Raw genomic sequence first — 57,671 nt, forward strand, 5'->3', positions numbered from 1 at the left:
CTTCATGGCCGGCAGTTTCGAGTTCGACCACCATGCCGTCGCCGCAAATTTGGATGTTGTCGGATTCGACAGCTATCCGTTGGGGAACCTGATGGGTTCGACCTTGTCCGATGACGAAAAGCGTCGATATCTGCGAACAGGTGCTCCAGATTATCAGGGCTTTCATTGCGATCTGTATCGCAGTCAGGGACGTGGCCGGATGTGGATTCTGGAGCAGCAACCGGGGCCGGTGGACTGGGCGGCTAAGAATCCCGCTCCGGCTGAGGGTATAGTGCGGCTTTGGACTTGGGCAGCTTATGCTCATGGGGCGCAAGCGGTTATGTTCTTTCGCTGGCGGCAAGCAAAATTTGCACAGGAACAATACCATACCGCCTTGCTGCGTTCAGATAACAGCCCGGATCAAGCCGCAACAGAACTGGCCCAGATCGTGAAAGATCGCAACGCGCTGCCCCCCGTTGAACGGTGCAAGGCCAAGGTGGCGATACTGCTGGACTATAGTTCGATCTGGGCGGCGGACATCCTGCCACATGATGAGGACTTTCCGAACGCGCATATTTTCCGAGAATGGTATGCGGGCTTGCGCCAGCTTGGCGCAGACGTCGATTTCCTCGGGCCGGAAGATGATTTGGATGGCTACGCGCTTATCCTTCTTCCTCAGAGCATGATTGTCAGTGCAAACCTTGCCGCCAGAATTTCTGATTCGGGTGCGAAACTGGTGATCGGGGCGCGGTCCGGCAGCAAAACGCCTTGGATGCATACCCCAGAAAACCTCGCACCCGGTGCTTTGGCCGCGCTGACCGGAGTTCGTGTGACCCGTGTCGAGTCTCTTCCACATTTGGCGCAAGAGACTGTGCAACTGGCCGACGGTCAACGGTTTGCTTTCTGCGGATGGCGCGAGATTGTCGAGACCAAGGAACAAGTTCTTGCCCGCTTTGACAGCGCCTATTGCGACGGAAGCCCTGCTGTCGTTCGATCAGACCGGGCGATCTATTTGGCCATGATCCCTCGCGACAGATTGCTTTTGTCCATTTTGCGACAGGCAATGGAATGGGCTGGCATAAGCACTTTGGAATGCGATCCTGACATTCGTTTGACCCGGCGTGGAAACTTGCATTTTGCGTTCAATTTTGGGGACGTTCCGAAACACTTGCCCGTCGGAGAGCACCGCACGTTTTTGTTGGGTGCTGATCCAGTTGGCGCCAGGGATTTGGCTGTTTGGCAAGAAGATGTGACACCAAAAAGAACAATCTGAACGTGTTCTTGTAAGGAACTGGACTTAAGATTTCTGAAAACTGTCACTTTTGGACTGCCGTACTGACACGGAAAGTCCTATAAACAAAAAATAAAAACAAAACAGTCCATCAATGGGAGAATTCTAATGGCTGATAAATCGACTCTTTCCAGACGCTCGGTGCTAAAAAGCGCGGGCGCAGCTGCTTTGGCGGCACCGCTGTACAGCAAGAGCGCGCTGGCGTCTTCGGGTGAGATTAACATTCTGATGTGGTCGGACTATCTTCCACCTAGCTTTATCGAAGAGTTTCAGACCCTGACCGGCATCAAAGTCAACTACACCGGCATCGGCTCGAACGAAGAAATCATCAACAAGATGAAGGCCACCAAGGGCCAGGGCTTTGACATTGTCTCGCCCACCAACAACCGCTCTTTGCAGTGGGAACCTTTGGAGCTGCTGCAACCCTTTGATATGAACAAGGTTCCGATTGATCTGGTGAACCCGGCAATGGCCAAGATCGGTACTGACGCTTGGAACTTCGGCGGATCAGGCGCGCATTGGCTGCCGCATATCTGGGGCACAGAAGGTATCGCGTATCGCACCGATTTGTGGCTGCCGGAAGGTGACGCGCCGTCTTATGGCGATGTCTGGTCGGAAGAAAACGCGGGCAAGACAATGGGTCGCGCGCATTCGATGATGCTGGGCGCGGGTCTGTTCATGGAGCGTTCTGGCGAAATGGAGCCGGGCTCGGTCTGGGCTGCGTATGGTGACGAAGACACAATGCGCAAAGTCTGGGGTCAGATCACCGACTGGTGCATCGCGCGCAAGGATCGCATCAAATTGATCTGGAATGACGCCGATACGCAGAAGAACGGTCTGCTGAACGAAGGTGTGATCGTTGGCCAAACTTGGGATGGCCCGCCACTGGCGCTGAAGTCCGCCGGTGAGCCCGTGCACTACCAGGCGCCTGTCGAAGGTGCGATGGCCTGGGTTGACGGTATGTCGATTCCAACAGGTGCTGCGAATATCGATCAGATCTACGCGTTCATTGACTTTGCCTATCAGGCGAAACCTGCTGGTGTTGCTATCGACAGCCATGGATACAACTCGCCGGTTCTGGGTGCCGATCAATATTCGGGCGACACTTACAAGAAGAACTTTGCCGAAGCCTATCCGGGGGACTCGCTGGCCAACCTCAACCCGTGGCCGGCCGAAGCGCCTTGGTATGCTGAAACACGGACCGAGTTCGTCAACAAGTTCAAAAGCGCTTAACCGCTTAGAAAACGGCCCTCCGCAAACCGCGGGGGGCCACAATCTGCGCGCCGTCCCGGCGTGACGGAAAGCAATGTGGTGCGAAGACAATGCGCACCTCAGGGAGATACCTAAAATGAGTGCAGGGGTCGGCGTCGATCTTGAAAACCTGTGGATCCGCTTTGGTGATTTCGTCGCTGTGCGGGACGCGAATGTGAACATCAACGGGGGCGATTTCTTCTCGTTTCTCGGGCCATCGGGCTGTGGCAAAACGACGATCCTGCGCGCCGTTTCAGGTTTTCTGGAGCCCAGTGAAGGCAAAGTGCTGATCGGCGGCAATGACATGCGTGGCATCGGCCCTAACAAGCGACCCACGGCGTTGATCTTTCAGAACCTGGCGTTGTTTCCGCTGATGAAAGTGTGGGAAAACATTACTTTTTCGATGGAAATTAAAGGCGCCAGTGCAGCCGAACGTCGTAAGCGAGCCGATGAGCTTCTGGACATGATCGCGCTGCCGGGACAGGGCGACAAACTGCCCAGCGAACTGTCCGGCGGACAACGCCAACGTGTGGCCATTGCTCGTGCGCTCTGCGCTGAGCCTGATGTTTTGCTGCTAGATGAGCCGCTGTCGGCACTGGACCTGAAACTGCGTCAGCACATGCGGACCGAGCTGCGTGAGATTCAGCAGCGCGTGGGTATCACCTTTATCTACATCACCCACGATCAGGGTGAGGCGCTCACCATGTCGGACAACATCGCGGTCATGCGTGCAGGCGTGATTGATCAGATTGCGGATGGCAAAACTATCTACAACGACCCGAACACCGCGTTTGCCGCCTCTTTTGTTGGCGAAAACAACGTATTCCGCGGTAAAATTAAACAAGTCATGGGAAATGAAGCGCTCATTGCGACCAACCGATCGGGCGAACTGGTGGCGCGCATTTCAACAGCCAATCAGGGTAAGATGAAAGAGGGCGACGACGCGATGATGTTCGTGCGCCCCGAAGCCTTTACCATCGCTCCGGATGGCAGCACAGGGGACCATTTCGTGACCGCCCGGGTTAAGCACGAGGAGTTCGAAGGAAACGTCTTCAATATCTTCACCGAAGGCGATGGTGGCAAAGAGATCAAAGTGTCTCTGCCAAACCTCGGACAGTCCTTTGAAGACCACACCGGCCAGACTATCACGCTGGAATACGAGACCCGCAATGCGGTTCTGGTGCCAGCGGGTGAACTGGCCGCAGAGTAGGGGTGTAGCAGATGCCCCAGTTTCTAAAAGAATTCTTCAACCGCAATGGCACGGGCATGGGGTTGGCGATCTTGGGTCTGGTCCTGTTTTGGACCATCGGCCTGATTATCCTGCCGCAGCTGTCGATGTTGGACTTTTCGTTCCGTCCGAACCTTCCGCCGCCCGAGATCGGCGGCCCCAAGGACGTCTATACGCTTGAGAACTACAAGTATCTGATTTACGGCCCAGAAGGTGGCAGTCAGGACTACAACACAGTCGATCTGAGGGTGTTTTTCCGCACCCTTGTCGCAGCAGTTTGTGTGACGATCTTCAACCTGATTATCTGCTATCCAATCGCCTATTACCTTGGGCAATCCGAAGGCAGCCATATCCGCATCTTTGCGATCATGCTGATCATCCCCTACTGGATCAACGAAATCCTGCGGGCTTTTGCCCTGCGGATCATCTTTGGTGAAACCGGGGTGCTGAACACGTTGTTCATGGGCTTGGGAATCTGGGATATGCCGTTTGATTTTATCCGAAACGACATCGCGCTCTATGCCGGTCTGGGTTACGCCTATATCCTTCTGATGGTCTTCCCGATGTATAACGTCATAGAAAGTCTCGATAAAAACCAGATCGAGGCCGCCCGTGACCTAGGTGCGCCGTGGTGGCGGATTCACTGGCGTGTGGTCATTCCTTATGCGAAGCCGGGGATCAGTTCAGGCTGTACCATGGTTTTCATGCTCAGTGCCGGTGCGCTGGCCGCACCTCAGATTCTGGGCGGACCGTCGTCGCTTTGGTTCACGCAGCTGATTTATCAGCAGTTCAACGACAACAATGACTGGCCTCAGGGTGCCGCCTACGCCATCGTTCTGTTGGTGACATGTATCCTGTTCGTGCTGGCAGTCATGCGCCTGTTCAAGGTGAACATGGGGGATATCGGGAAATGAACAATTCCTTCCTCCGTATAAGTGTCTGGGCATATCTGGCGATCTTCTTCCTGTATCTGCTGGGACCGCTTGTGATCATGTCGATCACCGCGTTCAACTCATCCGGTTTCCCAAGGATGAGCCCATGGGAATGTCTGACCTTCCAGTGGTTTGGTGAGTTGTTTCAGGATCAACGTATCCTGAACGGCATCAAGAACTCGGTGATTGTCGGTCTGGGGACAGTGATCCTGTCGGTAGCAATGGGACTGGCGGGCGCGTTGATGCTGACGCAGATCTGGCCCAAGCTGCGCGCGACTTACTATACCATCATCATTGCGCCAATCTTGATCCCCGGTGTGGTTCTGGGTATCTCGACTCTGGTGTTCTGGGACCGGATCAACCGGATGCTGGGGCTGGGTGCAGATAGCTTTCTGTCGAACGGTATCTTCCTGACGGTGATCGGCCAGTCCACCTTTATCGCAAGCTATTGCATGTTGGTGCTGGTGGCGCGATTGCAGCGCTACGATATTGCCCTGACCGAAGCAGCATTGGACCTTGGGGCCAGCCACGCACAGGCGTTCCGCAAGATATTGCTGCCGTTCATGCGCCCGGCGATTGCCTCGGCGGCGGTGCTGGCATTCCTCGCTTCGTTCGAGAACTACAACACCACCACCTTCACGTTTGGTGAGTACCCGACGCTGACGATCGAGTTGGCCCAGAAGGTCCGCTATGGCATCACACCCGCGATTTCTGCACTGGCATTTATCATCGTGGCCTTGACCGTGTTCTTTGCCTTGCTGAATGAAGCCAAGCTAAAGCGTCAGGAACTGGTGGCAGCGGCGCGCAAGAACGCAACGGTTGAGGAACTGGCAGGCAAGATCAAATTGCCCAGCTTCTTTGCCGGAAACGCAGCTGCGGTTCTGGTGGTTGTTTTTGTGATTGCAACGATCACGGTTGTCGGCACCGCAACGGCCTACGACCCTGGTCAGTGCATTGCTGACGTACGCGAGCAGAAACAGCTGGAGGCCGAACAGCGCATTCAGCAACTGCGCGAGCAACGCGAAGAGCGCCGCAGGCAGCGCGAAGCCGAAGAAGCCGAACAGGGCGGGGCACAGTCCACGCCGAAGCCGTCGAACAACAGTGGCTTTGGAAACGTGTTTGCCCCCAACTCACTGGGCGGAGACGAAAGCGAAAGCGACGATGGTTCGTCCGAGGCCGACCCGGCCCCATCGAACAACAGCGGGTTCGGCAACGTCTTCGACCCCAACAGCCTGCAAAGCGACGACTAGCGTCGCAGGTTGATAGCCAAGGCATCCGCCCGGATCAGGATCAACCCTGTCCGGGCGGATTGCGTTTCAGGATGGCGACATCGCATCCTTGAACAGTTTGCCCATTCCAGATCACCGGGCTTGCGTTGTAGTTGATCAGGAACACATGATCAGCTGTCTCGCGCATCCTCAGGCCTTGAGGCATGGCCTGCACGCTCAACCCTGTGTGCCTTGCCGCCATCGCAATAACCCGATCCCAAAGCGTTTCATCAGGAAATCCTGCCAGATACCAAACCCTGTTTTCCCCTTTGAGCGCGGCTGCCCCATCTTCGAAATTCAGCAAGTCCGTGGCGGAACCTGACAGTCGATCAACCCAGTGCAACGCCGCGCCACCGCCGTTAACAGGTCGCTCTACCGTCGGAGGAAGCGTTTCGACCAGATCGACGTCACAGTCCAATGCACTCAATCCGGGGCGGCCATTCTCGGGAATTTGGAAATCGCCCGTTATGGCACCACTTCGGGGGCCAAGGATGGCGAGTTTACATGCCGATTGCAGACGGCTCTCCAAATCCTGACCAAGCGTCGCCAGACCCGGCGCAAGAATCAGATCGTATTTTCCTGAGAGGTCATGAGTAGATACGAAATCCACCGACATCCCCACGCGGCGCAGCGCGCGATAGGCCGCAAAGACCAATCGAAAGTAATCAAATCCGGCCCCCTGCGGCTGAGTGACCCATGCCCAGTCCGATGCATAGTCGAACACGATAGCCACCTTGGCTTGCTCTTGCCGCACTTCACCCAATTCTGACAGAGCATCTGCGGTTTGGCGGGCTTCGGTCAAAGCAGGCGCGGGTTGGTCATTCGGCGCCAACAAGCCTGCGTGCATCTGCTCTTGCGCGAAGGGAGCTTGTCGCCAACGAAAATAGCTCACCACTTCAGCGCCATGAGCAACGGCCTCAAGAGACCACAGCCGTACCATTCCGGGAAGGGGCGCCGGGTTATAAGGCGCCCAGTTTACGGGGCCGGGTTGCTGTTCCATCACCCACCAACGTCCGCGTCCGACGGCCCTGTAAAGGTCATGATGAAACGCCTGCATATCCGGGTCGCCTTGCTGCAGAAAAGCGATCTTGTGCCTGTCGTCATCTTCCAGCCGATCCGACAAAAACCCAATTGGGTAGCTGTCCCAGGTTGCAATATCCAGATCTGCACCGACCTCGAAGTGATCGAAATCCAGAACGCGGCCCATGTAATTGTGCAGCAGCGGGACGTCGGTCAGCTGCCGCAAGACGTCAACCTGAGCCTTGTTGAACGCCACAACCTGATCCGAGCTGAACCGCCGGAACGCCAAAACGTGGGCCGGGTTTGGCTCGGTCACGGTTTGATTGGGCAGGTCGACATGATCGAAGCTGGCGTATTCCATCGACCAGAACACATTGCCCCATGCAGTGTTGAGCGCCTCTATGGATTCGTATTGTTTCGCAAGCCATTGTCGGAACGCGTGCAGAGCAGGGGCGCTGTAGCTGACCGTCGTGTCATGGCACCCGTATTCGTTGTCGATCTGCCATGCCGCCACGTGTGGGTTGTGGCCATATCGCTCGCCCATGATACGGGCAATGCGTGAGCATTCGTCGATATAGCCTTGATGGCTAAAGCAATAATGCCGTCGCGACCCAAACTTACGGGGATGCCCCTGTTCATCCACGGCAAGCATATCCGGGTGTTTATCCACCATCCAGCGGGGCGGCGTTGCCGTTGGCGTGCCCAGCACCACCTTCAATCCGGCGGAACCAAGCGTTTCGATCGCGCGATCCAGCCATCCGAGTTGCAAGTGACCCGGCTGAGGCTCCATACGGCTCCATGCAAACTCACCGATCCGAACCCAGGTCAGGCCGGTGGCAATCATGCGTGCAGCGTCCTCCGCCCACATCGCCTCGGGCCAGTGTTCGGGATAATAGCAAACGCCAAGTTCCGGCTTCATAAAATGACCCTGTGTTCTGCCTGACCCCGCCCGACATTCAGCGCGGCAAAGGTCATTCCGTTGTTTGGTTGCGCTTCGATTTCGTCGGCACTTAACCCCTGACGCGCTGTTGTGCAGAACAGCGTACTCAGATCACTGCCGCCAAAGGCCGGGCAGGATGTATGCGCCGCGTCGTAAGAAACGGCACGCAGGAATTGTCCCTCAGATGTATAACAGGCAACCCGGCTGGCACCCCATTGGGCAATCCAGATGTTGCCAGCGGCATCAACCACAGCACCGTCAGGGTTCAACCCTTCGGCCCGAAGGTCCAGAAAGACCGTATGATCCCCTTCAGGCCAACCGGTTTCCGCGTCCAGCTTCCAACGCCGAACCTGCCCCGTCACGGTATCGCAAAAATATGCAACCGACCGATCCGGAGCAAAACAGATCGCGTTTGAGATTGTCACATCCGCAACCAAACACCTCAACGCGCCTTTCCAGAACCGATAGATCGATCCTGCCCCGGGTTCGGCTTCCTTCCCCATCGTTCCGATCCAGAATCCACCCCAAGGATCAGCACGGCCATCGTTCGAGCGGGTCACGGGGTTGCCTGCCTCCAATGGCGTGATCAGGCTGCGATCCGCAGTATTGAGGTCAAAACGCCAAAGCCCCGTTTCCGACGCCAGAAGCAGCGTATCGCGGTCTACCCACCCGGCGGCCGAGACATGTTCATCAAATGCCCAGCTATGCGGTTCTTGCCCGTCACGGGTCATCAGGCGTTTGCCGATGATGTCAAACCAATACAACTGTTGCCGTTCGGGGTGCCACAAAGGGCCTTCGCCCAGTTCACAGGGGCGATCGTCGAAAACAGTGCTCATCCCGCCGCCTTGTCATAGGCGGCAACGATCTGGTGGGCGCGATCAGCGATTTCGGTCACGTCCATCCCAGGTTTATACAGCGCCGATCCGATCCCGAACCCATCCGCACCGGCCTTGATCCACTGATCGAAATTCTCAGGTCCCGCACCACCCACGGCAAAGACCAGCGCACCGTCAGGCAAAACCGGGCGCAAAGCGGCCAGTCCGGCGGGTCCTGCCATCACTCCGGGAAACAGCTTTAGCCCTGTCGCCCCGGCCTTTAAGGCCGCAAAGGCTTCGGTCGGGGTGTAGATACCCGGCCAGCTTTGCATCCCCAAAGCGACCGAACGGCCAATGACGCCGGCATCATAGTTTGGCGATACGATCAGTTTGCCCCCAGCAGTTGAAACAGCTTCAACTTGATCGACGGACAACACAGTGCCCGCTCCGATCAGTGCCTGATCCCCGAATGACCCGGCCAGAATGGCGATGCTGTCTAACGGGTCGGGCGAATTGAGCGGTACTTCGATCCGGTCAATCCCTGCGTCAAGTATCGCGTGCCCAACGGCTTCGGCCTCGGTCGGATTAAGCCCACGAAGAATGGCGATGATGGGACGGCTCATGAATTCACCTTGTCTTTTGCCAGAGCAAGCCCTGCCAGCGTTGCCGCAGTGACGTTTTCAGTTTCGACAAACGCGCCCTGCAATTTAAGAGCAGTTACATAGATCTGCGACACACCGTCGGCACCAATCACGGCCAGCTGTTGTCCCAACCAATAGGGTCGGGTGGCGGCCAGTTCGGCACCGATCAGCAACCCCGAAAGCTGCGCGCGCGCGGTGCCTTTGTCCTGTCCTTGCAACAAGTCTGCAGCGCGTAGACCGAATAGGCGTGCTGCCAGTTGTTCGGGCTTGGACAGTGTATCTGCAACGGCGTCCACAAATGCGTTCTCATCCCAACCTTCGCAAACCGAATGCCGGAGCACCGATTGCCCCGACAACAGGTCGAACATCTCGCCCGTCATAAACGTCCGAAAGCTGACAACTTCGCCCACGCTGACCTGAACCCATTTTGTATGCGTTCCGGGCAAACAGATCACCCCATCCCAATTCTGCCGCCCGGCAAGAAACCCTGCGATCTGCGTTTCTTCGCCCCGCATAACGTCCGGTGGTGTTACCTGTTTCAACCCTGGCACGACAAAAGCGCGGATGCGCGGATCGGTGTCTGGAACTTGCACCGGCGCACCGGGCAGAGGTTGGGTTGGAACAGCGCCATAAGGTGCTTCGACCCAGCCTTGCCGTGCTCCGACCATACCGCAGGCAATCACATCGATGCGGGTATCTGTAAGCCACGTTTCAATGAGATCCAGCAAAGCCGCTTGAAATCCACCTTTGCCAACATGAGCCATACCAGCACCGGACTGCGCCTGATCCAGAACCTCAGTCCCCTGCATGGCCCAAGCCCGCAGATGAGAGGTGCCCCAATCAACAGCGATCCAATCTGCTTTCATCCCATCACCCCGTTACAACAACGCCACCGTCAACGACCATGCATTGCCCGGTCATCGCGCGGCTGGCCTTAGACGCCAGAAACAAGGTGGGTGCAATCATATCGTCAGGTGTCAGATGCTCTTTCAGGCACTGCCGATCCAGATGTGCAGCCAAATCCTCGGGCGTGGCCCACATGTCCAGCTGTTTCTGTGTCAGAACCCAGCCAGGGGCCAGAGCGTTGACCCGGATGTTCTGCGGCCCAAGTTCGCGCGCCAACGAGCGTGTCATACCGGTAATTCCGGCATTTGATGTCGTGTAGATTGGATAACCTGCGTTGCCCATCATGTAGCTGATCGAGCTGAAATTGATAATCGCTCCGCCTTCTTTCATCTGCCGGGCCGCTTCCTGACAGGCGAAGTAATAGGCTTTCAGGTTGACCTCGATCATCCAGTCCCAGAACTCTGGCGTTGTTTCGCCCAAGGCGTGCCGCTGATCGTTGGCCGCGTTGTTGACCAACACGTTCAAGGGCCCATGCGCCTCAGCTGCTTTTTGCATAGTAGCGTGCAGCAGTTGGGTGTCCGTCATGTCACCCTGCATGAAAAGGGGGGCGCGGCCATGTTTGTCGCGCATCTCTTCGACAAACGCATTGGCATCCGAGCGACCGATGAAGGCCACATTGGCGCCTTGAGCCATGAAACCGTCGGTCAGCGCAGCGCCTACGCCGGAGCCACCGCCTGTGATGTAAACGGACGCCCCGTTCAGGTCGTGAAATGTTGCTGGTTGTGGCATCAGTGGCTCTCTCTGGTCACAAGGCGTGTGTCTTTGCCCACAAGGAAATCAAGGTCGGCCCCCTGATCGGCTTGCAGAACGTGGTCGATATAAAGTTTCGCATAACCGCGGGTATAGTGAGGTTCGTCCGGTTGCCACGCGGTGCGGCGCGCGTCCAGTTCCACTTCATCAACCAGTAATTCCATCTCACCTTTGCTGGCCGAGATACGAATGCGGTCACCGGTTTTCACCAGTGCCAGTGTTCCACCGGCTTGCGCTTCGGGGCTGACATGCAGAATGACGGTGCCATAAGCGGTACCGGACATGCGCGCGTCTGAGATGCGGATCATGTCACGCACACCTTCTTTCACCAGCTTGGCCGGGATCGGCATGTTGCCAACTTCGGGCATGCCGGGATACCCTTTGGGGCCGCAGCCCTTCAGAACCAGAATGGTTTCGGGTGTGACGGGCAAGTCATCCCGGTCGATATTGGCTTTCAGGTCCTCAATATTTTCAAAAACATAAGCCTCGGCTTCCGTTTCCAGAAGTTCATCAGTCGCCGCCGAAGGCTTCACGATGGCCCCGTTGGGCGCCAAGTTGCCTCGCAAAACGCGCAGACCGGCGGCAGGTTTCACCGGATCGTTGAAAGGGCGGATGACGTCCGTGTTGAAGCACTCGGCCCCTTCATAATGGGCTGAAATGTCCTTGTTCAACACGGTTTTTGCCGGGCGAAGGAAAGGTTTAAGCTCGTTCAGCACGACGGGAACCCCGCCTGCGTAGCAGAAGTCCTCCATCAGGTATTTGCCCGAAGGCATACAGTTCACCAACAGGGGAATTTCCGATCCGATCTCAAAATCCTTGAGCGTCAGATCAACGCCAACACGGCCTGCCAGAGCCAACAGATGAACGACGGCGTTGGTAGACCCACCCACGGCGGCATTGGCCAGAATGGCGTTTTCAAAAGCTTCTTTGGTCAGAATGTCCGAGGGTTTCAGGTCTTCGTCCACCATCTCGACGATCCTTTTGCCGGTCAGATGCGCCAGCGCCATACGGCGGGCATCCACGGCAGGCAGGGCAGCATTGGTAGGCAGGGACATACCCATCGCCTCAACCAGCGATGCCATAGTGGAGGCTGTTCCCATTGTCATGCAAACGCCTGCACTGCGAGACATGCCGGATTCGGCGTTCATGAAATCCTGTAGGGTCATTTCTCCAGCACGGACGGCTTCCGAGAATTTCCAAACATCCGTGCCCGAGCCGATATCCTGCCCGCGGTACTTGCCGTTCAGCATCGGGCCAGAGCTGACCACGATTGACGGCAGATCGACCGAAGCCGCGCCCATCAACTGCCCCGGTGTTGTCTTGTCACACCCACCCAGAAGGACAACGCCGTCGATGCCGTAAGCACGAATGCTTTCTTCGACGTCCATCGCCAACAGATTGCGGAACAACATGGCGGTCGGCTTCATCTGCGTCTCGCCCAGTGACATAACGGGGAATTCGACCGGAAAGCCACCGGCCTCCCACACGCCACGTTTGACCCCTTCGGCGAGATCGCGCAGGCCCGAGTTGCAGGGGGTCAATTCCGACCACGTGTTGCAGATTCCAATGATAGGTCGCCCGTCGAAAGCGTGATCGGGAAAGCCCTGGTTTTTCATCCAGGAACGATGAATGAACCCGTCCTTGTCGAGCTTTCCGTACCAATGCTGTGAGCGGCGTTTTGTCATTTTTGCGGTACTTTTCTTGGCTGCGGTTGGAATTGAGTATTTTCAAAAAGATGAAGATCAGGCGGCCCGCGCGGGGCGGCACCAATCGGGCAGCCAGTCGGCATGGGCTGTTAACAGGTCACTCACCAGGTTGCGGATTTGGCGCAGGTCGAGTTCGGCCGCGGTATGCGGATCCATCATGGCGGCGTGATAGATGTATTCGGGGTTCTGATCGATCAGAGCCCGAACGGTCAGTTCCTGCACGTTGATCTGAGTGCGCATTAAGGCAATCAGTTGCGGCGGGATATCGGTGATGACCGAAGGCTGCACACCGTTGCTGTCGACTAGGCAGGGCGTTTCAACCGCTGCGCCCAGTGGAAGTTGGGGAATTTGGCCGGTGTTGGGCAAGTTGCCATAGGCTGTATAGGGCGTATCCGTGACGATGGCGTTCATCAGGTCAGCGGCAAATTCGTGGCTGCGGATGACTTCAATGTCACGACAGTCGGTCAATGTCTTGGCTTGTTCTTTCCAGTTGGCCACCTGTTCAACGCAGCGGGTCGGGTACTCGTCCAGCGGGATTGAGAATTGCTCGATCAGGTCCTGACGTCCGTCCTTGATGAACCACGGGACGTACTCCGCCAGATGTTCCGAGCTTTCAGTGCAAAAATAGCCAAGGTGATCCATGACCTCGTAACGCACTTTGTTGGGGCAGCGTGGCATCAGCAGCGGAGCCTTGGGAATTTGGCCACTTGCATAGCCTTGCCGCAACGCGGGGTAGAGGTCGCGCCCCTGATGTTCGAGTTTCAGGAAAAACGCGACGTGATTTACACCGGCAACCTTGTAGCGGAACTCGTCTTTGGGCAGGTCAAGATCATGGGCCACTTCTTCGACCGTATTCTGAACCGAATGGCACAGGCCAACCTGTTTCAGCGCCGGGAATTGTTCGGCCAGCGCCCAGGTGTTGATTGCCATAGGGTTCACGTATTGTAGCAGCGTCGCGTTGGGGCACAGCTGCATCATGTCGCGTGCGACGTCCCACAACACCGGAACCGTGCGCAACCCGCGCATGATGCCGCCGACGCCCAGTGTGTCGGCGATGGTCTGGCGGAGACCATATTGTTTGGGTATCTCAAAATCGGTGACCGTGCAGGGCTCATACCCACCGATCTGAAAGGCAGTGATGACAAAATCTGCGCCGTGCAATGCGGCGCGTCGGTCTGTATGCGTGGAAACAGTCGCACCCGTGCCGACCGAGCGGATCATGGCGCGCGCCACAGCTTCGCTTTCGGCCAGCCGCTCGGGATCAATATCCATAAGCGCAAAGTGGCTGTTTGCCAGCGCAGGGGTCAGCAGGGCGTCACCAACGATATTCTGCATGAAAATCGTGGAACCTGCACCGATAAAGGTGATCTTTGTCATCTTACAAACTCTTGGTTTGACGTTATTTTACTGCGCCGAGGGTCAGGCCCGCGATGAAGTGTTTCTGCATGAGGAAGAACATGGCAACAGGCGGCAGGGCTGCGACGATCGAGCCTGCACTCATCAATTGGTAAGCAGCTCTGAACTGGGCGTTAAAACTGGTGATCCCCGCCGTAACAGGTTGGCTTTCTGCGCCTTGGGTTAGAACAACGGCCCAGAAATAGTCGTTCCAGATAAAGGTAAAGATCAGCACGCTGAGCGCAGCGATTGCAGGCTTCATCAAGGGCAAAACGACATACCAGAAGATACGGATTTCGCTGATACCCTCGACCCGCGCAGCTTCGATCAACTCGAAGGGCAGGGCGCGAATGAAGTTCCGCATGAACAGGGTGCAGAACCCGGTTTGGAAAGCAATGTGGAACAGGACAAGGCCGGTTTTGGTATTGTAGAGACCGAGTTCAAGCGTGAGATCACGGACAGGCACCATCAGAATCTGGAAGGGTACGAAGTTGCCCGCAACGAACATGAAAAAGATCCAGAGGTTTGATTTGAACTTGTAGATCCCAAGCGCAAAGCCAGTCATGCAGCTTAGCGCGACAGCTCCGATCACCGTCGGGACGGTGATCATGAACGAGTTCAACAGATAGCGTGGCATGTCCGAGTTGAAGAACACCTGCCCATAGTTGAACGCACCTTCAAAGCTTGATGGCAATCCCCAGTAGTTGGCGTTTGTGAAGTCTGCGGCTGGTTTGACCGAAAACAGGGCAACCGCCAGCAATGGACCAAGCCATAGCAACAGGGCCAGCGGCAGCATGGCCTGATAGGTGATCTGCGCCGCGCGAGGTTGTTTTTCGATGGGTTTGGGAAACATTTCAGTGCCCCTTTTCTTCGCGGTACATCGACCACAGGAAGTAGGCGATGAAGCAGAGCATGATCAGGAACAGGATCACCGCGATGGCCGCGCCATATCCCATGCGGAAGCCGTATTCAGACAGGGCAACCTCGAACATGTAGTAGGCCAGCACCCGAGATGATCCGAAGGGTCCGCCTTGGGTCATGATCGAGATCAGGTCGAAGCTGCGCAACGCGCCGATGATTGTAACTACGAAAGCGATGAAGGTGGCGGGGCGCAATTGTGGCAGGATGATATGCCACAGCATTCTCCACCCTTTTGCGCCATCCAATCGCCCGGCCTCGATCTGTTCCGGATCCACAGCGTTCAAGCCCGTCAGATACAGGATCATGCAATATGCGGTTTGCGGCCAAAGACCGGCGAAGATGATGCCATAGGTGACGAACCGTTCGTCGCCTAGCACATTCAGCGGGCCAAGGCCGAAGAAACCAAGGAATTCGTTCAAGAGCCCGAAGGTCGGGTCATAAAACCATGTAAATACAAGGCCGACGACCACCTGAGAGATCACGAACGGGAAGAAAAACAGGGACTTGTACAGGCGGATGCCCCAAACCGTCTGGTTCAGGAATAATGCAATGAACAGGCCCGCCGGAATCGCCAGAAGATAAAGGACCAGCCAGATCAGGTTATTTTTCAGCGAGATGAAAAAAGCGTCCCGATCCACCCATTCCCAATACAGGTCTTCGTAATTCCGGAACCCGACATATTCGGCTGCGCCCAAACCGTCCCATTCGTAAAGGGACAGGTTGAAGGATTGGAATACCGGGATGATCACATAGACCATGAAGAACAGCAGGCCCGGTGCCAGAAACAACCACGGCGCAATTCGCTGCTGGTTGCGGTGAAACCAGCTTTCTTGTTCTGGGATGTCGGCGGCAACGGTCATGACGGTGTTCCGGGTGATAAGGGGTGGCGGACTGAAGCCCGTCCTATATTTCAGGGGATAGGTAGGCCGGGCAATTAGCCCGGCCCGATCCGCTTAGTTGTCGTAGATGCGCTGACGAGCGCGTTCCAGTTTCGCCAGAATACGATCAGCATTGTCCGGCTTGACCATGAATTCCTGGAAGCCTTCCATCGACACTTTGGCCATTTCAGCCGGAGCATCGCGATCCCAGAACTGAGCGACACCGCCCGGGCTGTTGGATGACAACATTTGGAAGCCCTGCTGCAGGAACTTGTCGTCATCCACCGAAGACTGCGCGTTCACAGGCAGCTGACCAAGGTTTGCACCATTGTTGATCTCGGTCTGCTCGTCTGCCGAAACCACAAAGCGCAGGAACTCACGCGCGGCTTCTTTGTTGGACGCATTGGCCGGGATGTGGAACGTGTCTGTCGGCGCGTCTTCGGCCAATTCGACGTCAGGATTGATCGAAACGAACTGGTAGAAGTCCAGTTGATCATCCGTCAGCCCCGCATCCCGCAACGGCGCAACGGCGAAATTGCCCATCAGGTAAGCAGCGGCTTCGCCGTTGACCATGAAGGGCAGGGCCTCTTGCCAGCTATAGGTCTGGTGGTTGTCGATGAACGCACCCATGTCGATCAGCTGTTTCCAGTTGGCGAAGGTCTGTTTGACTCGATCATCTTCCCAGCTGATTTCGCCATTGGCGAGTTGGTTGTGGAAGTCAAACCCGTTGGTGCGCATGTTCAGGTAGTCGAACCAGCCACCGGCGGTCCACAGGAACTTGGTGCCGATGGTATAGCAGGCGCGACCTGAATCGACGATCTTCTGGCAGTTGGCCAGTTCTTCTTCCCAGGTCGTCGGCTCGCTCAGACCCAGCTCATCAAAGATGTCTTTGCGATAGTAAACGCCCCACTGATAGTAGGTGTATGGCACACCCCACTGCTTGCCATCGATAGTCATCGCGCCTTTGGTCGAAGCCAGGTTCTCGGCAATTTCAGGCTCGGCCCACAGGTCTGAAACGTCTTCAAACAGGCCAGCCTCAACATACGGCTTCATGCGATTGGCTGCGTACCAAGTGGCCACGTCCGGAGTGTCGGCCGTAAGGAAATTGCGGATCTGCGTTTTATAAGCTTCGCGGTCGATCACGGTGGTTTCGATTTCCAAACCTGGATGCTGTTCCGCAAACCGCTCGATCATCGCTTCCATCGTCGCACGCGGCGCCGGGTTTGACGTGTCCAAGAAAATGCGCAGCTCTCCGGTCAGTTCCGCAGCTGCTGGCGCCGCCATTGCGACGCCAAGCGCCAGCGCAGCCGTTGTGCGCTTGAAAGTGGAATACATGGTCTCCTCCCTGTTGCTCCCATGTGAGGTTCCAAATATTGAAACCAAGTTTTATATATTGAAAACTACACATCGACTCGGTTAGTCTTGTCAAGACCCATCGAGAGGAAGCGATGGAAAACGGAGGAGAACGCAAGCTCGTGTCAGGTGATGGAACCATAGGCAAAGCATGTGACGTGTTGGATCACGTCGCGGCATTTCAACGCCCTGTGCGGTTTTCTGAACTGCTGGACAGCAGTGCCTTTCCCAAGGCAACGCTCTACCGATTCCTTCAATCTCTGACGAATCAGGGAATGTTGTCTTACGACCCGGACAGACAAACCTATGCGCCTGGAATGAGGTTGGTTCGGCTGGCCCATGCTGCATGGACACAAAGTTCTCTGGCACCGATTGCTCGTCCGTTTCTTGATGGGCTGAGCCGGGAAACCGGGGAAACCGTGCACCTGGCACAGCTCGATTCGGGGCAGGTTCTGTATGTCGACAAACGCAATGCGGCGCAGCCCATAGAAATGTATTCGCAAGCTGGCAAAGTCGGCCCTGCTTACTGCACCGGGGTCGGCAAGGCGATGATGGCGTTTTTAGAGGAAGACGCGCTGAACAGGGTGATTTCTCAGCAAAGCTATCACCGTTTCACCGAAAAAACCCTGACTTCCGAACAGGCGCTGCGTGAAGATCTTGATCGGATAAGAGCCCGGGGATTTGCGGTAGACGACGAAGAACACGAACCCGGCATCATTTGTATCGCCTGCCCGGTGTTGACGTCGAACAATCGAATGCTGGGCGCGATTTCCGTGACAGGCTCGACGGAACGGATGAATTTCAAACAACTCGAAGCCTGGGTGCCGCGTGTACGCCGCGTGGCTGAACAGATCGGGGCCGAAGCGCAGGCATGGCGCTTTCCCGAAACAGGTCCAAACCATAGCAATGACAGGATGCAAGTGACATGACAGGAGTAACTCTGAACCAGGCGATCAAGCGGTATGGTCAGACGCAGGTCATTCACGGGATCGACCTGCAGATCGACGATGGTGAGTTCTGCGTTTTTGTTGGCCCCTCGGGATGCGGCAAGTCCACTTTGTTGCGCATGATTGCAGGGCTTGAAGAGACCTCGGAAGGTCAGATTCACATCGGTGCGCGGGACGTCACGCATATGGACCCTGCAAAACGTGGGGTCGCGATGGTGTTTCAAACCTATGCGCTTTACCCGCACATGACGGTCGCCGAAAACATGGGGTTCGGCCTGCGTATGAACGGTGTCGCAAAACCCGAGATTGATAAGAAGGTTCAGGAAGCTTCGAACATTCTGAAGCTGGATCAATACCTCAAGCGTAAACCCAAGGCTCTGTCAGGGGGTCAACGGCAGAGGGTTGCAATCGGTCGGGCCATTGTTCGCGGACCAGAGGTTTTTCTGTTTGATGAACCCTTGTCGAACCTGGACGCCGAGTTGCGGGTCGAGATGCGGGTCGAGATCGCGCGTCTACATCAGGAAATCGGCGCTACCATGATTTACGTGACACACGACCAGGTAGAAGCGATGACTATGGCCGACAAAATCGTAGTCCTGCGCGATGGTCGTATCGAGCAGGTGGGTGCCCCAATGGACCTCTACCGAGATCCCGACAACCGCTTTGTTGCCGGCTTTATTGGCTCACCCGCGATGAACTTCCTGGAATGTGAGTATGCCGATGGGCACGTTACCCATCCTGCCTTGGCTCAGCCATTGCCGATCACTGCAACGGTTCCTGCCGGACAGAGCAAAGTAACTTTGGGGATGCGCCCGGAACATATCCAGATCGACCGGTCGGCGGAGATCTGCACAGTGGATCTAACCGAGGCGTTAGGGGGCGTTTCCTATTCCTATCTGCTGACACCAAATGGCGACAAATTGATTGTCGAGGAGCGGGACGATCAACGCAGCAAAACGGGTGACCGGATCGGCATTTCAATCCTGCCCGAACGCGCCATGGTGTTCGACCCCGAGACAGGGCAGAGGTTTCGGTAGCAAGCAATACAGGGGCGCCGAACTCTGCCAGGACACATATAAGTCGTTAACAAACTCGCGTTTTGTGATCTTTAACTGGTCCGCTTACGGCGAATGCGCGAAAGGTATGAACTATTGCATCAGGCAGCATCCAAATCCGACCCGTGGCAAAACGCGCGCATGTAGGCAATTGATTCCAAGCCAAACCTGATTTAAGGGAAGCCCTGTCAAAACAGAGTCACCCAGGGGCGGTATCGTGATCGCGCCCCTCCCGCGCCGCGCTATTGCGGCCCTTAACTCTTAGATCGCACGCCCCGAAAGGCTTAAAAAAGGTAAAAGAATATGGCAGAAAAATCGAACTTCGACATATTGTATACCATTGTAGACGAAGCGCCCGAGCTGGCCAGCGCCTCGTTCCTGCCCATCATCCGCAAGTTCGCATCTGCAGCGGGCGTCAGCGTTGGAACCAAGGACATTTCACTGGCTGGGCGCATTCTGGCAACCTTCCCCGAGAAGTTGACAGATGCGCAGCGCATCACCGACGATCTGGCCGCTTTGGGGGATCTGGTAAAAACACCGGACGCCAATGTCATCAAGCTGCCGAATATCTCGGCCTCGGTCCCACAGTTGGTTGCCGCCATCGAAGAGCTTCAGTCGCAGGGATACGACATCCCCGCTTACCCGGAAGAACCTTCCACGGACGAAGAAAAAGCAATTCGCGCTCGGTATGACGCGATCAAGGGTTCCGCTGTGAATCCAGTTCTTCGTGAGGGCAACAGCGACCGCCGCGCAGCTCGTGCCGTAAAGAACTATGCCCAAAAGAATCCCCATTCTATGGGTGAGTGGGTCTCGGACAGCAAAACCAAAGTGTCGTCCATGACCGGCAACGACTTTTATGCCAATGAAAAATCCGCAACCATTTCCGCTGCTCAGGCCGGTGACGCCAAGATCGAGTTTGTCGGCAAAGACGGCAGCGTCACCGTTCTGAAAGACGTCTGGCCGCTGGAAGAAGGCACTGTGGCCGACGCTACCTTCATGTCGGTCAAGGCTTTGTCGTCTTTCCTGGCCGACGCTATCGAGGACACCAAGAAAGACGGCACCATGTTCTCGCTGCACATGAAGGCGACGATGATGAAGGTCAGCGACCCGATCATCTTCGGCTATGCCGTCAAAGCGTGGCTGGCCCCGGTGTTTGAGCAATTCGGTGCCGAATTGGACGCACTGGGTGTGAACCCGAACTCGGGCCTGGGTGACTTGTTGGATCGTGTGAAGGACAACGCCGATATCATGGCCGCCATCAATGCGATCAAAGGTGATCGTCCGTCGATGTACATGGTCGACTCGGATCGTGGTACCACCAACCTGCACGTGCCCTCAGACGTAATCATCGACGCCTCTATGCCTGCCGTGATCCGTGCAGGCGGCAAGGGTTGGGATGAGACAGGCGCCAAGGGTGACACCAATTGTGTGATCCCTGACCGCTGCTACGCGCCGGTCTATGACGAAACCATCAAGTTCTTCAAAGCCAACGGTGCGTTAAACCCAGCGACCGCAGGTGCAGTCGCTAACGTCGGCCTGATGGCACAGAAGGCCGAAGAATATGGCTCGCACCCGACCACGTTCCAAGCCCCTGCCGATGGTACGATCCGCATCGTTCTTGCGAATGGTGAAACGTTGCATAGCCACGAGGTCGAGGCCGGTGATATCTGGCGGTCTTGCACCGTCAAGAAAGCACCGATCGAGAACTGGATCCAACTGGCGATGGACCGTCAGCGCCTGACCGGGTCCGAGGCGATTTTCTGGCTGGACGCAAACCGCGCCCATGATGCCGAACTGATCAAATACGTCAAACCGGCGCTCGAGGCCGCTGGCGTTGCCGACAAGTTCCTGATCATGGCCCCGCGCGAAGCCACCCGTCAATCGCTGGAAACCATCACGGCTGGCAACGACTCGATTGCCATCACCGGCAACGTGCTGCGGGACTATCTGACCGACCTGTTCCCGATCCTCGAGCTGGGCACTTCGGCCAAGATGCTGTCGATTGTGAAACTGATGAATGGCGGCGGATTGTTTGAAACCGGGGCAGGAGGGTCCGCTCCGAAGCATGTGCAGCAGTTGGTTGAGGAAAACCACCTGCGCTGGGACTCGATGGGTGAGTTCTGTGCTCTTGGTGAATCTCTGAACTTCCTTGCAGACAGCAAAGGCAACGCCAAGGCAGGTGTTCTGGGTGCTGCTGCCGAAGCTGCAACGCAGGGCATTCTGGACAACAATCGCTCACCAAGCCGCAAAGTGGGTCAGCCGGACAACCGCGACAGCCACTATTGGTTCGCACGCTATTGGGCAGAAGCTTTGGCCGCACAATCCGATGATGCCGATTTGGCCGCTGAGTTTGCGCCTTTGGCAAACGAACTTGCAGGTAAGGAAGGGCAAATTCTGTCTGAACTGGCTGCTGCTCAGGGTGCTGCTGCGGATCTGGGAGGGTACTATCACACAGACCCGGCCAAGACGGCCGCTGTGATGCGCCCCAGCGCAACACTGAACGCGATTATCGGCTAATCAAAATAACAGCAGGTGCTTAGGCATTTGTCATGTATGCCACCAGGGGCCAGCACACAGTGCGGCCCCTATTTTTTTGGGGCTCGGTCAGCCCAAAGTTATGGTGTCACAAAAATTTGGAGCTTTCTCTAGGTCGCGGGTGCTCGTTTGAAACTCACAGGAGTCCGAGAACACAGTGGAATAAAATTAGCAAATCTTTTCAATACGATGGAGTGAAACTGCACTGACCTACGGGATTCCCCCAATAGCTGCGACCATCACACTACGTTAAACGTGTGGTAACAGAGAATTTCACTGGTGAGGCCTTAGGGCTATATCACTCACTCAGAAAATGACCAGCATTTGGGGTGCTGGTCATTTTGCTTTTTGAAGCCCGAGATCGGGAAAAGTCCGTATCAACCGACACGGAGATACAGAGCACGCAAACGGTGTTGGGTGCAGTAAACCAATTTTTGAAAATACGATGCCCGTCAGGCGAATTTGCGTGACTTGGCTTTTGCAAGGGAAGTTTGCATCCGGTTCACCCCTGAGGCAGCGACACCTTCATACTGAAGGTAGGACATGCGGCGCGCCTCTCGCCGTGCGAGGGCAAGAGATTGCAGGATAAGTGCGCATACAATCGACAGCATCGAAGCAACAAACCCCGATACGGCAACGACCAGTGATGGAATCCGGTCAACCAGCCCTGTATCCAGAAACTCGCGGAAAACCGAAATAAAGACCAGCAGCGAAGGTAAGAAAGCCAACGCGGCCAAGGACAGGAAAAACGAGATGGGTTTTTCGTCTTTGATCAGAAGGCCGATCATCTTCAAAATGCGCCAACCATCCGAAAAAGTGGCCAGTTTGGAGTTCGAATCCGGCAGTCGTGAAAAGTAGCGGGTTTCCACTTCGCCAATCGGCATACGCATCTGCATCGCGTGCACGGTGAGTTCAGTTTCAATCTCAAACCCGTTCGATACTGCCGGAAAGCTTTTGACAAAACGCCTGCTAAAAACCCGATAGCCGGACAGCAGATCGTTGATTTTACTTTTGAAAAAGAACTTCACGAGCCCGCTGAACAGGGCATTCCCGAATTTGTGTCCGCGACGGTAAGCATCCGTTTGATCATTCACGCGCGCGCCATTGACCATATCCAGGTTCTGCGAAACCAACAGGTTGATTAAGTCCGGAGCAGCCGAGCTGTCATACGTCGCATCTCCGTCCGCCATGACGTAGACATCGGCATCTACATCGGCAAACATTCTGCGCACAACGTTGCCTTTGCCCTGATAAGGCTCAGAGAAGACCAGCGCACCGGCCTCTTCCGCGATCTTGACCGAGTCGTCTGTGGAATTGTTGTCAAACACGTAAATGACTGCATCGGGCAGGGCAGCACGAAACTGTTTTACGGTTTCACCAATGGCAATCGCTTCATTGTAGCACGGTAAGATCACGGCAATGTCCAAATCCGGCCTGTTCACCGGCGTTACCGATTTTTTCCTGAGATCCAAGGCACCTTGTATCATGCGTCACTCATGCTTTTGCGGTCCCGCAAGGGGAATGATGATTGCGCTTCAGGCTCAGAATGCTGTGCCTATGAGGCGGTTATGCAGCAGATAAACGGCCAAAATTTGTCTTCCGAAGAAATTGGACGCTTCCTGAAAGAAAAAAGGGCCGGTGCGTAGACCGGCCCATAGTTTCAGCTGAACCGAGGGATCAGTTCGAAGCTGCGTTCAGTTTTGCATTTTGTTCACGCAGCGAGTCCGAAATAATCGCGTACCATTCACCGGACTCGCGCATTTCGTTTAGGCCTTTGTTCATCATCGCAATATACTCGCGCGCGAACGGGTTTGTACGATGCGCCAGGAAACTCATCGACGACAGTGTCGAAACATATGGGTTTTCAATGATATCAGACGAGGTCAAGCCCATATCGTTCATCGTGGATGCGAATAGATCAACCTCGAACGCGGCCACATCAGCCGTGCCGGTCAAAACCGCATCCAGGCATTCACGCGCGGAATTCGGCTGGACGACGGTTGTATTCTCACGGTTCAAACCGACTTCTTCCAGAACAACCATGCTCCAACCTGCCATCCGGCAGATGGTGGAACCTTCAAGATCGCTGAAATCCGTAGCGCTTGCATACTGGCTTTCCGGCAGAGTGAAGAAGCCGCCGACAACGTCGTAGACTGGCACCGAGGCAACAAACTGGGTGCAGCGGGCAGTTGTTTCAGCCGACCATTCGTATGTTCGGTTTGTGCAATCCGGGACAGTCCAAGCGATGGAGATGTCAAACGCACCAAGTGGCAACAGGGTATCAAGGTGCGAGCTCCAGTCATCAACGAAACTGACCGAATAATCGCGTTGGTTACCCGCGCGCTGAAGGCTGGTCGTCGCCAGACGAGTCATGATGCCGCCACCGCTAAGGTTCTCGGTTGTAAACGGCTCCCAGCCGTTACCGGCAACCATCTTGATGGGAGGCGCATAGACGTTGGAACGCTTGACACTCGCCGCGCGCTCTTCTTCTTCTGCGATGATTTCCTGAGCAGTTCGGCCGTTGGGCAGGCTCCCGTCTTCGCAAGGCAGCGCCAGTACCAGGCCCGGCTCCAGAGCGTTCGGGTTGATGATCTCGTTGCGGTTCGCGTTGAAGATCGGCTGATAGTTCGAGGTGCCATAGGCAGCGATTGCGATAGTCGCCATCGTGTCGCCGTCCTGAACTGTGTAGTTGGTACAAGCTTCCTGTGCTGCGGCTGCACCAGCAGTCAGTGCTGTAACGGCGGTGGCCGACAGGGCTACTTTTTTAAGGTTGAATTCAAACATGTCCACGTCCTCCAGACTTTAGTTTTGTCAGGCCAGTTGGGGCCTTATCCATTTTCCATTTGATGCCGCAGAGCGGTCGACACGATGTCGCGCCACTCTCCGGATTGCTGCATGATTGCCAGACCCTGATTAAGCGTCTCAAGGATCGCCTCCCCATCAGGATTATCTTTGTGGGTCATGACGTTAAGCGACTTAATCGCCGCCAGGTTGGGGTTTTCGATGATGCGGTGTTCGTATCCCAGGCGTTGGATTGCTTCGACCGCCAGATGGGCTTCGATTGCGACAATATCCGCGCGGCCTTCGATCACCGCATGAAAGCAATCGTCGGGCGAAACCGGACGCAACAAAGTGATGATCGGCTCGTAAAGGCTGACGGCGTCCATGTGAGAGGTCGACCAACCTTCGGGACGGCAAATCGTTGTGCCTGCAAAGTCGGCATAGCTCAGCGCCTCTTCATACCCCGAGCCTTCGAAGGCAAAGAAGGTGTCCACAACTTCGTAGAACGGGTTCGAAAAGTTATAGGTTTCACAGCGCGAGCGATCGCTTTCTGACAGGGCTTCAGGCTCTTCGCAGTTTGGGCGCGACCAAGGGAAGGTTCCGTCAAATGCTAGTGTTGGCATCAACAGATCCAGATGAGATGACCAGTCGTTCACAAACTGGATCTTGTAGGACTGTTCCGGTGCTGCACGCAGCATGGCCGTTTCAACAAGGTTGGTATACAACCCACGGTTTGGCAGCGCCTCGTCAGTAAAGGGGGCATAGTTCCCGCCGGTGATCAACAAAAGCTGCCGGTCTCGAATTTCCGGACGCTCTCCTGCATCGGCATTCCGGATCAACGCAGCGGCTTCTGATCGGGCGGCCTCAATTTCTTCTTTGGCTGCGGCTCGTGCTTCGACGACTGCCTCTTCACTGGCTTTCTTTGCTTCCGCTTCGGCTGCTGCCACACGGGCTTCGGCCTCAGCCACAGCTTTTGCGGCGCGTTCCTCGGCGGCTTTTACCAGCTCTGCTGCCATTTCCGCAGCAAGACGTTCTGCTTCGGTGTCCGCAAGAGCCGGAGCACGGCCAACATCTTCCAGACACGGCAACTCCAGTACATCGCCAACACGGATTATGTTTGGATTCGACCCAATGACGTCACGGTTGGCGTCGAAGATAATGCGGAAGTCTTCGGTAGAATAAACTTCAATCGCCAATTCTCTGAGGCTGTCACCACGTTGGATTTCGTAGCTGGTACAAGCCTCTTGCGCTGACGCTGCGCCGGTGGCGGCAGCAAGAGCAAGGCTGGATATGATGAGGTGCTTTTTCATGGGTCCTGTTGCTTTGCCTGACTATGTTCTTGTGAATTTCGCGACAGCGATGGACAGATTGTCCTGATCCGGATCGTTTTTGGCCTGAACCGCCAACAGCAACGCCTCGGCGATATCCTGAGCCAGAGAGTGTTGGTGCTTGCTCAGAACCGATTGAATTTCGGTGTCTCTGAGATACTGCAAGCCATCACTGCCAAGGATCAGAATATCCGTTGATGTGACCTGCATGGGATGTTCGGGGCAATCCACTTTGGGAATAGCGCCGCCCATGATCACGGAAGTCAGTTGGTTTCGGTCCAAATCCCGCGCTTCAGCTTCTGTGATCTCTCCCGCGCTCAGTTTCGCATCGATCACGGGCGCCATTGAGTGATCTTCATTGATCTGCGTCAACGTGTTGTCGCGGAACAGAAAAAGAGGGCTGTCCCCGATGGAAATCCAGAAAACGCGCTGCCCCAGAAGCAAGACACCCAATAAGGTCGAGCCCATGTTAAAGCCCTGTCCCTGCGCCTCGTTATGGTTGGCGATCGCTGCATTTGCCTGCATGGCCGCCAATGGAAGGGCATCAATCGCGGATCCTTCGTTCAGCGTTTCCGCCTCAAGTTCTGCGTCCAACGCGTCACGCCAGGCTGAAATCACCATTTCTGACGCGACTTCACCGGCGTCGTGACCGCCCATACCATCGGCAATCACGACATAGCCCGCATCCGACGAGTTGAACATGCGCGCCGCGATGGCGTCTTCCTGCGTCTCTCGCTGACCTTGGTTCAGGATCAGCGCAACATCATATGCCGGAGTTGCCAGCATTTATCAGGAATCCCGCCAATCAAAACCTTCGTCGCAGAAGGCTGTAAATCGGATGGAGGTTTCGCTGATACGGATCAAATCACCGCTGGACAAGGCCACGGTGCTCAACACGGGCTTGCCGTTCAGACGTACAAGGTTGGCCTTGCCGCCATGACCCAGGTAACACTTTCGATCTTCAGGATCATAGGCAATGACGGCATGGTTCGAACGTGAGATACCGGTGTCGCCAAAGTCGAGTTGGATTGCCTGGTCATCATTTCGACCAATCTGCATCAGGCCTTCGGTCAATGTGATGCTGGCACCGCGACCGGGCCCGGACGTAACGACCAGCCAGCCAACGGGGAAGGTCTCTTGTGCGGCCTCGGTCTTGGCGACGGGTTCCGAGGTTTCGATCAACTCTTGCACGTGCGTATCTGCACGCTCAAAACCCAAGAAGGTTGTTTTGACGCGCGAACGGCGGTCTTCCGTCGGAGCAGCGGCAGGGGGCGTGGGCTGGACTGCCTCAGCAACCGGTTCAACGGTCTGTTCCGGCTCTTGCCCCGGGGCCTCTGCTGCTTCGGCAACCACCTTTTGCGCGGCTTCCTCAGCTTCCGGTTCCACCGTTTCAACCACAGTGCTTGCTGAGGTCACTTCTACAGGGGTCATCGCCGGGTCATCGGCAATATGCAAGGTGATGATCTGTTCGTCTTCGACCACTTCCTCTTCTTCAGCGATCTCAGCGGTCAGGATTTCTTCCGGTGCGTCATCCTCGCTTGCTGTGTCTTCGGCGAAAATGGACTCTTCGACGTTTTCAGCGACCTCGGCCTCGGCCTCGTCGAATTCGGGCATTTTCTCTTCGGGGATCAGTTCATCCGTTTCCTCGTAGGACTCGGACGTCATGTTCCCACCAGCCAGCGCCGCCCGTAGAGCGTTAAAGTCCGCAATGGGCTCTTGTTTTTCGCCTTCAGCTGCAGGGGTTTCTACCGCGTCTGTGGTTTCCGAAGTATCTTCTTCTTTGGATTTGCCGGCACCTTCTAGAAGCCGGCTCAGAGGGCTTTTGTATTTGAACATGGTGTCGACACCTTTGATTTGGCGGCACGAATTTCCTGTGCCGTAGGCTGCTACTTATCCCGCACACGCAAGCGCGGAGACACTCATCGGGTACTCAAGGGAACTGGTACTCTCTGCGGCGGGCCGGTCCCCGCCGGGGTGACAAAACTGGCTGCCACCCTCAGCAAACACACGCTGGCAGATCACAAACGAACCGGTCAGATCACTCCTGTGCAAGCTGCATGGTTGCAGCGGCTTCTGCACCATTGCGCAGGACGGTTAGATTAGCTTCCGGCTGACCCTCAGCGACCAGCTCTACAAGCATCGCGTCCAGGCTTTCCGATCCATCCAGGTTCATGCGGGATTGGCTTTCGCTCAGCAGGACGTCACCTCTTTGCAGGCCGCCTGCGGCGTCGGACGGAACTGATTCCACCACAGTTTTCCAGCCCTCATCATCCGAACTGCTGACGGTAAAGGTGTAACCGTTCTCGAGCCCGACCGAGCGCACCACTGGCAGGGCAAGCAGCCCATTTTGTGCCCGGGTTTGTCCAAGCGGACGATAGCGGGCGGCCACACGGGTATAGCCGTCAGGGTCGATGCTCAACTTGTCCAATACCTGAGCCGCAAAAGTGGCGTCCTCGCGGACGGGCTTTCCATTCAATGTAAAGATCACCGCGCCGCGCTGCACCCAATCGCCAATCACACTCATGTCCTGATTTGGGTTGAGGCCGGTCACAGCGATGGTAGGCCCGGTCGAACCGCGACGGCGAGACGTCTGGAAAGGAATTTCTACATCCCAATGGGCAAAAGATACCTGCTGTTCCGCTGGAGTAGCACCAGATGCAGCGACCTCTGGTTCCGCCACTGCGACGGTAGCGACCTGAGCCTCAGTTTCCGACGTGTCAGGGGTTGCGGGCGCTGTTTCTGTGACAACTGTCTCCGCAGTCTCGGCTTGTGCCTGCTCGACAGGCTCTTCTGCTAGAGGTGCAGTTTCTGGCTCTGGCACTGCTGCGGTTTCAGCTTCGGGCTCTTCCGTTATTGTGCTGGTGACCTCACTTGCTGGCGTTGCAGCTTCGGTTGCCTGCGCTTCTTCAGCAGCTTGCGCAACAGGTGCCTCAACCTGTGCTTCAGGCTTATCACCAGACATCGCAAAATATCCACCAGCCGCCAGAGCAACCGCAACCACTGCCACACCAGCGATCAGTTTGCCGCTGCCGCCAGAACCGCTTTGAACCACAGTATCGACAGCGACAGGCGTTTCTTCTTTCACGGTGAGTTTTGCCAGATCCTCATTCTTCTTGTCGTCGTTGCCAACAACGATATCGGAGTTTCCAGCCAGCAGCGCAGTCACGACGGCTTCGGCGTTTTCACTTTCCGCCTTGATCCGCGCCTTTTCTTCTTCTTTGTCTTTCCGGTCCATGCCCACGATCACCGAGACCGGGCGATAGGCAAAGGTATCAAACATAACACCCGGGCCGCGGAACATGCGCAACCAATCCAGCGCTGTCTGCAAGCGATCTGTCGTGTGAACTTCCATCGCCTTGTCAATCGCTTCAAGGAATCCGTCGGGATACCCTTCGAAACGACCCGCAAGGGGGGAATAGGGATCGTCCTGTCCGTTGTTAAAGGCGTTCAAGCGGCTCTGGCCATCGACCGGGCGTTCACCACTGATGGCATGGTACAGCGTTGCAGCCAGTACATACAGGTCGCTGCTCGGCCCCTGCTCGGCGCCCCGTACATAGAATTCGTGCGGAGAATACCCGTCTTTGATGACACGAAGGGTGAGCAAAGCCGCGGATTTGTTTGCAGCCTGCTCCCGCGCCGCGCCAAAGTCGATCAGGACCGGATCGCTGTTCTCATCGATCAGGATGTTGTCCGGTGAAATGTCGCGGTGCAACATGCCGCTTTGGTGGATGAACGAAACCGCAGACAGCATCTTCTCCGTGACTTGCACGATGAAATCGGGGCCTGCATCGTTTTCCGGGTTTTCAACATAATCCAGCAGATCGCAGCCGCGGATCAGATCCATTGCGATGTATGCGGTGTCATTGTCTTCAAACACCTGATGCACATCGACGATGTTGGGATGCACAAGGCGTGCGTGATTGCGGGCTTCCTGAATAAATAGGTCAATGATCGCGCGCAGGTCTTCTTTGTAAGCGGGGTCGTTTGGTTCGACCAGATCACCGTTGCGCCGACACAAAGCACCAGGGAAACACTCTTTGATCACCACGTCGCGCTCCAGGCTGTCGCGCGCAAGATAGGTGATCCCAAATCCCCCGTTGCTCAGAAAGCGGAGGATCTCATACTGACCGCGCAGCAATTTTGCGCCCGGTTGCAATCCTTCAATTTTTGGTTCGTCGTGCGTCGCACCGACAGCCTGGTTGTGGCTCATTTCAATCCGCCCGTTCTACTCGTTTTGCGGCTAAATCTAACAGGGCCAACAGCCCACGAACTCACAACCAAAAACAACCGCAGGACACTTAAGAACGGTTAGACGTTTCAAATTTGACTTTATTGGGGCCGCCTGATGGCTTCACTATGGATCGTTTTTCGATCTATAGCATATATAGTTATTTGGGTGTCAAAATATCTATATATTGATAAATGGGGCGACGGCATTGAAAACGTACACCCCAAATTTAGCCGGTTGGTCTACGAATTCGAAACAATAAAGGACCGATTCCTCGGCCCTTCGAATCGCTGAAATGCGCTCAATCTTAACGGGAGATTATCAAGTGCCGGTTTTGGACTGAGCTGCGGCAACCGTGCTGCCGGCCCATGCCAGGTTGTCTCCCAACTGTGCAAGTATGCTGATTGCATCCTTTAGTGGTGCATCGCCGCTTTCGAACTGCAACAACAAAAGCAAGTCGGTTGCCTTTTCAAACTCGGCAGGAATCCAATCCGCTTCAGGGTCAATTTCGCCGCCTTGCTCAAGCCGTTCCGCAAAGTCTTCGACAATCTCCTGACAGCTTTGCAAGAAGGCGGCGGGCTCAATATCCGAGGACTCGCGCAGATCTTCGTAAATGCTTGCAATCGCGGCCAGCCAGTCTTCAAGAATGGGGTTGTTCAAGGGGGGCAGGGCGGAGCCTAACGCGGATTGCATTGTTGCAGTATCCGAAAGAGCCGGTTCCGGTTCGGGTCCCTGTAGCTCTTTAAGATACGGCAGGAATTCATCCTGCAAGTCTTTCTGAGCGGCCTCCAGGTCATTGCGACGCCGGTTTGAGGCCACGTCCAGAACTTGTTCGGCAAGGTTCTGTCCTCCGCAAGTTTCCCAAAGTGCGAAGTCGGGTTCCGGCTCTTGAGCCATTGCCTTGACCGCCACCGGAGTGCCAATCGGAACGACCTCGCGGAACATCCCTTCCTTTTCCTTGTTAAGACGAGCCAAAACGCGGTCCAGTGAACCCTGTACCGGCGGCAAGTCTGCGTGTGTTACAGCAAGCAGGCTATTCGAGCGCAGTTCAGGTGGCACTTTCGACCACAGGTGGCGCTCAGTCTCGCGCCACGCGTTTGTACCGTTTGTGCACCAGATGGCGCAGTCGACAAATTTCAGCAGATCCAGCGTATTTTTATAGGTGTCGTCCAAAGCACCCGAACCAGGAAGATCAAACAGGGAAATTTCCTTAAGCGCAGGCGTATTGATCCCCACCGAGATGAAATCAGGCTCGTCCGCCGCCGCTTTTTCAAGGGCGATACCGGAATATGTCTTCGGCTCTTGGTTCCACCAGCCTACAGTTGTTTCAGGCGTTTCGGCGTAAGCTACAATCACCAGCGGCAGTTTCAGATGTTGCGGACCGGTGGGCAGAATATCTGCACCGGCCAGCATGTTTGCGAGGCTCGACTTGCCCGCACCAAATTCCCCGGCAAACCCGATATTGACCGCGTTGGACAGCCGTTCAGCGTGGGCCAGAGCCCTTGCGCGCATATCCTTCAAAGTCTCGTCCGACGACAGTTTTTCAGTCGCGGTCAGAAAGCGCTCCAGCTGGTGCACTTCCTGTTCGGTTCCGGGAAATTCAATCATTCCGCAGCCTCTGCTTGTCGTTCGTCCGCATTGCCAGTTCCAAAGACGCTCTCCAGATCCGAAGCAATTCGGCGTGCTCTGTCGAATGCAGCTTGTGCTTCGGCCTGAGCATTCAATTCACCGGCACCAGAACGGTGTTCAAAATGACCCGCCAACAGCGCGACATAGTGATCCAAAACTGTGTTCAGCCGTTCCAGCAAGTTGTCTCGTGTGGTGTCGATCAAATCGTCTCCGATCAGTTCGAACTCTTGCACAATCATTCGTTCGGCCCGCGTAACGACACTGTTGCGCGAGATCAGGCGCGACAACCAGTTTACACGCAATTCAACCGTAATTCCACGGGTGAGGGCAGTGGTGTCTGGCCTGAACCAGCGAACTGCGCTGGTGTTCATGCGATTGTCGACGGGCTCTTGCCAACCCGGCAATGCGCGTAAAGCTGCGTTGCATTGCATGTCGATCGCATAGAGTTCGCTCAGCATACGCTGGCGAACCACTTGCGATGCACCTTGCACCAGTTCCCGCATGTGTTCGCGCAACGGGGTAAAGTTCAGCTCAGTTGCGCCCCCCTTGGCCAGCAGAGGTGATTGACCATTTGGCCCACGCACCACGGCCGAGACGGATTCGGCAACCGTGTCATCCATCACACCACGCAGATTGGACAGGACATCATCCATGTCCCGTGTGATGTCCTGGGTCTTATCGGCAACCAATTTGCGCAATTCGCCAAGCGTCTTGTCACTGTCTTCAGTGTTGCGCGTACCCGAGCTGTTTTCGTCCTTCAACGCACGCAAATGAACCTGAGACCGCTCAAGCTCGCCCCTTGCGAAACTGTCAAGGTGTTGCCATGACATACGAAGCTGTTCGTCAATTGGCCCGTCAGTGAGGGCTTTGGTGACGTGCCGGCGTAGATCAGGCAGACCAGAGGCGATCATTGCTGCAAAGCGCAATACAGCCTCTCGACTGATCGGACCTGGGCCTTGTTTGATTTCGGCCACGCCGTTTAGATATTGTTTCATCTGTTCCGGATGCGCCCGCAGCCACGCCAGAACATGATCATGATTCACACCGGTCTCATCGCCGGTCAAAGCATAGTGCGCCCATTGAGCACTGCCCATCAGCACATCGATATCAGAATTGCCGAGCGCTTTTTCCAACCCGTCCAGAACATCAAAACGGACCTTGGCCGCATCCTCGGGGCCGTCGCCCAATTCATCAACTCGGTTGATGAACACAACAATCTGGCCAAGCTCCAAAGCCTGCATCAGACGGAATAGTTTCAGGTCTGCGCGCGACAAAGCCTGATGTGCGGACAGAACCACCACAAAGAAATCGGATTCCTTGAGGTATTGGCGCGAAATCTCTTCACGGATCAGCAGGGGGTCATTGACCCCCGGAGTATCCGTTACAGTTAAGGGAAACGGGAAATGCCCGATGTCAAAATAGACTTCGGCCTTCCGCGTGATGTCACTGTAAAGTCCACGATCACTGCCGGGGTCAACGCTGCCATCCTCAGCAGGATCATCGCCCGCGCAGACGTAACGCGCCAGGTCGTCTGAGTTCAGTTCATCCAGATCGTGGTGTTGCCCCAACAACTGCTCATAGCTGTCGCCCAGACGCAGGCGCGCCCGGTTCTTCATGGCCTCGACCTGTTCTTCGATCATCTCGCGCTTATAGCTGTCCTCGTCATCGGGGAACATGTTGCGCAGTTCTTCACCTTCGGCGATCAGGGATTGCCATTGGTGGTTGTCGAAGAAATGAAATTCAGCCCCATCGGTACGGCCGGATGGATGCCCGAAATGCATATCGGTGATCACGGTGGTCCATGGGTTGACGTCCGATGGCAGGTACTCTGCCTGACCCGTGAACCCGTTGATCAGACGGGATTTACCAGCTTTGATCTGCCCGACAAAGGCGATTGACGGCTTCAGACTTCCCAGATCTCCGATGATACGCGAAATGAAATGACGCGTTTCATCATTGCTGGTTTCGTTCATATCTTCTGCGATGCGGATAAGCTCGCGGCGATGTGTTTCACTCATTACTCACTACCTTGGTCACAAAAAATCGGATTGAATTAATCGAAAATTTGAATGCTCGGGGGGAAGTCATTCCTTGTCCCCCTGCAAAGACGTCCACAGACTGACGACCGCCCCCAGTTTGCGCGCGTCGTGGATGGCAACGGCGATTTGCCCGGTGTCGCTGAGCGCTGCAATTCCAGCACTCTTACCTCCAGATGGGCGCATGACGATAAGGTGGGGGCCGTCAAACTCGTCCCGAGTGTCGTTATCCCAGCCTGCAAGATCCGCAGCAAAACGAGCTACAACGTTCTGGTCGGGATGCATATCTTCGGAAGGCTGACAAGAGTCCGCATAGGACAGGGCGGTTTTTTCCACACTGTCGATCAAAACGCGGCCAGATGCAAAACGCCTGGCACCGTCAAAAAACTCTTGTGCCAGAAGTGTTTCTGTATCTTCCATCTGAGCTGGCAGAGGCTCGTCCTCCGTGAGCATCTTGACATCCGGCACCACCGAAACAATCGGTTCAGCAGACAGTTCGATGGCCGCGCAGGCCCCTACGATTTCACTGTAGGTCAAGCCAACGTCGTCTGCCTCAAGATCTGAATCCGGCTTGCCGGACATCATTTCAAGCGGGGCAGGGGCGTTTGCGATGTCAGACACAAGTTGAGCCAGTTTTTCGACCAACTCACCGCGCCCTTCGGTTTCGAAGTCAGGCTTCGGTCCAGTCGGCACCTGGAAAACATCTGTGACACGTGAACTGTTCACTTCGATGGCCAGACACGCGCCATTAGAAGCCGTGAATTCCAGCCGACGAGGTAGAACAGTACCACGAATAGCATGCAAAACAGCGCTACGCCTCGCTGCAGCGGACTCGCCCGCGATCGTTACCGCTGGTGACAGCCGCGCAACCGAGGACCGCCCGATGTCTTCGAGCATGTCCAGAATGTCAGTGTCCATCATACCGTGACCCCCTCTGGTCCCGTTCAAACTGCGGCCGCGACCGGCCCCAGACTGAGATGTGATTTTGTAAGCGCCAACCCGACATTTGCGCTGTTGCGGCAGATATAGCAGACCACGTGATCAGGATATTCCTTGGTCCGCAGGAAAATATTAAGGCGATCTTTTGAAAACACTGCGATTTCCCCAAACCCAGTGTTTTCCGACTCTTCGCCCCCGGCCTGACGCAAAAGCGCCTCGAACGCAGCCACACCGCGCCCTTGAAACAGGTTGGCCACAGCGATGGCCAACGTATCCAGAGATTCCGTGCTGTCTGGCTCCGAAACGCAACTGCCCAGCAACATCCCGGTTTCCATATCGACATACCCGGCTGCGATGCAGTCGGGTATTGTTTCGATCGCTGTGCTCAAGGCGTCCTGAATAGACATTTAAGTCCTTGTTTTTATTAATGTGTTTCTGTTAGATCGATTCGGCTTTCATCACAATACGTGCCACTCTGCTGCGCTGTTCTCTTTGGCTTTTGGAATGGGTTGCAATGCGTCCTTTGTCTGCTTTTCGCTGTGTTCGATCGCGATTTGGTCGAACTCTACCAAAAACGCTTGGAACACGCTTCTGAGCCCATCTGCATCCTTGGGCAGATCCGCGCTGTTCGCAATCTCACGCCACATGTCCGATGCGCTCAGGGGTGAGCCAACCGCGACCTCTGGCAATTCCCCAAGCACTGCAATATTCGCGTCCACCTGATCCGGCAAGGCAGCTTCAATCAGCCCGCTGGTTTCGGGCTCCGGTTCATAATCGTCGGCATTGTTTCCGGGTTGGGCTGCCATCAAAGCGGCAATAGACGAAACCGAGACTTCAATCCCACGATCTTCAGGTTCTTCGACGTCTCGGATGTGATCCACCGCAGCGTCCTCATCCAACGTTTCGTGTTGCAAGGTTGTGTTCAACGAAGCCAGAACATCCTCAGATGTATCTTCCTCGTCAGCCGCAGCGCTGACGTCTTCGATGTCGGTGTCCTCGTCAAGAAGATCGTCAGTTTCATCGTCGAAATCGGTACCACCTGACAAGTCGAATTCATCGACGGTGTCATCCAACCCGGCTACACTGGTCAGTTCCAGCGGATCATTCGATTTGTCCTTGAAAAAGGCACGTAGATCATCGCTTGTATCTGGTTCTTCCAGCGTCGGCGGCTCGGGTTCCGAGACCATTTCAGCCCGCAAGCGCTCGGCCTCTTCCGCGTTGATACGCACGCGTTCGGCTTCGTCTGTGCGTCGTTCCACTCTGGCGGGGCGAACGGGAAAGCTTGTGACGACCGCAGCATCACTCTGTTCTGACTGAGCTTCCGAGTCCACTGGGTTGACCAACCGCAACGGTGCGGCTTCTGACTGTACCTCTCCGTCCGATTTCCGCGCTGGCCGCACGGGTTGCACTTTCGGCGCATCCGGTTGACTCTTGTCGATCTGATACCGGGCCAGTTGGTCGGCGCGGTTTTCCATGATCTGCTCTGTGATCTCAAGGAAGCTGTCGATCATCTTTCCACCACCGCTACGCGACCACATTTCGGCGTCACCGGTTTTGTCGCGGGCGACGATCGCATCGCGCGCAGAAAACAGAATGGACCGATTGAACAAGTGGCCCGCTTCACGGTTCACGCGGCGCAGAACTTTTTGACGGTCTTTGATGTTCAGCGCATCCGCCCGTGTGATCAAAAGCAGCGAGTTGTGCTGTAGGCGTTCGGGCAAAGAAACCCAAGTTGCGCGCTCCGTCTCGCGCCAGGCTTGGGTCGCATGGGTGCACCACAAGACACCATTTGCCTGGCCGACGGCGCGTTGCCAAACATCGGTTGAGATTTTTGGATCCGAAATACCGGGGGTGTCGATCAGGTCGACCGCCTCAAGAATGTCGGCTTCAAGAAAGACACGTATGAACTGTGCATCGTTGACGCCAACGCTCTCAAGGTCGTCCAGCTCAATGACTTCAATGCTTCCGTCGTGACGTTTGACGTAAGGAGCGCGATTGCCCCAGCTGAACCAGACCGGCGGCAATTGGGTCGCGGTGACCTGCGTCGGCAAGGTCTGCGTTCGCAGCAGAAAGTTCATCAACGTAGACTTGCCGGCGCTGAATTCGCCCATCAGGGCAAAAACCGGCTTGCGGCGGGACCAATGCTCGATACGTTCCCATGCCTTCGGTGAAACAAAGCGTGTTTGTGAGTCTTTTGCCATTTTTCTACTTATGCCGCTTCGTTGCTTAGATCTTTTAGGATGTCACCCAGAATCTCATCTTTGGATTTCTGAGGCTGCAAACCCGCCATCGCCGCTGCAGTTTGGCCTGCATTTTTGTCAGCCGATGCCGAAATGCTCAGCAGTGTTTCTTTCTGCTCGCGCATGAAGTCCGTCAGAGTTGCGCGGACGTTTTCAAGCACCGCGGCAATCTGGTTTTCTTCAATGTCCTTGGTGATCGAGTTTGCTTCGGACGCGATCAGACGTGTATAGTCTGCAGCATAAGCCTCGAACCCTTTGCGTCTTTGCCACCATCGACGCCACCAAGTGCTTTGCAAGTCCAGCGCAATAGTCCGGCCAATGCCCAGCGGAGGTGGAACACGGGGCACGATGGGTGCTTCGATGCTGAATTCACCCAGATGGTTGCCCAAAATCTTGTGATACAGGGCTTCGACATCCGCTGCCGCGGTGGCATATAGCGCCCCGGCGTCTTTGCGCATCGCCCGGGCGAAGCTGAAATAGGCTGCCTTTTGCAGCGTCCGCAAGCCCGCAGGGTCGTATTGCCACGTACCTTGTTCGCCGTTTTTCTCAAGATGGGCGATCAAAGAGTCTGTTGCGCGTTTGACAAAGCTGGATTCAGCCGAGTTCAGACGTTCCAGCACTTTGTCGCGCAAGGCATTTGTCAGTTCTGCCGCTTTCTTTTCATATTCCGCCGACACGGTGTTGATTGCGTCTTCTGGTGACACGCCGTCCAGGTCTCTGGTAACACCTTCACCTTCGGACAGGTTTTTCGCGACTGCTGTAGCTCGGATTTGGCTTGCTATATTACGTGCACGGTGGCGTACACGTTCCATCAGCCGTGTTCCTGCGCCTTCGGCAATACGCTCATTGATAGCCAAAAGCAGATCGGGCAGGCCGGACAGGGCCCAAATCTTGTCCAGCGATGCCGCTTGATCACCGAAACCTGCGGCCAAGTAGAATGTGTTCAGCGCTTCGCGCGCCTCTTCGGTCAGAATGTCCGGGTTTCCGGTCAAGGCTGCTTCGGCCCACAGAGCACTGCCAAAAACGACGCTGGTATTGGTGTCGATATTGTTTTGCTTCAGTGTATCCTGAATGCGATCGCGGATTTCTGGAACTTGGTTGACGGGATCAGAAAGCTCATCGATGCGGTTAACGAACAGGACAATCTGGCGGTTTTCGAACTGCGCAATAATACGCATCAAAGCCATGTCCATTGTGGTCAGCGCCTGGCTTGCAGCCAAGACGACTACACAAACCTCAGACCCGCGCAGACTGCGCAGCGTAATCTGTTCGCGCACCATGAATGTGTCGTTGACACCCGGTGTGTCGCACAGCTTCAGCGCGATGGGATATTGCGGAATATCCATGTAAAGCTCAGCCGATTTTGTAACGTCGGCAAATCGCCCGGTTTTCGGATCAATGTCCGGATCATCTTCGTCGCCCAGGCAAACATAGCGTTGGATCAGTTCTTCGTCGAAGTGATCGTACTGATGGCTCTGACCCAGGATCAGGTCAAAATGCTTGCCAAGGCGTTCTTCTGATTTGGCTTTCATTTCGCCAATCTGACGGCGGATGTCATCCATTTCGTCATCTGCGCCAGCCCGGTTCGCAAGTTCGCCTAAACGACCGCCGCCGACCATCAGGTTGTCCCATTCCTCCTGCTCAAAGAATGTGAACTTGGCTTTGGTGTCGCCTGGCGGGCGTGTGTTGATGTTCAGGGTCGTGACCACAGATGTCCACGGGTTGACGTCCGACGGCAGCAGGGCAGGGCGCCCGGCCAGAATATTCACAATGGATGACTTGCCTGCTTTGACCTGGCCCACCATTGTGATGCTGGCGGTGAAATTTTCCATCCGCGTCTTGAGGGTCGCCAGACGTGCCGAGGAGCGCGCATCAGCCACCTCAGTCAGTTGATCGATCTGCGCCGTCAGCGACGTCATGGCAGAGGTCATCGGTGCCAGTGCTTCGTTGCCGACAGACAAAAGGTGATCGTTGCGCGCCATGCTTAACCTCCGGTTCCCGTAGCAGCAATCTGGGGTTCGTGCGGCACGCGACCCGCAGGGATGCTTGTCAGAGTGTCGATGCGTGCGATCAAATCCAGGGCATTGCCCAAAATCTCGGCCTCGGCACGCGGAGAAATGGTTTCGTAAGCTTTGGAGTCCGCCAAGACTTCGATCGAGCTGAACCGGTCGCCGTTCTCAAGGCACGCGACACGGCGTCCAGTGGGAAATCCGTGTGATTTCGCGGCAGGCAAAGGCATTCTGGCATTCGCCAAAAGATAGTGTTCACCCGAGTGGGTGCGCAGCGAAATACCAAAGCCCGTATTGGGATGATCTCGGTTCAGTGTCTTGAGTTCACCAAGAAAACTCTCGCGAGCGAAGAAGACAGCGTCTTGCTCGGCGGCAACGGTAGGGTTTAGATCGGTCACAATAGAAAACCTTGTACTGGAGTTGAGCAGAAGACTCGTACCGATGCCAAAGTGGCGAAAAAGACTCATTAACTCCTGTCACACAAGAAGACCCTTCAAGGCGGTCTTATTTTGACGCGAATAAGATTTTTTGGCGGTTGAAATGTGGCGGCTTCATGGCGGCGCTCACATAAGAATGCCTCAACCCATACGAGCATAGCAATTTTCTTCGGTTACCGTGCCTGCTGTCGGCAACTATGTAGAGTCTTTGAGTATGGTGTGTGGCAAGTGGATTGCTAAAGCACTGATTAATATTCAGTAATGTGGATATAATGCTGTTCGGAAACTGTGTTGAGGGCAATTTGTCTGCCTCGCAAGGACGAATTACGCCTCACCGTTGAAGCCAAAGAAGAAAACACTTTCTTTGATCGCTCAACGTAAACGCGTCAGCGAGGATGGCGAAAAACTGGAGCTTTCGAATGGATCTCGCGAAGAATAAGGATGGAAGAAACGGCTCAAGGCGACCAGAAGTTCCCGTGAAACTAGTTCAAGTCGTTTTGTTGGGGGTTCAAATCGACCTTGTTTTGCTTGTGCTCCAAATCAGAGCGACAGGCGTGCTTCAATCAAGGCAACAAAGTTCACATTTAGCCCAATTTACCTCTCGCACTCGGACGCAAGCTTTGTTATCAGCGCCCCAGTCTGGCGCTACGGCGCTTGGTTGCGGGTGTGGCGAAATTGGTAGACGCACCAGATTTAGGTTCTGGCGCCGCAAGGCGTGGGGGTTCAAGTCCCTCCACCCGCACCAAATTTAACATAATCTTGATTATACCGTTGAATTCGTGAATTCGATCCTAACTGTTCTGAGGTCTTCGCCACGGGATTCCAACCGCGGCTCACAATCCAGACCTCGCCCTTGTAAGCCGAAGCAAATCGCTAAAGCGTTGTGCTGACAGTGGATTGTTGTGGACAACGGCTCCGATGCAAAGACTAAGAGGTTTCGCACCAACCTAGGGAAAATCCTATATTCTTCGACTTTGTCGATTACGCGATTTTAATACCAGCATTCAATCCAATGCGTGGCGGCACCTAAGTGCAAGGTTTCGCGTAACAAATCGAAAGGAGAACAAGCTTCATGGAAGCTTTTAATGTGTTATTGGTTATTGCCTTTGTATTGGGCTCAATCTTTGTTCTGATGAATCAAGCCAGAAAAGCCAGGGAAATCTATGGCTTCAACATGGTTTTTAATTGGACTTTTGTTTTCGTTGTCCTCAGTCTCGGAACGCTGTTGTTTGGTGCTTTGATGAGCAACCCGAACTCCCAAACATATGATCCTACAAATGCATTGGTTCTGAAGATTGCTACTTTCGCGCTGGTTGCCGGGGCTGGCTTTATCAACGTGCGGCGATCAACTGTAGGCTTTGGAATTTGGTTCACATTTTTATAGTATGTCGCCGCGATTGGTATCATTGTACCGATATTCGTCATCTTTAGCCAAATCCGCTCAAAAGGCGTGTTGTCAAACATGACGCGCTAAATGCAGCCCTGCCCTGCCAAAACAGTGCAGCGCCAGGATTTTGGAACTTGCATACCGATAGTTCCCGGTTTTCTAGGGCACTGCTTCAGCCAGTAGCATCAAGGAGCAACATAGTGGACAGCTATAGGAACAGGAGCCTGCGCCAAGTGTTTGGTGTTTGGGCGAAAATTGGTTTCGCCGTACTCTTTTCATTCATTTTTTTAGCGGCTTGCAAGCCCAAAGAAATCTCGTTGCGCCATATTGGTTCGGTGAAAAGCAGCAGCTCTTTATTTGGTATGAGCCTGGAGAATTGCGCAGTGCGATTTGAGCTGGAAAACGGCAATTCAGAAATCATTCACCACCTAGGCTTTGAGGTCACTGTAATGGACCCTCTGGCGGCACAGGAACCTAAGTACGATATATTCAAGGATAAATGGACAGGTGGTCCGCGTAACGCCTACTCCAGATCCGACCATGTGCGCTATGTCGACCTGCCGAGCGGGAAAAGCACGTTGTTTGTGGAGTTGCCGAAACAAGCTTGCGAAGCCTCATTCGAGGTTCACTTAACGGACATAAGCTGTCGCATCGGCGAAGAAGACTGTGCAGAAGCCGTTGTTTATGAGAACTGAGGCTTAGGATTTAAGAACGCTTGGACAAGCGAGGATAACTATGAAGATCGTTAGGTTTATCGCCATCCCATCTGTGGCTTTAGTGCTTGCCGGGTGTTGGGGAGACCGAGACAAGTCTGCTTTTGTTGATTTTTGCCTAAATATGGGGGCAAGCTCGAAGGGGTATTGTACATGTCAATACGAACTGGCCAAAACCGATCTTGATGAGGAAGTTTTTGCCATAGTCATGGCTGGTGCAAAAGGAGACCAGGTCGAAGCCGAAAGGCTTCGAAAAGAGGCTGGATTTGAAGGGTTTCTCGATATGGCGGCCTTATCTATGATTTTGCTGAACTTTGAAAGCAAGACAAAGAAACAATGCGGCAGTTGACCTTCTGCCAGCCTTTGAAAAATTAACGTAGTTTTGCATTCTTCGCCTTTTGTCAGCGGGTACAGCAAATCGAAGCGCCACGTGACCGCGCATCGTGAACGCGTGTGTGCAACTTCGGCGATTTCCCTTTGATCTAAATAACTTGACGGGCTGATCATTTCGACGCCAAGATAAACGGCATTGGTGAGTGGTATTTGTTAAGTGCGAAATGAAAAGAATTACTTATATCGACAAAGAAAGAACAAGTAATCTTCTTGAGTTTTCTGAAAAGCTGTCAAATGCAGCAACCGTTGATCTTGCTTGGTCACACTATTCCGACACTTTGTCTCAACTCGGAGTAAAGAGCGCAGTTTACGGCCTTTTCCCAAAGACTGTTGGCCGTTCGATTGCTTCCGAGGTTGTCGCGATGTCGTCTCATGTTGAAGAGTTCAACAAGCTGTACCTTGACGAGGGCTACATTGATCACGACCCATTTGCTCAATATGCATTGACCGAAGATTACCGACCGATCTCGTGGCGAGACCCCCGCGCAAAAAAGTACCAGACTGAAAAATCGGATTTCTTTCTGAACTCTATGAAAGAGTTTGGAATGGCCTACGGAATTACTGTTCCCGTTCGGGATGCATCGAACTGGAAACAGGGCGGGACAGGCGTGTGTTTTGACGCTGAAAACGACAAAGAAGGGGACAAGATTGTTGCGCGCGCAACTCCGCTGATTGAAAGCATCGCCATGCTGTTTCATTCCCGAGTGCAAGAGGGCGATATGATGCGACAGTTTTTTCCGCTCTCTTCTCGCGAAAAAGAGTGTTTGCTGTGGGTTGCCGCTGGTCTGACCAACAAGGAAATCGCTTTCAAGCTGTCCGTTGCGGACAAAACAATCGAACTGCACATAAAGAATGCGGCTAAACGCTTGAATGCGCGCAACAGAGTGCATGCAGTGTCGCGCGCGTTAATCTATGGTGTCATCGAGCCGTAAGTTGAAACTAAGAACCTCGCTTCCTTTGGGCATCCCGAACAAGTGCCGCGAGACGATAGAACCCATGCGCCATTTTGGTGTATGGTGTCAGCAGGAAGAACGCCAGAACCGAACCCAGATGGATCGCGAGCAGCTGGGGCATTAGAGCCGTTGAGCCAAGGGCGTACAGAACCAAGCCGCTAAACCCTACGAACCCAAGCAGCAGGATGAATGCGATATCGCCGCCCCATGCCGACGGGTCGCCGAGATTTCGGTCAGATTTTCGCTTGAGAAGCACCATTGCGCCACACCCGAGTGTCAGAAGAATCCCACCGGAAATCCCGAACAACTTGGGCAAAGACCAGAAACTGTAGGGTGCGTGCAGACCAAAGCCGTAATGCATGACCGTCGCCACCGAGGTCGATGCAAAACACAGCAGGAACCCATACATGATGGCGTGGTGAATATGCCGACGACCTTGGCTGAACCGGTCTTCATCCTCGAAATTGCAGCCCTCACCATGGCCTGCGGCCAAATCCTGCATCTTGCCTGCGCGTTTGAAAGCAGTTGTCAGGTCAGAGATTTGAATCGGTTTGCCGCCTACCTCGGCCCAATAGCGCCTGAGGCTGATGGCTATGCTGAACAGAGGCAGCAGGAAAGCGGGCGCAAAGATTGCGACCATCGCATTGTGGGACAGGACGGCGTAAAACCCCTCGCCTCCGCTGGACCCGATAGCGCGGATAGCCCAGAACAACAGGGCAAATCCAATCACAAGTGCCAAGGCGATAACTCCGCCTTGCGTATGGAACCGGCGCGCCAGCGGCTGCGGCCATGCGAAGCTTTCCCAACTGTCCCTCCGCACCTCGGCCAAGGCTTTGGGCAGGTTCAGGTCGAACTCGTGGGGGGCTGTGTACTGGCAGGCATAGTAACAACCCCGGCAGTTGTGGCAAAGGTTGGCAAGTTGGGTAATGTTTCCGTCCGAGAACGCGCGTTCCGCGTGGAGTGACGGGAAGACCGAACAATACCCTTCGCAATACCGGCAAGCATTACAAATCTCGGCCTGTCTGCGGGCTTCCTGTATCAATTCAGTTTGCATAAGTGGCGGCCTCACGTCCTGCGATGCGTCCGAAAACGGTTCCGATTGTCATCCCAAACCCTGCCAGATACCCCTGCCCCAAAATCGACCCGGCCATGGTTTCCCCAGCCGCCCAAAGGTTCTTGATTTTGCCGTTCGGGGTCGAACACTGCGCTGTATCGTCTACTTTCAGCCCGAGATAGGTGAAGGTCACGCCAGTTCGCAGTGAGTAGCCATAAAACGGAGGCTCTGTGATCGGGCGCGCCCAGTTGGTCTTAGGTGGGGTCAAGCCCGAGGTCGCGACGCCGTCCAATTCGGTTGGATGGAAGCCGCTGGTATCGCCGCAGGCTGCGTTGAACTCGGCAACGGTTGCCGTCAGCTTATCTGCCGGAAGGCTCATCTTCGCGGCTAATTCTTCTAACGTGTCCGCCTTCAGCGGCGGAAAAACGGACGGCATGAATAAGTTCAGCGATTTTGCGTCAATGATAACGAAGCCAACCTGGTCCGGTTGCGCCGCCACCAGACGACCCCAGATCGCGTACCGCTTGGGCCAAACGTCCTCACCTTCGTCATAAAACCGTTCGGCGTTCTTATTCACAACGATGGAAAACGGAACGCAGTCCAGGCGGGTCACGATACCCCCGTCGAATTTCGGTGCACGCCCATCAATGGCAACGGCGTGGCACTGCGTAGGATCCCCGACGCTTTCAACGCCTTGTTCCAGTAGATCGGCCAAAACAACGCCTCGGTTATATGGGGTCCCTCTGATCAGGAAATTCTTCGCGGGCTCTCCCCATGCGCGGGTCAGCCAATCGGTGTCGGCCTGAAATCCACCTGAGGCAACGATGACGGCCTTTGGAGTGATACGATGAGACTGGCCTTCATAGGTATAGTCCACCCATTCGATCTGATCGCCATTCAGCTCTAAATGCGTCACAGCGGCCTCATACAGCACATCGACGCCCAGACCCGCTGCTGTCCTGTAATACGCATTCACCAAAGACTTGCCGCCACCCATGAAAAACGCGTTTGTCCGCGCAAGCGAGAGTGTTCCGGACAAAGACGGTTGAAAGCGAACCCCATGCTCTTCCATCCACGGCAGGCATTCCTCTGACGTTCGTATGGCCAACCGGGCCAGATGTTCGTCGGTTTTCCCATCAGTGACCTTGAGCAGATCCAAAAGGTATTCGTCCTCGCTGTAGGCGTCGACCAAAGGGCCCAAAGGCCCATGATGCATACAACGAAAATTACGCGTGTGGCGCGAGTTCCCCCCGCGATAAGGTTTTGGAGCCGTCTCAAGGATCAGAACACGGGCACCGGCCTCGGCCGCCGTCATTGCCGCACACAGAGCCGCGTTTCCTCCGCCAATCACGGCAATATCGTAAGCTTCGGTTTGGGTTGCCATGTTCTGCCTGCCTACTGGTTTTCGTCGATTGAACGGTCGCGTTCCTGCAATGCACGAATCCGCATCCGCTGCGCAGCCTGAATATGCGCGCGCATTTCGGTTTCAGCCGAAGCACCATCACGGGCTTTCAGTGCAGCCATGATGCGCCGATGCTCGGTCACCGCTGCCGCTGCTCTCTCGCTGTCCAACAATTGCGAGGGCCCCAGGATCAGAAGCGCCTTTTGTAAAGACAACATTGACTTGGCCAAAAACCGATTCTTGGCGGCATCCAGAAGCGTGGCGTGAAAAACTCTGTTGATCTGAGCTGCGTCGGGACCCGTGCCCGCCTCGGCAAGCCGATCATTCAATATGTCCAACTCATCCAGCTCTATGTCCGACGCCGCACGGGCCGCCAGTCGTGCCGCGGTACCCTCCAGCACCGCGCGCATTTCGTACAACTCCATCACCTCGGCATAGTCCAGACTGCGCACAGTCGCGCCCTGTCGTGGGACATGCGTGACCAATCCGTCCGCCTCTAACTGTCGGATCGCCTCGCGCACGGGGGTTCGGCTGACACCCAGACGCTCGGACAGTTCAATCTCGCGCAGGCGGTCGCCTGGCAAAAGCGCTCCATCGCGAATCTCTTCCAGCAGACGTTGGTACGTGGAATTGCCTTGTGGACCGGGCTGTAAGGCGGCGTCCTGGATCGTCATCACGAGCTCTCTTGCTTCTTTGCGTGCACTTGTATACACTTGGATACAAAATACGTCAACGACGTCGGAACCTGAATCTTGCGTATCCTGTCAAACCAACCTCCTCTCATGACCAAGCGGGCCATGACGTTCAGCCTTGCGGTTTTGGGCACGGGAGTGTTCTGGATGTTGAACCTACCCCTGCCATTTTTGTTTGGCCCGATGAGTGCGTGTCTCATTGCAGCTCTGGCGCATGCCCCCATGGAAGGATTTGGTCAGGTTTCGGTGGCCGCACGAACGATACTGGGTGTTGCGGTTGGGGCGTCAATTACTCCCGCTTTGTTTGCACAACTGCCCAAAATGGCTTCATCGATACTACTGGTCCCATTCTTTATCTTGCTCATCGCGTTGGTTGGTGTTCCGTTTTTTCGCAAGTTTTGGGGTTTTGACGCCAAAACCGCGTTCTACGCGGCGATGCCTGGCGGGCTTCAGGACATGATCATCTTTGGCACCGAAGCTGGCGCCAATCCTCGTACGCTGTCGCTGATCCACGGAACGCGTGTCCTGATCATTGTAACCCTCGCCCCAATAATATTGACGGTGTTCTACGATGCAGATCTGACCAACCCGATCGGGCAACCCGCGCGTGACCTTCCGGTGCATGAACTAATACTCATGGTGGTCGCAGCGCTGGTCGGCTGGAAAGGTGGTGAGCGGATTGGCCTGTTCGGCGCATCGATCTTGGGGCCCATGATTTTGACGGCGGCGTTATCCTTGGGTGATTTCATTCATACCCGGCCACCACGAGAAGCCATATTAGCCGCGCAGTTCTTCATTGGCTGTGCAATCGGAGTTAAATTTGTTGGGGTCACATGGACCGAACTACGCCGTGTTGTGGCGGCGGGCGTAACTTACGTGTTCGTTCTTGCCATTCTGGCGGCAGCGTTCACAGCAATAGTCACTACGCTGGGGCTGGGGCACCCTGTCGAAGCCTTTCTGGCTTTCGCTCCGGGCGGTCAGGCCGAAATGACTGTTCTGGCAATCGTGTCAGGTGCCGATCTGGGCTTTGTTATTACCCACCACCTTACGCGGATCGTATTGGTCATCATAGGGGCACCCATTGCCGCCAATCTCATTTTGAAATGGACAAAACCCGGAGCATGACTCAGCGCAACACCCTTGAACCTTAGAATTGCGCGACTCAGGTCACTTCATTCGGTACGCCGACCTCATTACGGCACAGGGCTACTTAGCGTAAATTTCGTACAATGGCTGAAAGGTGCTGTTTTTACCCTCGCGCGTGCGGTTTCTTGCTCAAAAAAACATGTGCAAACTTGGCAAGGCTGAACTAGTTTTTTAAATGCGCGATGCTTGCTGGATTGATGGGGATCGAAAACAGTGAAATCTGAACACCGCCTATCCGCGCCTCCGCGCCATGAACTGCGCAATGTGCGGAATCAAGGCGTCGCGTTTCTGGGGCTGGCGTTTCTGTTCAGCATCTTCGTTAATTTGCTGATGCTGACAGGCCCGTTGTTCATGCTACAGGTTTATGACCGGGTTTTAGGCTCGCGAGCGGTCGAGACTTTGACTGCGCTTTTCTTGCTGGTTGCCATGCTTTACGCACTTATGGCGATGCTCGATTTTGCGCGCGGCCGTATCGTCGCGCGGTTTGGTGCGCGGTTCCAATCGCAACTGGACGAGCGTGTGTTCGAAGCGACGATGCGTCGGTCCCTTGTTCCGCAGGTGCGTTCTGCCCCGGCGACGGCACTACGCGATCTGGAGTCCATTCGAAATCTATGCTCGTCGCCCGTGCTTTTGGCCGTTATGGATATTCCGTGGACGCCGGTCTTTTTGGGTGCGATCTTCCTGTTTCATCCACTGCTTGGATGGCTGGCCGTCGGCAGTGGTGTCTTGCTTGTTGTAATCGCGCTGCTCAATCAGGCGATGACCAGCCGAAAAGTGGCCGAGGCCCAATCTGCAACTGCGCGGGCCAACGCTTTTTCTGAACATGCCAGGCAAGCGGCCGAGGTTGTGCGTTCGCAAGGAATGCAAGCAGACGTCACAAAACGATGGTTGAGCCAGCGTTCAGACGCCCTGCGTCAGTCAATTTCTGCAAGCGATTGGACTGGAAGTTTCACGTCCCTTACCAAATCACTACGGCTGTTTCTTCAATCGGCCATGTTGGCTTTGGGTGCCTGGCTGGTGCTGCAGAACGAGATGACCCCCGGTGCGATGATTGCGGGTTCGATCCTTCTGGGGCGTGCCCTGGCCCCTGTTGAGCAGGCCGTTGGTCAGTGGGGGGCTGTCGAGCGCGCCCGAACAGCGTGGGTCTCATTGAACCAATTCCTTGATCATACCCCACCGGAAGAAGAACGCATTCGACTGCCGGTGCCAAAAGCGCAGCTTGAGGCCAAATCTCTGACTGTCATCCCACCGGGCGCTTCAACGCCGACATTGCGGAATGTAAACCTAAAGCTCGAGCCCGGCAAAGCCTTGGGCGTCATTGGGAAAAGCGGGTCGGGAAAGACAACATTGGCCAAGGCACTGCTGGGGCTTTGGCATCCTGCCGCCGGTGAAATCAGGTTGGGCGGTGCCACGTTGGATCAGTACGACCCCAACGATCTTGGCAGCCACATAGGGTATTTGCCGCAGCAGGTGACCCTGTTCAACGGGACAGTTGCTGAAAACATTGCACGTATGTCGGAAAACCCGGATCCCGACGCAGTTGTGGCAGCGGCGAAGAAAGCCAACGCGCATGAATTGATCCTGTCGCTGGACAAAGGCTACGGCACCTTCCTGGAGGGCAACGACAGCCAATTGTCTGGCGGTCAAAAGCAACGGATCGCTCTGGCGCGCGCACTTTACGGAAACCCCGTTCTTCTCATTCTGGATGAGCCGAACTCGGCCTTGGATGCTGATGGGACCGATGCGCTGAACGCGGCGGTACGGGGCCTTAAGGCTGCGGGCAAGTCGACAATCATCATGACGCATCGGCCACAAGCCATTTCTGAATGCGATGATCTGGCGGTTGTTGAAAAAGGGCAGGTGGTCAAGTCGGGCAGCCGAGATGAAGTCCTGAGCGCGATGGTGCAGAACGCTGGCGCAATCAAACGCAAGCTCAGCCCCGTAGGTGAATGATGGTGAAAAAATCCACTAAAAATCCAGCGCAGGTCTGGAACATGAGAGTACCTGCGTTTGTCGGATTCTTGGCGCTTGCCCTGCTGGTCGGCGGTTTGGGGTATTGGGCCGTCGAGACACGTTTGGCCGGGGCCATTGTGTCTTCGGGCGTGATCGAGGTGCAAAGCAATCGTCAGGTTGTCGAGCACCCAGATGGCGGTGTCGTTGGTGAGATATTTGTGCGCGACGGTGATGTGGTTGCGTCTGGCGATATGCTGTTGCGCCTGGATGATACTTTCCTGTCTTCCGAACAAACTATCGTCGAGGCACAGCTATTTGAACTTTTGGTCCGGCGCGCCCGGTTGGAGGCAGAGCGGGACGGTCTGACTACTGCTGAACTTGCAACCTTGCTGAGTGAAGTTCAGCAGGAATACGATATTGATGCCGATCTGATTTCAGGGCAGCAGAACCTATTCGACGCCAGACTAGAGACACTGTCCCGGCAGGACGAACAACTCCGCAAACAAGTCGTGCAAATTGAAAGCGAGATCGAAGGCACGCAAGCCCAATTGGTGTCACTGCAGCGCCAGGTTGAACTGATCGAAGATGAACTTGAAGATCAGCAAAGCCTGCTGAATCGCGGTCTGACACAAACCAGCCGTGTGCTTGCCTTGCAACGCGAAGAAGCCAGTCTGAACGGCGAAATTGGCCGGTTAGAGGCCGCTGTCGCGCGATTGCGGGGACAAATCGCCTCGACCGAGATCCAGATCGTTGAACTGACCGCAACCCGGCGCGAAGAAGCTATTACCACATTGCGGGATGTGCAGGCACAGGTCGCGGAATTGTCCGAACGCAGATTGTCCTTGTCCGAGCGCCTGACCCGCCTGGACATTCGCGCCCCGGTTACCGGAAGAGTGTACGGAAGTCAGGTATTTGCGCTGCAGTCGGTCGTACAACCGGGCGAGCCAATGATGTATGTGGTACCTCAGGATACGCCTTTGCTGGTGGCCGCACGCGTGGACGCGATCCATGTGGATCAGCTCCATGTTGGTCAGCCTGTGGCGCTGCGTTTCCCTGCGTTCAATCAGCGCGAAACGCCCGAATTGGACGGGCAGGTGTACAATGTTTCGGCTGATACATTCACTGATGAACAATCAGGATTTACGTTCTATCGTGCAGAAGTCGAGCTGAACGACGGCCAGATTGATCGGTTGAACGGGCAAGAGCTTTTGCCTGGCATGCCGGTGGAGGCGTTGATCAAAACCGATGAGCGTACACCGTTGTCTTATCTAGTCAAACCAATGGCTGACTATTTCAATCGCGCCTTCCGCGAATAAGGCAAGCCTTGCTAATTCTGGATAACTGCGCTTTCCCACTCTGCCAGGAATCTGCGACGCTTCAACCTGTCCAGAAACGTAAGCAGAGCGGGGTCCAATCCTATCGCTTCTCGCTCGGTCTCAGTGTCATAGGGTGCCAGAGGCGGTAGTGAAAAAGCACCCGTGCCCAGGCCAGACTGGTTTTCAACAAGGTGGCGCACAAATGACGAAGCGGCTTCGGTCTCTGGAGTGCCCTCCATGACCAATGCCGTACGCATCATGATGGTTTGAAAATCTGACGGTTGGATGATCTCCAGAACATCCTTACCGCCCGCTCTGGCAGAGGCGTAGCTGCCCAGTACGTTATAGGCTACGGCAATCTCTCCGCTGACCAGATCGTCAATCATGTCGGCAGAGCAGCAATACAGGCGAACATCCAGCCCGCCCATAACTTCCATCAGACGCCAGTAGGTTTCTGACGCGCGCGCATCCTGCGTGGCGAACAAATAGCCCAGACCGGATTGCCGGATGTCATAGGTCCCTACCCGCCCAAAGAAATCTTCCGGTCGGGCACGCAAGATTTCGATAAGCTGCTGGCGGGTCTCGGGTAAAGGGCCATCTTCGAAAGCGGCCCGATTGATCACGATCGTTGCAGGCTCGAACGTAAAGGCAAACAGGCTTTGGTGCCATTGCGCCCATGCCGGCAACTGAATGCCTTCAATGGCCCGGCCAAATCCGTCATTTGCCAGTTTCAGCTGCAAGTCCATTGCACTGGAAATAACGATATCAAAGTCATCAGGGGCCGCTCGGACAATTCGGTCAATATCAGCTGTACCCGTCACCATGTAATCGACCGAAATACCGGGGTTGTCCGCGACAAACGCGGCAATCAACGGCTCGAACAGAAAGGTATCCGTGCTCGAGATCACGCGCAGAGGTGTTTCGCCCTCTTCTGCATTGAAAACTTGTCGGTCCTCCCAAGCTTGAGCCAACACAACCGCTGGTAAGACGCACAAAATCAAAGCGATAATGTAACGCATGCGCCGCCCCCTTGCCGATTGGCCAGTTCAAGCGTGCCACCATGTGCCGTTGCTACATCCTGCACGATGGTCAGACCCAGGCCGGAGCCAATTGTGCCACTTGCGTTTTTGCCGCGCTCGAACCGGCGCGTCAGCGTATCGATTTCGTTTGGCGGGAACCCAGGTCCGCGGTCTTTGACGCATATTTGAATATGCGGGATTGACGACACTTCGATGCGGACGGCACTGTCAGGCGGTGCATACTTCAGGGCATTGTCGATCATGTTTCGCACGGCGTTCTGGATGAGGATGGGATCACCCGAGTACAGAACCTGAGGATCACCGTCCAAAGACAGCGACAGGTCCTTCATTTCGGCGATTGGGGTCAAACGTTGCACCAAGTCGTTGATCAGGGCGACAAGGTCGATCTCTTCCCGTTCCAGATGATCGGCGCGAAATGTGATCATCGCGTGATCCAGCAACTGCCCCGCGGCCCGAGAGCTTTCATCAATGGCGCGCACCATCGAGCGCAAAGCCTCGCGGTTCTCTTCTTTTTCCACCCTTTGTAACGTCGCATCAGCATAAGACCTGACCGTAGCCAACGGCGTCCGAACGCGGTGGGCTGCCTCGGCGATAAAGTCTTCGGATTGGCTTAGGGATTGATCAAGCCGACCCATCAAAGAGTTCAGTGAGGCCACCAATGGTGCCATTTCCCGGGGCACCGGTTTCCTGAACGGGCTAAGGTCCTGCGGCCCCCGGCGGGTGACAGAGGTCGTCAACCTGTTCAGCTGACCAATGGTCGAAGACGTAGCCCAGAAAGACAAGGCGGCCGCAAGGGCGAAAAACCCAATCCCAAGGACCGCCGCGTTGCGTGAGATCTGGTCCAGAGTTTCTGCCAGTGCATCCTGCGTTTGCCCTATTACGATTTCGACTACAGTCTGTTTTTCCAACCCGACCAAAGTGCGGCTGGCACTGACCTGACGGATGGTTTCGCCTCGAATTATACTGGATTGAAACTGCCACCGGCTGTCACGCTGCCCCGTCAACGGTGACAGGTCTTCGTATCCAGAAAGGAATTCACCGTCCTGAAATATTGCATAAAAAACCCGGTCGTCCGCCGGCGTGCTGAGCATTGCAAATGCGCCGTATGGAATATCAACCTCAAGCTCGCCTTCACGCAGGGCCGCCGCATCCAGAATAGAGGTCACCGAAGCACCCAGAATATTGTCCTGCCCTTGTTGCGCGACCTGGGCCGCATAGTTGCGGACAGCGACAAACAGCAAAAACGCAAGAAGAGCAGCACCCCCGATGAGTGTCAGAACCAATCTGTTCCGCAGTGATCCTGAGGCATTTGGCTCAAGAGGCATGATCCAACCTGTATCCCAGACCGCGAAGTGTCGTGATCTTCAGGTCAGATGGCTCAAGATGTTTGCGTAGGCGGGCCACGTAAACCTCGATCGCGTTGTCTGACACCATGTCGTCATAAGAAAACAGTCGATCTGTCAGTTTTTGCTTGGAAAACACCTGACCCGGCGCATTGATGAACAACTCCAGCAGTCGCAGTTCACGGTTGCGCAGGGAAACCGTCTGGTCGCCGACAGTCAGGTGGCCTGCCAGCGGATCGAAAACGATGCCCCCTACTTCGATCCGTGTTCTTGCGTTCCCAGATTTTCTCCGCAATACAGCCCGGCAGCGGGCTTCAAGTTCGGCATGGTCGAAGGGCTTTGTCACATAGTCATCCGCCCCTAGATCCAGCGATCCGATTCGATCCGATACCTGACTGCGGGCCGTCAGAACAATGACGGGGGTATCCCTATTGCCCGCGCGATGTCGTTTCAGAAAGTCACGCCCATCCCCGTCTGGCAGCATGATGTCCAACAGGATCAGGTCATAATCCTGGGTTTCTACAAAACCCGTCGCATCATCCAAATTTGCCGCATGATCAACAACATGTCCGTCCAACCTCATCCGTGAACAGATCGCGTTGGCAAGGTCTGGGTTGTCTTCAACAAGCAAGAATTTCATGAGGCCTTGGTACTATTTTCAGGCGTGACAGGTTGATGTCAGGTTGATGTGTTTTTGTTCCAACCAATCTGAGCCGCGACGCGGCCGGTTGTCAAATGGGAGGACATCATGACGACATTCACACTGGGCCGCCGCGCCCTGATCGCAGCTGTGGCCGCAATTGGCCTGACAGGGCCGGCTCTAGCTGATGGCCATCAGGTTGTGGACAGCATCCACTTTCTGATCCCTGGGGGCGCTGGTGGCGGCTGGGACGGTACCGCACGTGGCACCGGCGAGGCGCTGACTAATGCAGGTTTGGTGGGTACGGCATCTTACGAAAACATGTCGGGTGGCGGCGGCGGCAAAGCCATCGGCTATCTGATCGAGAACGCCGACAGCAACCATGGAACGCTGATGGTGAACTCAACACCGATCGTGATCCGTTCACTGACCGGCGTGTTCCCGCATAACTTCCGCGACCTGACTCTGGTCTCGGGCACCATCGGTGACTATGCAGCAATCGTTGTGGGCAAAGACAGCCCCATCAACTCGATGGATGACCTGCTTGCCGCCTTTGACGCCGATCCGGGCGGAACAGCGATCGGTGGCGGTTCGGTTCCCGGCGGTATGGACCACTTGGTGGCCGCGATGGTGATGGAAGCCGCGGGCAAGGATGCACTCGGGGTGAAATACATCCCGTATGACGCGGGCGGCAAAGCCATGGCAGCCCTGCTGTCGGGTGAGATCGCAGCGTTGTCCACTGGATTCTCAGAAGCCGTTGATCTGGCGAACGCTGGCGAGGTCAAAATCATCGGCGTGACATCGGAAGAGCGCGTTGATGCCGCTCCGGATGCGATGACCATGAAGGAACAAGGCATCGACACCACCTTTGTGAACTGGCGTGGTTTCTTCGCGGCCCCGGGCCTGCCCGAGGATAAGCTGGCCGCCTATCAGGCCGCGATTGCCAAGATGTATGACACCCCGGAATGGGAAGAAGTTCGCGCACGTAACGGTTGGGTGAATATCCACAACTCGGGCGACGATTTCCAGTCGTTCCTGGAGCAGCAAGAACAGCAGATCGGCGATCTGATGAAAAAGCTGGGCTTCCTCTGATACCGCAATTGGCAGAGCGGGCCGCCGCTCTGCCATTCCCAAAGGCAAGAAAAAAGGGAGGGGACCTCATGGCGCTGGACCGCTGGATCGCGCTCATTCTTCTGGGTGTGTGTTTAACATATGGCTACGCTGCCTGGTTCACGATGGATAGCAGCCTGCCCCCTTTCATGCAGAGAAACCCCATCTGGCCCAGCACCTTCCCAAAAGTGCTGTCGGTTCTGGGTATCATCACCACCACGATCATTCTGCTGGGTTTTGAAAAGGCCGAGCCCAAAGAGGCTGATATCGACTACAGAAGGTTGGGTGAATACCACCTTGATCAAGCGCTCATGCTCCTCGCTCTGATGGTGATCTACGCGCTTTGCCTGCGCCCTGTTGGGTTTCTAATCTCGACCTCGGCTTTCCTGATCCTGGGATCATTCATTCTGGGTGAACGTAAGTGGCACATCATGCTTCCTGTCGCTTTCATCGCGACAGGTGCCGTCTGGTATCTGGTGCAGGAAGTTCTTGGCATCTACATGCGCCCCCTGCCGGGCATTTTCGGAGGCTGACATGCTTGAAGGACTTCTGATCGGCCTGCAAACGGCATTCTCAATTCAGAACCTGCTGATGGTCATCGCAGGATGTTTGATCGGTACATTCATCGGAATGCTTCCGGGCCTGGGCCCGATGTCGATCATCGCGATCATGATCCCGGTTGCGATTTCCATGGGCGACCCTTCAGCCGCGCTGATCCTGTTGGCCGGTGTCTACTATGGCGCCATTTTTGGCGGTTCGACTTCTTCAATCCTGCTTAACGCGCCGGGGGTCGCGGGCACAGTGGCCTCCAGCTTTGACGGCTACCCAATGGCGCGACAGGGCAAAGCAGGTAAAGCCCTAACTGTTGCCGCCATAGCAAGTTTCGCGGGCGGCACTTTGGGCGCGGTCCTGTTGATGGTCTTTGCCCCTGCCCTGTCATCCGTGGCCTTGCTGTTCCACTCGGCAGAGTATTTTGCCCTGATGGTGGTTGGCTTATCGGCCATTGCCGCCTTCGCGGGTACAGGCCAGGTGGCGAAAGCCGTCATCATGACGGTATTAGGCTTGATCATGGCCACTGTCGGCGAAGGTGCGCTGTTCAACCTGCCGCGTTTCACCATGGGCATTATGGATCTGCAATCAGGCTTTGGCTTCATCACGCTTGCTATGGCCATGTTCGCTTTGCCCGAAGCACTTTTCCTAGTCTTAAAACCAAAGGACCTGAAAGGCGACGATGGTGAAATCAAGGACCTGCGGATCACTAAGGCCGAGGCCAAGGCCATAGCGCCAGTGGTCGGTCGTCAATCGGTCCAAGGGTTCTTCATCGGCGTTCTGCCCGGCGCAGGCGCAACCATTGCCAGCTTTCTGGGCTATGCGGTCGAGCGCAACATCGCGCCGAAAGAGGAGCAGGAAGAATTCGGCAAAGGGTCAATCAAGGGGCTGGCCGCACCCGAAACAGCGAACAACGCCGCGTGTACCGGTTCATTCGTGCCCCTACTGACGCTGGGTATTCCCGGATCGGGAACAACGGCGATCCTGCTTGGCGCTTTGATCGCCTTGAACGTCACGCCCGGCCCGCGTCTGATGCTGGATGAGCCGCAGATTTTCTGGGCCGTGATCATGTCGATGTTCATCGGCAACCTCGTTCTGCTGGTGCTGAACCTGCCGCTGATCCCTTACATCGCCAAGGTTCTCTCGGTTCCGCGCAACTATCTGATCCCTTTCATTTTGTTCTTCACGCTGATGGGGGCTTATATCGGCCAGAACAATGCGACTGAGCTTTTGATACTTGTTGGCTTCGGTGTTTGCGCCACGGCGTTGAAATTCGCCGACTATCCGCTGGCGCCGCTGCTGATCGGTTTCATCCTTGGCGGGATGATGGAGGACAATTTCGCGCGCTCGATGCAGCTCTATGATGGCATCGCCTTTATCTGGGAACGCCCGATGACTCTGGGTTTGCTGGTCATCGCAGCACTGCTTGTGCTTCTGCCCAGCTATCGCGCACGCCGTGCACGGGCGCGGGCGGCTGGGGTTGCTGAAGGTGACTGAACCGCTGGCAGGAATACGGGTTCTCGATCTGACAAATGTCCTTGCGGGTCCGTATTGCTGCTATCAACTGGCGCTGATGGGTGCCGAAGTGATCAAGGTCGAACGCCCCGGCGGCGGCGATCTTGCCCGCGTTCTGGGCGCTGATCCTGACAGAAACAAAGCCGGCATGGGGATCAGTTTTCTGGCGCAAAACGCCGATAAGAAATCGGTAACGCTCGATATGAAATCGGAAAAAGGCAAGGCGTTGCTGAAACGCCTTGTCCAAACCGCAGAAGTTCTGGTCGAAAATTTTCGACCTGACGTCATGGATCGGCTGGGCCTTGGCTACAACGTCCTGCGTGAGGTCAATCCAAACCTGATCTACTGCGCGATTAGCGGGTTCGGTCAGGATGGCCCTCGACGGGACGATCCAGCTTATGATCAGATCGTTCAGGGCGTCAGTGGCGTGATGTCCATCACCGGAGCACCAGACACTGCCCCCTACCGCGTTGGCTACCCTTTGGCGGATACGGTCGGTGGGATGACGGCCGCTTTTGCCGTGTCTGCTGCACTGAACGCGAACCCGCGAGGAACATTTCTGGATGTTGCGATGTCCGAAGCCGTTGTTTCCACAATGGGTTGGGTCGTGTCGAATTTTCTGGTTGGTGGTGTCACACCCGCAGCGCATGGAAATGAAAACACAACGTCTGCCCCATCGGGTACGTTTGCCACGCGCGACAGCCCAATAAACATCGCTGCAAACCGAGATGAACAGTGGCAGGCCCTTGCAAGACATCTGGGGCGGGACGATCTGCTAAACAACCCCGACTACGCAACCCGCGAAGACCGCAAACAAAACCGTCACGCCTTGCGCGACGCGCTGGAACAAACTCTGCAGACCAGAGCCGCAACCGACTGGGTGCGGGAACTCAACGCAATTGGCGTGCCAACCGGGCAGGTTCTGACCGTTCCCGAAGCTCTCGCCGATGAACAACTTTCTGGGCGTGGCCTGATTGGCTCTGTGCGGGTTCAAAGCGAAGATATGAAGCTTGCGGGAAGTCCCGTT

48 protein-coding genes and 1 tRNA gene (1 of these 49 running past the window's edge) are annotated in these 57,671 nt (G+C 55.4%); 20 read left to right on the plus strand and 29 right to left on the minus strand.

All coding sequences use genetic code 11. From position 1 onward, the window contains the following. The 5 genes from ACXADZ_RS18410 to ACXADZ_RS18430 form a co-directional block, all read left to right on the plus strand. Nucleotides 1-1,252: beta-galactosidase (locus ACXADZ_RS18410; protein WP_475198694.1), on the plus strand; the 1,252-nt coding region annotated here is incomplete at its 5' end. Nucleotides 1,253-1,378: 126 nt separating this feature from the next. Next, nucleotides 1,379-2,503: an extracellular solute-binding protein gene (locus tag ACXADZ_RS18415; RefSeq protein ID WP_171094786.1), complete on the plus strand. Its 1,125-nt coding sequence runs from the start codon at nucleotides 1,379-1,381 to the stop codon at nucleotides 2,501-2,503. 115 nt (nucleotides 2,504-2,618) lie between these two features. After that, the gene (locus tag ACXADZ_RS18420) at nucleotides 2,619-3,731 is read left to right on the plus strand and encodes an ABC transporter ATP-binding protein (protein WP_171094784.1); all 1,113 of its coding nucleotides are present in this window, start codon (nucleotides 2,619-2,621) and stop codon (nucleotides 3,729-3,731) included. Between the two features lie 11 nt (nucleotides 3,732-3,742). Then, nucleotides 3,743-4,663 carry an ABC transporter permease gene (locus ACXADZ_RS18425; protein ID WP_475198697.1) on the plus strand — a complete coding sequence of 307 codons (921 nt, stop codon included), beginning with the start codon at nucleotides 3,743-3,745 and terminating at the stop codon, nucleotides 4,661-4,663. Beyond that, complete coding sequence (locus ACXADZ_RS18430) at nucleotides 4,660-5,931, plus strand: ABC transporter permease (RefSeq protein ID WP_475198699.1); 1,272 nt, start codon at nucleotides 4,660-4,662, stop codon at nucleotides 5,929-5,931. The genes ACXADZ_RS18425 and ACXADZ_RS18430 overlap by 4 nt, the downstream gene beginning before the upstream one ends. Before the next feature lie 40 nt (nucleotides 5,932-5,971). Here ACXADZ_RS18430 and ACXADZ_RS18435 read toward each other — a convergent pair whose 3' ends face one another. From ACXADZ_RS18435 to ACXADZ_RS18480, 10 genes are all read right to left on the minus strand, one after another. Then, on the minus strand, nucleotides 5,972-7,888 hold the full coding sequence (locus ACXADZ_RS18435; protein WP_475198702.1) for a beta-galactosidase: 1,917 nt from the start codon (nucleotides 7,886-7,888) through the stop codon (nucleotides 5,972-5,974). Beyond that, nucleotides 7,885-8,745, minus strand: a complete 861-nt coding sequence (locus ACXADZ_RS18440) for an SMP-30/gluconolactonase/LRE family protein (protein WP_475198703.1) — start codon at nucleotides 8,743-8,745, stop codon at nucleotides 7,885-7,887. The genes ACXADZ_RS18435 and ACXADZ_RS18440 overlap by 4 nt, the downstream gene beginning before the upstream one ends. Continuing rightward, nucleotides 8,742-9,347 carry a 2-dehydro-3-deoxy-6-phosphogalactonate aldolase gene (locus tag ACXADZ_RS18445; RefSeq protein WP_475198707.1) on the minus strand — a complete coding sequence of 202 codons (606 nt, stop codon included), beginning with the start codon at nucleotides 9,345-9,347 and terminating at the stop codon, nucleotides 8,742-8,744. The genes ACXADZ_RS18440 and ACXADZ_RS18445 overlap by 4 nt, the downstream gene beginning before the upstream one ends. Then, the gene (locus tag ACXADZ_RS18450; protein WP_475198708.1) at nucleotides 9,344-10,231 is read right to left on the minus strand and encodes a 2-dehydro-3-deoxygalactonokinase; all 888 of its coding nucleotides are present in this window, start codon (nucleotides 10,229-10,231) and stop codon (nucleotides 9,344-9,346) included. The genes ACXADZ_RS18445 and ACXADZ_RS18450 overlap by 4 nt, the downstream gene beginning before the upstream one ends. 4 nt (nucleotides 10,232-10,235) lie before the next feature. After that, complete coding sequence (locus ACXADZ_RS18455; protein ID WP_171185484.1) at nucleotides 10,236-11,000, minus strand: SDR family NAD(P)-dependent oxidoreductase; 765 nt, start codon at nucleotides 10,998-11,000, stop codon at nucleotides 10,236-10,238. Continuing rightward, nucleotides 11,000-12,706, minus strand: coding sequence for an IlvD/Edd family dehydratase (locus ACXADZ_RS18460; protein WP_475198711.1), 1,707 nt, complete (start codon nucleotides 12,704-12,706; stop codon nucleotides 11,000-11,002). Before ACXADZ_RS18460 ends, ACXADZ_RS18455 begins: the two co-directional genes overlap by 1 nt. A gap of 57 nt (nucleotides 12,707-12,763) precedes the next feature. Continuing rightward, nucleotides 12,764-14,104, minus strand: coding sequence for an alpha-galactosidase (gene melA, locus ACXADZ_RS18465; RefSeq protein WP_475198714.1), 1,341 nt, complete (start codon nucleotides 14,102-14,104; stop codon nucleotides 12,764-12,766). Nucleotides 14,105-14,126: 22 nt separating this feature from the next. Next, nucleotides 14,127-14,975 carry a carbohydrate ABC transporter permease gene (locus tag ACXADZ_RS18470; protein WP_171094761.1) on the minus strand — a complete coding sequence of 283 codons (849 nt, stop codon included), beginning with the start codon at nucleotides 14,973-14,975 and terminating at the stop codon, nucleotides 14,127-14,129. 1 nt (nucleotide 14,976) lies between these two features. Further along, nucleotides 14,977-15,903 (minus strand): carbohydrate ABC transporter permease, encoded by a 927-nt coding sequence (locus ACXADZ_RS18475; RefSeq protein ID WP_171094759.1) that lies wholly within the window; start codon nucleotides 15,901-15,903, stop codon nucleotides 14,977-14,979. 93 nt (nucleotides 15,904-15,996) lie between these two features. Then, entirely contained in the window at nucleotides 15,997-17,256 is a 1,260-nt protein-coding gene (locus ACXADZ_RS18480) for an ABC transporter substrate-binding protein (protein ID WP_171185487.1), read from the minus strand. A gap of 140 nt (nucleotides 17,257-17,396) precedes the next feature. Between ACXADZ_RS18480 and ACXADZ_RS18485 the strand changes: the two genes are divergently transcribed. The 3 genes from ACXADZ_RS18485 (at nucleotide 17,397) to ACXADZ_RS18495 (ending at nucleotide 21,793) form a co-directional block, all read left to right on the plus strand. Beyond that, nucleotides 17,397-18,203 carry an IclR family transcriptional regulator gene (locus tag ACXADZ_RS18485; RefSeq protein WP_171671303.1) on the plus strand — a complete coding sequence of 269 codons (807 nt, stop codon included), beginning with the start codon at nucleotides 17,397-17,399 and terminating at the stop codon, nucleotides 18,201-18,203. Beyond that, nucleotides 18,200-19,258 carry an ABC transporter ATP-binding protein gene (locus ACXADZ_RS18490; protein WP_171185488.1) on the plus strand — a complete coding sequence of 353 codons (1,059 nt, stop codon included), beginning with the start codon at nucleotides 18,200-18,202 and terminating at the stop codon, nucleotides 19,256-19,258. The genes ACXADZ_RS18485 and ACXADZ_RS18490 overlap by 4 nt, the downstream gene beginning before the upstream one ends. A gap of 321 nt (nucleotides 19,259-19,579) precedes the next feature. Further along, nucleotides 19,580-21,793: an NADP-dependent isocitrate dehydrogenase gene (locus ACXADZ_RS18495; protein WP_475198719.1), complete on the plus strand. Its 2,214-nt coding sequence runs from the start codon at nucleotides 19,580-19,582 to the stop codon at nucleotides 21,791-21,793. A 470-nt stretch (nucleotides 21,794-22,263) separates the two neighbouring features. Here ACXADZ_RS18495 and ACXADZ_RS18500 read toward each other — a convergent pair whose 3' ends face one another. The 13 genes from ACXADZ_RS18500 to ACXADZ_RS18560 all read right to left on the minus strand — a co-directional run bounded on the left by ACXADZ_RS18500 (nucleotide 22,264) and on the right by ACXADZ_RS18560 (nucleotide 39,399). Continuing rightward, nucleotides 22,264-23,298, minus strand: a complete 1,035-nt coding sequence (locus ACXADZ_RS18500) for a glycosyltransferase family 2 protein (protein ID WP_475198721.1) — start codon at nucleotides 23,296-23,298, stop codon at nucleotides 22,264-22,266. Nucleotides 23,299-23,488: 190 nt separating this feature from the next. After that, nucleotides 23,489-24,595 (minus strand): peptidoglycan-binding protein LysM, encoded by a 1,107-nt coding sequence (locus tag ACXADZ_RS18505; RefSeq protein ID WP_475198724.1) that lies wholly within the window; start codon nucleotides 24,593-24,595, stop codon nucleotides 23,489-23,491. Nucleotides 24,596-24,639: 44 nt separating this feature from the next. Next, complete coding sequence (locus ACXADZ_RS18510; RefSeq protein WP_171185492.1) at nucleotides 24,640-25,902, minus strand: transporter substrate-binding domain-containing protein; 1,263 nt, start codon at nucleotides 25,900-25,902, stop codon at nucleotides 24,640-24,642. Nucleotides 25,903-25,923: 21 nt separating this feature from the next. Then, complete coding sequence (locus ACXADZ_RS18515) at nucleotides 25,924-26,706, minus strand: PP2C family protein-serine/threonine phosphatase (RefSeq protein WP_475198727.1); 783 nt, start codon at nucleotides 26,704-26,706, stop codon at nucleotides 25,924-25,926. Nucleotides 26,707-26,709: 3 nt separating this feature from the next. Then, on the minus strand, nucleotides 26,710-27,756 hold the full coding sequence (locus ACXADZ_RS18520) for an FHA domain-containing protein (protein ID WP_475198729.1): 1,047 nt from the start codon (nucleotides 27,754-27,756) through the stop codon (nucleotides 26,710-26,712). A 202-nt stretch (nucleotides 27,757-27,958) separates the two neighbouring features. Continuing rightward, a complete protein-coding gene (locus ACXADZ_RS18525; protein ID WP_475198731.1) occupies nucleotides 27,959-30,130 on the minus strand; it encodes a serine/threonine-protein kinase in 2,172 nt (723 codons plus the stop codon). A 339-nt stretch (nucleotides 30,131-30,469) separates the two neighbouring features. Then, nucleotides 30,470-31,756: a dynamin family protein gene (locus tag ACXADZ_RS18530; protein WP_475198733.1), complete on the minus strand. Its 1,287-nt coding sequence runs from the start codon at nucleotides 31,754-31,756 to the stop codon at nucleotides 30,470-30,472. Continuing rightward, on the minus strand, nucleotides 31,753-33,795 hold the full coding sequence (locus ACXADZ_RS18535; RefSeq protein WP_475198736.1) for a dynamin family protein: 2,043 nt from the start codon (nucleotides 33,793-33,795) through the stop codon (nucleotides 31,753-31,755). The genes ACXADZ_RS18530 and ACXADZ_RS18535 overlap by 4 nt, the downstream gene beginning before the upstream one ends. Nucleotides 33,796-33,861: 66 nt before the next feature. Further along, the gene (locus ACXADZ_RS18540) at nucleotides 33,862-34,734 is read right to left on the minus strand and encodes a hypothetical protein (RefSeq protein WP_475198738.1); all 873 of its coding nucleotides are present in this window, start codon (nucleotides 34,732-34,734) and stop codon (nucleotides 33,862-33,864) included. Between the two features lie 23 nt (nucleotides 34,735-34,757). Continuing rightward, on the minus strand, nucleotides 34,758-35,159 hold the full coding sequence (locus ACXADZ_RS18545) for a hypothetical protein (RefSeq protein ID WP_171671117.1): 402 nt from the start codon (nucleotides 35,157-35,159) through the stop codon (nucleotides 34,758-34,760). 51 nt (nucleotides 35,160-35,210) lie between these two features. Beyond that, on the minus strand, nucleotides 35,211-36,953 hold the full coding sequence (locus ACXADZ_RS18550; protein WP_475198741.1) for a dynamin family protein: 1,743 nt from the start codon (nucleotides 36,951-36,953) through the stop codon (nucleotides 35,211-35,213). Nucleotides 36,954-36,961: 8 nt separating this feature from the next. Next, nucleotides 36,962-38,974 (minus strand): dynamin family protein, encoded by a 2,013-nt coding sequence (locus tag ACXADZ_RS18555; protein ID WP_475198744.1) that lies wholly within the window; start codon nucleotides 38,972-38,974, stop codon nucleotides 36,962-36,964. Nucleotides 38,975-38,976: 2 nt separating this feature from the next. After that, complete coding sequence (locus ACXADZ_RS18560; RefSeq protein WP_475198745.1) at nucleotides 38,977-39,399, minus strand: hypothetical protein; 423 nt, start codon at nucleotides 39,397-39,399, stop codon at nucleotides 38,977-38,979. Between the two features lie 699 nt (nucleotides 39,400-40,098). Between ACXADZ_RS18560 and ACXADZ_RS18565 the strand changes: the two genes are divergently transcribed. The 5 genes from ACXADZ_RS18565 (at nucleotide 40,099) to ACXADZ_RS18585 (ending at nucleotide 42,863) form a co-directional block, all read left to right on the plus strand. Further along, nucleotides 40,099-40,183, plus strand: a tRNA-Leu gene (locus tag ACXADZ_RS18565). A 327-nt stretch (nucleotides 40,184-40,510) separates the two neighbouring features. Then, complete coding sequence (locus ACXADZ_RS18570) at nucleotides 40,511-40,822, plus strand: hypothetical protein (protein ID WP_475198748.1); 312 nt, start codon at nucleotides 40,511-40,513, stop codon at nucleotides 40,820-40,822. A 203-nt stretch (nucleotides 40,823-41,025) separates the two neighbouring features. Then, nucleotides 41,026-41,520, plus strand: a complete 495-nt coding sequence (locus tag ACXADZ_RS18575) for a hypothetical protein (RefSeq protein ID WP_475198750.1) — start codon at nucleotides 41,026-41,028, stop codon at nucleotides 41,518-41,520. Between the two features lie 40 nt (nucleotides 41,521-41,560). Then, the gene (locus tag ACXADZ_RS18580; RefSeq protein WP_475198752.1) at nucleotides 41,561-41,887 is read left to right on the plus strand and encodes a hypothetical protein; all 327 of its coding nucleotides are present in this window, start codon (nucleotides 41,561-41,563) and stop codon (nucleotides 41,885-41,887) included. Between the two features lie 187 nt (nucleotides 41,888-42,074). After that, nucleotides 42,075-42,863 (plus strand): autoinducer binding domain-containing protein, encoded by a 789-nt coding sequence (locus ACXADZ_RS18585; protein WP_475198754.1) that lies wholly within the window; start codon nucleotides 42,075-42,077, stop codon nucleotides 42,861-42,863. 7 nt (nucleotides 42,864-42,870) lie between these two features. On the opposite strand, the gene tcuB is transcribed toward ACXADZ_RS18585, so the two are convergent. The 3 genes from tcuB to ACXADZ_RS18600 are packed head-to-tail and all read right to left on the minus strand — an operon-like array spanning nucleotide 42,871 to nucleotide 46,014. After that, nucleotides 42,871-43,938, minus strand: coding sequence for a tricarballylate utilization 4Fe-4S protein TcuB (gene tcuB, locus ACXADZ_RS18590; RefSeq protein ID WP_475198756.1), 1,068 nt, complete (start codon nucleotides 43,936-43,938; stop codon nucleotides 42,871-42,873). Then, the gene (gene tcuA, locus ACXADZ_RS18595) at nucleotides 43,928-45,322 is read right to left on the minus strand and encodes an FAD-dependent tricarballylate dehydrogenase TcuA (RefSeq protein WP_475198758.1); all 1,395 of its coding nucleotides are present in this window, start codon (nucleotides 45,320-45,322) and stop codon (nucleotides 43,928-43,930) included. Before tcuA ends, tcuB begins: the two co-directional genes overlap by 11 nt. 11 nt (nucleotides 45,323-45,333) lie before the next feature. After that, nucleotides 45,334-46,014: a GntR family transcriptional regulator gene (locus ACXADZ_RS18600; protein ID WP_171185526.1), complete on the minus strand. Its 681-nt coding sequence runs from the start codon at nucleotides 46,012-46,014 to the stop codon at nucleotides 45,334-45,336. 123 nt (nucleotides 46,015-46,137) lie between these two features. On the opposite strand from ACXADZ_RS18600, the gene ACXADZ_RS18605 reads away from it, so the two are divergent. From ACXADZ_RS18605 to ACXADZ_RS18615, 3 genes are all read left to right on the plus strand, one after another. Beyond that, complete coding sequence (locus ACXADZ_RS18605; RefSeq protein WP_475198761.1) at nucleotides 46,138-47,157, plus strand: AbrB family transcriptional regulator; 1,020 nt, start codon at nucleotides 46,138-46,140, stop codon at nucleotides 47,155-47,157. 234 nt (nucleotides 47,158-47,391) lie between these two features. Beyond that, complete coding sequence (locus tag ACXADZ_RS18610) at nucleotides 47,392-49,131, plus strand: type I secretion system permease/ATPase (RefSeq protein WP_475198763.1); 1,740 nt, start codon at nucleotides 47,392-47,394, stop codon at nucleotides 49,129-49,131. 41 nt (nucleotides 49,132-49,172) lie between these two features. After that, nucleotides 49,173-50,447, plus strand: coding sequence for an HlyD family type I secretion periplasmic adaptor subunit (locus ACXADZ_RS18615; RefSeq protein WP_475198764.1), 1,275 nt, complete (start codon nucleotides 49,173-49,175; stop codon nucleotides 50,445-50,447). 11 nt (nucleotides 50,448-50,458) lie between these two features. Here ACXADZ_RS18615 and ACXADZ_RS18620 read toward each other — a convergent pair whose 3' ends face one another. From ACXADZ_RS18620 to ACXADZ_RS18630, 3 genes are read right to left on the minus strand one after another with little or no spacing between them, the layout of a single operon-like run. Then, a complete protein-coding gene (locus ACXADZ_RS18620) occupies nucleotides 50,459-51,466 on the minus strand; it encodes an ABC transporter substrate-binding protein (RefSeq protein WP_475198766.1) in 1,008 nt (335 codons plus the stop codon). Then, nucleotides 51,445-52,812 (minus strand): sensor histidine kinase, encoded by a 1,368-nt coding sequence (locus ACXADZ_RS18625; protein ID WP_171671491.1) that lies wholly within the window; start codon nucleotides 52,810-52,812, stop codon nucleotides 51,445-51,447. Before ACXADZ_RS18625 ends, ACXADZ_RS18620 begins: the two co-directional genes overlap by 22 nt. Continuing rightward, entirely contained in the window at nucleotides 52,802-53,470 is a 669-nt protein-coding gene (locus ACXADZ_RS18630) for a response regulator transcription factor (RefSeq protein ID WP_171671489.1), read from the minus strand. Before ACXADZ_RS18630 ends, ACXADZ_RS18625 begins: the two co-directional genes overlap by 11 nt. 108 nt (nucleotides 53,471-53,578) lie before the next feature. Here ACXADZ_RS18630 and ACXADZ_RS18635 point away from each other — a divergent pair, with 108 nt between their 5' ends. The 4 genes from ACXADZ_RS18635 to ACXADZ_RS18650 all read left to right on the plus strand — a co-directional run. Continuing rightward, nucleotides 53,579-54,562, plus strand: a complete 984-nt coding sequence (locus tag ACXADZ_RS18635; protein ID WP_171177060.1) for a Bug family tripartite tricarboxylate transporter substrate binding protein — start codon at nucleotides 53,579-53,581, stop codon at nucleotides 54,560-54,562. Nucleotides 54,563-54,630: 68 nt separating this feature from the next. After that, nucleotides 54,631-55,113 (plus strand): tripartite tricarboxylate transporter TctB family protein, encoded by a 483-nt coding sequence (locus ACXADZ_RS18640; RefSeq protein ID WP_171185536.1) that lies wholly within the window; start codon nucleotides 54,631-54,633, stop codon nucleotides 55,111-55,113. 1 nt (nucleotide 55,114) lies between these two features. Continuing rightward, on the plus strand, nucleotides 55,115-56,626 hold the full coding sequence (locus ACXADZ_RS18645) for a tripartite tricarboxylate transporter permease (protein ID WP_475198769.1): 1,512 nt from the start codon (nucleotides 55,115-55,117) through the stop codon (nucleotides 56,624-56,626). Further along, nucleotides 56,619-57,671, plus strand: the 5' portion of a protein-coding gene (locus ACXADZ_RS18650; RefSeq protein ID WP_475198771.1) for a CaiB/BaiF CoA transferase family protein. The gene runs 132 nt beyond the window's last position; 1,053 of the gene's 1,185 nt are visible here — the first part of the coding sequence; it begins with the start codon at nucleotides 56,619-56,621; its stop codon lies off the right edge, out of view. The genes ACXADZ_RS18645 and ACXADZ_RS18650 overlap by 8 nt, the downstream gene beginning before the upstream one ends.

This window comes from Ruegeria sp. ABM4_193, assembly GCF_056158705.1.

Excerpts from the sequence above, each read along its gene's own strand:
- ACXADZ_RS18490 (WP_171185488.1), top strand. The coding sequence starts at position 18,200 with ATGACAGGAGTAACTCTGAACCAGGCGATCAAGCGGTATGGTCAGACG.
- ACXADZ_RS18450 (WP_475198708.1), bottom strand. The coding sequence starts at position 10,231 with ATGAAAGCAGATTGGATCGCTGTTGATTGGGGCACCTCTCATCTGCGG.
- ACXADZ_RS18505 (WP_475198724.1), bottom strand. The coding sequence starts at position 24,595 with ATGTTTGAATTCAACCTTAAAAAAGTAGCCCTGTCGGCCACCGCCGTT.
- tcuA (WP_475198758.1), bottom strand. The coding sequence starts at position 45,322 with ATGGCAACCCAAACCGAAGCTTACGATATTGCCGTGATTGGCGGAGGA.
- ACXADZ_RS18480 (WP_171185487.1), bottom strand. The coding sequence starts at position 17,256 with ATGTATTCCACTTTCAAGCGCACAACGGCTGCGCTGGCGCTTGGCGTC.
- ACXADZ_RS18530 (WP_475198733.1), bottom strand. The coding sequence starts at position 31,756 with ATGATTGAATTTCCCGGAACCGAACAGGAAGTGCACCAGCTGGAGCGC.
- melA (WP_475198714.1), bottom strand. The coding sequence starts at position 14,104 with ATGACAAAGATCACCTTTATCGGTGCAGGTTCCACGATTTTCATGCAG.
- ACXADZ_RS18625 (WP_171671491.1), bottom strand. The coding sequence starts at position 52,812 with ATGCCTCTTGAGCCAAATGCCTCAGGATCACTGCGGAACAGATTGGTT.
- ACXADZ_RS18535 (WP_475198736.1), bottom strand. The coding sequence starts at position 33,795 with ATGAGTGAAACACATCGCCGCGAGCTTATCCGCATCGCAGAAGATATG.
- ACXADZ_RS18500 (WP_475198721.1), bottom strand. The coding sequence starts at position 23,298 with ATGATACAAGGTGCCTTGGATCTCAGGAAAAAATCGGTAACGCCGGTG.
- tcuB (WP_475198756.1), bottom strand. The coding sequence starts at position 43,938 with ATGCAAACTGAATTGATACAGGAAGCCCGCAGACAGGCCGAGATTTGT.
- ACXADZ_RS18435 (WP_475198702.1), bottom strand. The coding sequence starts at position 7,888 with ATGAAGCCGGAACTTGGCGTTTGCTATTATCCCGAACACTGGCCCGAG.
- ACXADZ_RS18600 (WP_171185526.1), bottom strand. The coding sequence starts at position 46,014 with ATGACGATCCAGGACGCCGCCTTACAGCCCGGTCCACAAGGCAATTCC.
- ACXADZ_RS18605 (WP_475198761.1), top strand. The coding sequence starts at position 46,138 with ATGACGTTCAGCCTTGCGGTTTTGGGCACGGGAGTGTTCTGGATGTTG.
- ACXADZ_RS18550 (WP_475198741.1), bottom strand. The coding sequence starts at position 36,953 with ATGGCAAAAGACTCACAAACACGCTTTGTTTCACCGAAGGCATGGGAA.
- ACXADZ_RS18630 (WP_171671489.1), bottom strand. The coding sequence starts at position 53,470 with ATGAAATTCTTGCTTGTTGAAGACAACCCAGACCTTGCCAACGCGATC.
- ACXADZ_RS18580 (WP_475198752.1), top strand. The coding sequence starts at position 41,561 with ATGAAGATCGTTAGGTTTATCGCCATCCCATCTGTGGCTTTAGTGCTT.
- ACXADZ_RS18440 (WP_475198703.1), bottom strand. The coding sequence starts at position 8,745 with ATGAGCACTGTTTTCGACGATCGCCCCTGTGAACTGGGCGAAGGCCCT.
- ACXADZ_RS18540 (WP_475198738.1), bottom strand. The coding sequence starts at position 34,734 with ATGATGGACACTGACATTCTGGACATGCTCGAAGACATCGGGCGGTCC.
- ACXADZ_RS18425 (WP_475198697.1), top strand. The coding sequence starts at position 3,743 with ATGCCCCAGTTTCTAAAAGAATTCTTCAACCGCAATGGCACGGGCATG.
- ACXADZ_RS18495 (WP_475198719.1), top strand. The coding sequence starts at position 19,580 with ATGGCAGAAAAATCGAACTTCGACATATTGTATACCATTGTAGACGAA.
- ACXADZ_RS18420 (WP_171094784.1), top strand. The coding sequence starts at position 2,619 with ATGAGTGCAGGGGTCGGCGTCGATCTTGAAAACCTGTGGATCCGCTTT.
- ACXADZ_RS18555 (WP_475198744.1), bottom strand. The coding sequence starts at position 38,974 with ATGGCGCGCAACGATCACCTTTTGTCTGTCGGCAACGAAGCACTGGCA.
- ACXADZ_RS18545 (WP_171671117.1), bottom strand. The coding sequence starts at position 35,159 with ATGTCTATTCAGGACGCCTTGAGCACAGCGATCGAAACAATACCCGAC.
- ACXADZ_RS18470 (WP_171094761.1), bottom strand. The coding sequence starts at position 14,975 with ATGTTTCCCAAACCCATCGAAAAACAACCTCGCGCGGCGCAGATCACC.
- ACXADZ_RS18640 (WP_171185536.1), top strand. The coding sequence starts at position 54,631 with ATGGCGCTGGACCGCTGGATCGCGCTCATTCTTCTGGGTGTGTGTTTA.
- ACXADZ_RS18520 (WP_475198729.1), bottom strand. The coding sequence starts at position 27,756 with ATGTTCAAATACAAAAGCCCTCTGAGCCGGCTTCTAGAAGGTGCCGGC.
- ACXADZ_RS18525 (WP_475198731.1), bottom strand. The coding sequence starts at position 30,130 with ATGAGCCACAACCAGGCTGTCGGTGCGACGCACGACGAACCAAAAATT.
- ACXADZ_RS18445 (WP_475198707.1), bottom strand. The coding sequence starts at position 9,347 with ATGAGCCGTCCCATCATCGCCATTCTTCGTGGGCTTAATCCGACCGAG.
- ACXADZ_RS18570 (WP_475198748.1), top strand. The coding sequence starts at position 40,511 with ATGGAAGCTTTTAATGTGTTATTGGTTATTGCCTTTGTATTGGGCTCA.
- ACXADZ_RS18645 (WP_475198769.1), top strand. The coding sequence starts at position 55,115 with ATGCTTGAAGGACTTCTGATCGGCCTGCAAACGGCATTCTCAATTCAG.
- ACXADZ_RS18635 (WP_171177060.1), top strand. The coding sequence starts at position 53,579 with ATGACGACATTCACACTGGGCCGCCGCGCCCTGATCGCAGCTGTGGCC.
- ACXADZ_RS18620 (WP_475198766.1), bottom strand. The coding sequence starts at position 51,466 with ATGCGTTACATTATCGCTTTGATTTTGTGCGTCTTACCAGCGGTTGTG.
- ACXADZ_RS18515 (WP_475198727.1), bottom strand. The coding sequence starts at position 26,706 with ATGCTGGCAACTCCGGCATATGATGTTGCGCTGATCCTGAACCAAGGT.
- ACXADZ_RS18460 (WP_475198711.1), bottom strand. The coding sequence starts at position 12,706 with ATGACAAAACGCCGCTCACAGCATTGGTACGGAAAGCTCGACAAGGAC.
- ACXADZ_RS18615 (WP_475198764.1), top strand. The coding sequence starts at position 49,173 with ATGAGAGTACCTGCGTTTGTCGGATTCTTGGCGCTTGCCCTGCTGGTC.
- ACXADZ_RS18510 (WP_171185492.1), bottom strand. The coding sequence starts at position 25,902 with ATGAAAAAGCACCTCATCATATCCAGCCTTGCTCTTGCTGCCGCCACC.
- ACXADZ_RS18430 (WP_475198699.1), top strand. The coding sequence starts at position 4,660 with ATGAACAATTCCTTCCTCCGTATAAGTGTCTGGGCATATCTGGCGATC.
- ACXADZ_RS18455 (WP_171185484.1), bottom strand. The coding sequence starts at position 11,000 with ATGCCACAACCAGCAACATTTCACGACCTGAACGGGGCGTCCGTTTAC.
- ACXADZ_RS18415 (WP_171094786.1), top strand. The coding sequence starts at position 1,379 with ATGGCTGATAAATCGACTCTTTCCAGACGCTCGGTGCTAAAAAGCGCG.
- ACXADZ_RS18475 (WP_171094759.1), bottom strand. The coding sequence starts at position 15,903 with ATGACCGTTGCCGCCGACATCCCAGAACAAGAAAGCTGGTTTCACCGC.